This is a genomic window from Streptomyces sp. NPDC059454 (assembly GCF_042749965.1).
Taxonomy (GTDB): domain Bacteria; phylum Actinomycetota; class Actinomycetes; order Streptomycetales; family Streptomycetaceae; genus Streptomyces.
Window position 1 is genome coordinate 54,477 of record NZ_JBHYVC010000005.1, and the last position, 56,751, is coordinate 111,227.

General features: G+C 72.7%; 47 protein-coding genes (1 of these 47 cut by a window edge). 16 read left to right on the forward strand and 31 right to left on the reverse strand.

All coding sequences use genetic code 11. The features are described 5' to 3' along the window. From ACFXAE_RS04965 to ACFXAE_RS04995, 7 genes are all read right to left on the reverse strand, one after another. Positions 1-3,829: the 5' portion of a glycoside hydrolase family 2 TIM barrel-domain containing protein gene (locus ACFXAE_RS04965; RefSeq protein ID WP_384708097.1), read on the reverse strand. 95 nt of this gene lie to the left of the window's left edge; the window shows 3,829 of its 3,924 coding nt (coding positions 1-3,829); it begins with the start codon at positions 3,827-3,829; its stop codon lies off the left edge, out of view. Positions 3,830-4,244: 415 nt separating this feature from the next. Then, positions 4,245-5,555 carry an RICIN domain-containing protein gene (locus tag ACFXAE_RS04970; protein WP_384708100.1) on the reverse strand — a complete coding sequence of 437 codons (1,311 nt, stop codon included), beginning with the start codon at positions 5,553-5,555 and terminating at the stop codon, positions 4,245-4,247. An 814-nt stretch (positions 5,556-6,369) separates the two neighbouring features. Next, positions 6,370-6,882 (reverse strand): O-acetyl-ADP-ribose deacetylase, encoded by a 513-nt coding sequence (locus tag ACFXAE_RS04975; protein ID WP_384708103.1) that lies wholly within the window; start codon positions 6,880-6,882, stop codon positions 6,370-6,372. Beyond that, entirely contained in the window at positions 6,879-8,288 is a 1,410-nt protein-coding gene (locus ACFXAE_RS04980; protein WP_384708106.1) for a phytoene desaturase family protein, read from the reverse strand. The genes ACFXAE_RS04975 and ACFXAE_RS04980 overlap by 4 nt, the downstream gene beginning before the upstream one ends. 102 nt (positions 8,289-8,390) lie before the next feature. Continuing rightward, a complete protein-coding gene (locus ACFXAE_RS04985; protein ID WP_384708109.1) occupies positions 8,391-9,236 on the reverse strand; it encodes an inositol monophosphatase family protein in 846 nt (281 codons plus the stop codon). Positions 9,237-9,336: 100 nt separating this feature from the next. Next, positions 9,337-11,166: a gamma-glutamyltransferase family protein gene (locus tag ACFXAE_RS04990; protein WP_384708112.1), complete on the reverse strand. Its 1,830-nt coding sequence runs from the start codon at positions 11,164-11,166 to the stop codon at positions 9,337-9,339. 273 nt (positions 11,167-11,439) lie between these two features. Further along, positions 11,440-12,258 (reverse strand): SDR family NAD(P)-dependent oxidoreductase, encoded by an 819-nt coding sequence (locus tag ACFXAE_RS04995; RefSeq protein ID WP_384708115.1) that lies wholly within the window; start codon positions 12,256-12,258, stop codon positions 11,440-11,442. A gap of 119 nt (positions 12,259-12,377) precedes the next feature. On the opposite strand from ACFXAE_RS04995, the gene ACFXAE_RS05000 reads away from it, so the two are divergent. After that, complete coding sequence (locus ACFXAE_RS05000) at positions 12,378-12,977, forward strand: TetR/AcrR family transcriptional regulator (protein WP_384708117.1); 600 nt, start codon at positions 12,378-12,380, stop codon at positions 12,975-12,977. A 188-nt stretch (positions 12,978-13,165) separates the two neighbouring features. Here ACFXAE_RS05000 and ACFXAE_RS05005 read toward each other — a convergent pair whose 3' ends face one another. From ACFXAE_RS05005 to ACFXAE_RS05060, 12 genes are all read right to left on the reverse strand, one after another. Next, positions 13,166-14,470 carry an MFS transporter gene (locus ACFXAE_RS05005; protein ID WP_384708120.1) on the reverse strand — a complete coding sequence of 435 codons (1,305 nt, stop codon included), beginning with the start codon at positions 14,468-14,470 and terminating at the stop codon, positions 13,166-13,168. A gap of 3 nt (positions 14,471-14,473) precedes the next feature. Continuing rightward, on the reverse strand, positions 14,474-15,328 hold the full coding sequence (locus ACFXAE_RS05010) for an ABC transporter ATP-binding protein (protein ID WP_384708123.1): 855 nt from the start codon (positions 15,326-15,328) through the stop codon (positions 14,474-14,476). Further along, positions 15,325-16,377: a FecCD family ABC transporter permease gene (locus ACFXAE_RS05015; protein WP_384708126.1), complete on the reverse strand. Its 1,053-nt coding sequence runs from the start codon at positions 16,375-16,377 to the stop codon at positions 15,325-15,327. The genes ACFXAE_RS05010 and ACFXAE_RS05015 overlap by 4 nt, the downstream gene beginning before the upstream one ends. Next, positions 16,374-17,417 (reverse strand): FecCD family ABC transporter permease, encoded by a 1,044-nt coding sequence (locus ACFXAE_RS05020; protein ID WP_384708129.1) that lies wholly within the window; start codon positions 17,415-17,417, stop codon positions 16,374-16,376. Before ACFXAE_RS05020 ends, ACFXAE_RS05015 begins: the two co-directional genes overlap by 4 nt. Further along, positions 17,414-18,466, reverse strand: a complete 1,053-nt coding sequence (locus ACFXAE_RS05025) for an iron-siderophore ABC transporter substrate-binding protein (protein ID WP_384708132.1) — start codon at positions 18,464-18,466, stop codon at positions 17,414-17,416. The genes ACFXAE_RS05020 and ACFXAE_RS05025 overlap by 4 nt, the downstream gene beginning before the upstream one ends. A 210-nt stretch (positions 18,467-18,676) precedes the next feature. Next, entirely contained in the window at positions 18,677-19,447 is a 771-nt protein-coding gene (locus tag ACFXAE_RS05030; protein WP_384708135.1) for an AraC family transcriptional regulator, read from the reverse strand. A 41-nt stretch (positions 19,448-19,488) separates the two neighbouring features. Next, the gene (locus tag ACFXAE_RS05035) at positions 19,489-20,163 is read right to left on the reverse strand and encodes an N-acetylmannosamine-6-phosphate 2-epimerase (RefSeq protein ID WP_384708138.1); all 675 of its coding nucleotides are present in this window, start codon (positions 20,161-20,163) and stop codon (positions 19,489-19,491) included. Then, the gene (locus tag ACFXAE_RS05040; protein WP_384708141.1) at positions 20,160-21,116 is read right to left on the reverse strand and encodes an ROK family protein; all 957 of its coding nucleotides are present in this window, start codon (positions 21,114-21,116) and stop codon (positions 20,160-20,162) included. Before ACFXAE_RS05040 ends, ACFXAE_RS05035 begins: the two co-directional genes overlap by 4 nt. Beyond that, positions 21,113-22,072, reverse strand: coding sequence for a dihydrodipicolinate synthase family protein (locus ACFXAE_RS05045; protein ID WP_384708144.1), 960 nt, complete (start codon positions 22,070-22,072; stop codon positions 21,113-21,115). The genes ACFXAE_RS05040 and ACFXAE_RS05045 overlap by 4 nt, the downstream gene beginning before the upstream one ends. 85 nt (positions 22,073-22,157) lie before the next feature. Next, on the reverse strand, positions 22,158-23,672 hold the full coding sequence (locus ACFXAE_RS05050; protein ID WP_384708147.1) for an exo-alpha-sialidase: 1,515 nt from the start codon (positions 23,670-23,672) through the stop codon (positions 22,158-22,160). A gap of 25 nt (positions 23,673-23,697) precedes the next feature. Next, positions 23,698-24,717 (reverse strand): acetylxylan esterase, encoded by a 1,020-nt coding sequence (locus tag ACFXAE_RS05055; protein WP_384708150.1) that lies wholly within the window; start codon positions 24,715-24,717, stop codon positions 23,698-23,700. Positions 24,718-24,936: 219 nt separating this feature from the next. Beyond that, complete coding sequence (locus ACFXAE_RS05060) at positions 24,937-25,689, reverse strand: FadR/GntR family transcriptional regulator (protein WP_384708153.1); 753 nt, start codon at positions 25,687-25,689, stop codon at positions 24,937-24,939. A 203-nt stretch (positions 25,690-25,892) separates the two neighbouring features. Here ACFXAE_RS05060 and ACFXAE_RS05065 point away from each other — a divergent pair, with 203 nt between their 5' ends. From ACFXAE_RS05065 to ACFXAE_RS05095, 7 genes are all read left to right on the forward strand, one after another. After that, complete coding sequence (locus ACFXAE_RS05065) at positions 25,893-27,446, forward strand: ABC transporter substrate-binding protein (RefSeq protein WP_384708491.1); 1,554 nt, start codon at positions 25,893-25,895, stop codon at positions 27,444-27,446. Positions 27,447-27,527: 81 nt separating this feature from the next. After that, the gene (locus ACFXAE_RS05070) at positions 27,528-28,478 is read left to right on the forward strand and encodes an ABC transporter permease (RefSeq protein ID WP_384708156.1); all 951 of its coding nucleotides are present in this window, start codon (positions 27,528-27,530) and stop codon (positions 28,476-28,478) included. After that, positions 28,478-30,454 (forward strand): dipeptide/oligopeptide/nickel ABC transporter permease/ATP-binding protein, encoded by a 1,977-nt coding sequence (locus ACFXAE_RS05075; protein WP_384708159.1) that lies wholly within the window; start codon positions 28,478-28,480, stop codon positions 30,452-30,454. The genes ACFXAE_RS05070 and ACFXAE_RS05075 overlap by 1 nt, the downstream gene beginning before the upstream one ends. 20 nt (positions 30,455-30,474) lie before the next feature. Beyond that, complete coding sequence (locus ACFXAE_RS05080) at positions 30,475-31,545, forward strand: oligopeptide/dipeptide ABC transporter ATP-binding protein (RefSeq protein WP_384708494.1); 1,071 nt, start codon at positions 30,475-30,477, stop codon at positions 31,543-31,545. 64 nt (positions 31,546-31,609) lie between these two features. Beyond that, complete coding sequence (locus ACFXAE_RS05085) at positions 31,610-31,816, forward strand: hypothetical protein (RefSeq protein WP_384708162.1); 207 nt, start codon at positions 31,610-31,612, stop codon at positions 31,814-31,816. Positions 31,817-32,036: 220 nt separating this feature from the next. Beyond that, positions 32,037-32,702, forward strand: a complete 666-nt coding sequence (locus tag ACFXAE_RS05090) for a hypothetical protein (RefSeq protein WP_384708165.1) — start codon at positions 32,037-32,039, stop codon at positions 32,700-32,702. Between the two features lie 346 nt (positions 32,703-33,048). Then, positions 33,049-33,918: a CAP domain-containing protein gene (locus ACFXAE_RS05095; RefSeq protein WP_384708168.1), complete on the forward strand. Its 870-nt coding sequence runs from the start codon at positions 33,049-33,051 to the stop codon at positions 33,916-33,918. A 45-nt stretch (positions 33,919-33,963) separates the two neighbouring features. On the opposite strand, the gene ACFXAE_RS05100 is transcribed toward ACFXAE_RS05095, so the two are convergent. From ACFXAE_RS05100 to ACFXAE_RS05125, 6 genes are all read right to left on the reverse strand, one after another. Further along, positions 33,964-34,965 carry a TIGR03842 family LLM class F420-dependent oxidoreductase gene (locus ACFXAE_RS05100; protein WP_384708171.1) on the reverse strand — a complete coding sequence of 334 codons (1,002 nt, stop codon included), beginning with the start codon at positions 34,963-34,965 and terminating at the stop codon, positions 33,964-33,966. 11 nt (positions 34,966-34,976) lie between these two features. Then, the gene (gene hydA / locus ACFXAE_RS05105) at positions 34,977-36,380 is read right to left on the reverse strand and encodes a dihydropyrimidinase (RefSeq protein WP_384708174.1); all 1,404 of its coding nucleotides are present in this window, start codon (positions 36,378-36,380) and stop codon (positions 34,977-34,979) included. 44 nt (positions 36,381-36,424) lie between these two features. Further along, positions 36,425-37,711: an aspartate aminotransferase family protein gene (locus ACFXAE_RS05110; RefSeq protein WP_384708177.1), complete on the reverse strand. Its 1,287-nt coding sequence runs from the start codon at positions 37,709-37,711 to the stop codon at positions 36,425-36,427. Further along, positions 37,708-38,550, reverse strand: coding sequence for a nitrilase-related carbon-nitrogen hydrolase (locus ACFXAE_RS05115; protein ID WP_384708180.1), 843 nt, complete (start codon positions 38,548-38,550; stop codon positions 37,708-37,710). The genes ACFXAE_RS05110 and ACFXAE_RS05115 overlap by 4 nt, the downstream gene beginning before the upstream one ends. Before the next feature lie 169 nt (positions 38,551-38,719). Continuing rightward, the gene (locus tag ACFXAE_RS05120; protein WP_384708183.1) at positions 38,720-40,312 is read right to left on the reverse strand and encodes a hypothetical protein; all 1,593 of its coding nucleotides are present in this window, start codon (positions 40,310-40,312) and stop codon (positions 38,720-38,722) included. Positions 40,313-40,401: 89 nt separating this feature from the next. Continuing rightward, complete coding sequence (locus ACFXAE_RS05125) at positions 40,402-40,671, reverse strand: helix-turn-helix domain-containing protein (RefSeq protein WP_384708186.1); 270 nt, start codon at positions 40,669-40,671, stop codon at positions 40,402-40,404. A 33-nt stretch (positions 40,672-40,704) separates the two neighbouring features. Here ACFXAE_RS05125 and map point away from each other — a divergent pair, with 33 nt between their 5' ends. The 7 genes from map to ACFXAE_RS05160 all read left to right on the forward strand — a co-directional run bounded on the left by map (position 40,705) and on the right by ACFXAE_RS05160 (position 49,236). Next, positions 40,705-41,481, forward strand: coding sequence for a type I methionyl aminopeptidase (gene map, locus ACFXAE_RS05130; RefSeq protein ID WP_384708189.1), 777 nt, complete (start codon positions 40,705-40,707; stop codon positions 41,479-41,481). Between the two features lie 394 nt (positions 41,482-41,875). Then, a complete protein-coding gene (locus tag ACFXAE_RS05135; protein ID WP_384708192.1) occupies positions 41,876-41,986 on the forward strand; it encodes a keywimysin-related RiPP in 111 nt (36 codons plus the stop codon). 25 nt (positions 41,987-42,011) lie between these two features. Beyond that, positions 42,012-43,862, forward strand: a complete 1,851-nt coding sequence (locus tag ACFXAE_RS05140) for a lasso peptide isopeptide bond-forming cyclase (protein WP_384708195.1) — start codon at positions 42,012-42,014, stop codon at positions 43,860-43,862. A 46-nt stretch (positions 43,863-43,908) separates the two neighbouring features. Further along, a complete protein-coding gene (locus ACFXAE_RS05145; protein ID WP_384708198.1) occupies positions 43,909-44,163 on the forward strand; it encodes a lasso peptide biosynthesis PqqD family chaperone in 255 nt (84 codons plus the stop codon). Beyond that, positions 44,160-44,597, forward strand: a complete 438-nt coding sequence (locus ACFXAE_RS05150) for a lasso peptide biosynthesis B2 protein (RefSeq protein ID WP_384708202.1) — start codon at positions 44,160-44,162, stop codon at positions 44,595-44,597. Before ACFXAE_RS05145 ends, ACFXAE_RS05150 begins: the two co-directional genes overlap by 4 nt. Further along, positions 44,594-46,609: an ABC transporter transmembrane domain-containing protein gene (locus tag ACFXAE_RS05155; protein WP_384708204.1), complete on the forward strand. Its 2,016-nt coding sequence runs from the start codon at positions 44,594-44,596 to the stop codon at positions 46,607-46,609. The genes ACFXAE_RS05150 and ACFXAE_RS05155 overlap by 4 nt, the downstream gene beginning before the upstream one ends. A gap of 98 nt (positions 46,610-46,707) precedes the next feature. Beyond that, positions 46,708-49,236: an ATP-dependent Clp protease ATP-binding subunit gene (locus ACFXAE_RS05160; RefSeq protein WP_384708497.1), complete on the forward strand. Its 2,529-nt coding sequence runs from the start codon at positions 46,708-46,710 to the stop codon at positions 49,234-49,236. A 22-nt stretch (positions 49,237-49,258) separates the two neighbouring features. Here ACFXAE_RS05160 and ggt read toward each other — a convergent pair whose 3' ends face one another. Beyond that, positions 49,259-51,067: a gamma-glutamyltransferase gene (gene ggt / locus ACFXAE_RS05165; RefSeq protein ID WP_384708207.1), complete on the reverse strand. Its 1,809-nt coding sequence runs from the start codon at positions 51,065-51,067 to the stop codon at positions 49,259-49,261. 150 nt (positions 51,068-51,217) lie between these two features. Here ggt and ACFXAE_RS05170 point away from each other — a divergent pair, with 150 nt between their 5' ends. Beyond that, positions 51,218-51,973 (forward strand): hypothetical protein, encoded by a 756-nt coding sequence (locus ACFXAE_RS05170; protein WP_384708210.1) that lies wholly within the window; start codon positions 51,218-51,220, stop codon positions 51,971-51,973. Positions 51,974-52,245: 272 nt separating this feature from the next. On the opposite strand, the gene ACFXAE_RS05175 is transcribed toward ACFXAE_RS05170, so the two are convergent. From ACFXAE_RS05175 to pcaC, 5 genes are all read right to left on the reverse strand, one after another. Continuing rightward, positions 52,246-52,989 carry an amino acid ABC transporter ATP-binding protein gene (locus ACFXAE_RS05175; RefSeq protein ID WP_384708213.1) on the reverse strand — a complete coding sequence of 248 codons (744 nt, stop codon included), beginning with the start codon at positions 52,987-52,989 and terminating at the stop codon, positions 52,246-52,248. A 135-nt stretch (positions 52,990-53,124) separates the two neighbouring features. Next, on the reverse strand, positions 53,125-53,532 hold the full coding sequence (locus tag ACFXAE_RS05180) for a DUF6278 family protein (protein WP_384708216.1): 408 nt from the start codon (positions 53,530-53,532) through the stop codon (positions 53,125-53,127). Between the two features lie 72 nt (positions 53,533-53,604). Next, the gene (locus ACFXAE_RS05185) at positions 53,605-54,384 is read right to left on the reverse strand and encodes an exodeoxyribonuclease III (RefSeq protein WP_384708220.1); all 780 of its coding nucleotides are present in this window, start codon (positions 54,382-54,384) and stop codon (positions 53,605-53,607) included. Positions 54,385-54,436: 52 nt separating this feature from the next. Further along, positions 54,437-55,072: an MBL fold metallo-hydrolase gene (locus tag ACFXAE_RS05190; protein WP_384708223.1), complete on the reverse strand. Its 636-nt coding sequence runs from the start codon at positions 55,070-55,072 to the stop codon at positions 54,437-54,439. A gap of 53 nt (positions 55,073-55,125) precedes the next feature. After that, positions 55,126-56,424 carry a 4-carboxymuconolactone decarboxylase gene (gene pcaC / locus ACFXAE_RS05195; RefSeq protein WP_384708226.1) on the reverse strand — a complete coding sequence of 433 codons (1,299 nt, stop codon included), beginning with the start codon at positions 56,422-56,424 and terminating at the stop codon, positions 55,126-55,128. Positions 56,425-56,751 lie beyond the last annotated feature (327 nt).

Consider the following 56,751-nt stretch of genomic DNA (forward strand, 5'->3'; position numbering starts at 1 on the left):
CGAAGAGCTTGAACTCGTCGTGGGTGTGCGCGCCCCAGCTGTTGTCGCCGCCGACGCCCGTCTGCCGGTGGTTGACCCGCAGGACGACCGCGTCCCGCGGGGTCAGCTGGTAGTCGTGCCGGACGCCGGCCGACAGGTCCTCCGGGGTGAAGTGCGAGGCGTTGATCTCCAGGAGGGGTTCGCCCGACACCAGCAGGCCACGCCCGCCGCCGTCGGTCAGGGCGGCCCAGCGGACGTCGGTCTTGTTGCCGTTCTCCTGCGGGCGGATGTAGGGGGTCCACTGGCCGGCCACGGTCGAGGTGTAACGACCCACGTCGGTGCCGGTGTTGCGGTCCCAGTGGTTCTCCTCGGGGCCGCGGCCGTAGTAGTGCAGGCGGTCCAGGCGGCGCGGCAGGAACAGCAGCGTGCCGACCTCCGGGATGTACGGCAGGTTCGCGGCGCCCGGGTGGAGGGTGTTGTCGACCCTGATCTCGCCGTTGCCGAAGACGGTGTACGTGGTGGAGTACGCGGATTCCACCGTGGTGGGCAGCGTGCCGCTGACCTTGATCTCGACGGCCCGGTCGCCGAACGCCCGCACGGTGACGTCCGTGACCTTCCGCCGGGCGCCGGCGTCGCGCCAGGTCTGGTTGCGGGTGTGGTGGCCGTTGCCCTTGTCGTTGTCGGTGGGCGCCCGCCAGAAGTTGGGCACAGGACCGGAGGTGATCAGGCGGGTGCCCTTCGCCTCGTAGGAGGTGATGGTGCCGCTGCTCTTGCCGACGGTGACCGAGAAGTCCCCGCCGGTGATCCGGATGTCCTTCTCCCGCTCCTCGTGGCGCAGGGCCGGAACGCGCGACAGCGGTACGGGGGTCACGGCCGGGCTTCCCGCGTCGAGCGGGAGCTGCTGCCGGGCCACCTCGAAGCCTGCCCCGGCCCACTTCGTGGACTCCCTGGTGGTGAAGGAGAGCTGGAGAAAGTACTCCGTACCCGGGTCCGGGTCCTTCGGCAGGCGCAGGGGCAGGGTGATGTCCTTCCCGGACAGCGGCGCCACGTCCAGCTGGTCCCGGCTCAGCCGTCCCCGCCGTACGACCTCGCCGTCGGCGACGAGTTCCCAACGGCCTTCGAACTCACGGAGGTCGGTGAACAGGTACTCGTTGGTGAGGGTGACGGCACCGGGGTCGCCGTCGTCGGAGCTGCGGGCGGCGTCGACCGCCTGGTGGACGCGTTTGATCTCGGCGGCCTTGCCGGTGTGACCGCGGTCGGCGGTGACGATGCCGTCCGCGACGAACGCGCCGTCGTTGGGGTTGTCGCCCCAGTCGCCGCCGTAGGCGAGGAACGTCCTGTCCCTGGGCCGCTTCTCGTCGGCCCCGACGGTGGCGGCGTCGAACCAGAACCGCACACCGTCGTCACCGGGTCCCCGGTCGTGCGAGGCCAGTTCCACGGCGGTGAGGGCGCGCGCGTAGACGCGGGCGCGGCGGATGGTGCCGCTGAACTCCCGGGTCTGGCTGTCGGCGTCGGAGGCGAGGGCGAGCGGCGCGGTGTTGCTGCCGGGGCGCCGGGTGGTGGTCCGGGTGCCCTTCACCGCGCCGTCGACGTACAGGGTCAGCGTGCCGGCGTCCGCGTCGAAGACGCCCGCGATGTGGTGTTCGCGGCCGGTCCAGTCGTCCGGCAGCGTCCAGCTCGCGGTGATCCACTGACCGCCGCCGTGGATGAAGAACTCCAGGGTGTCATCGGTCTGCTTGAGCGCGTACTGGGTGTCGCCCTTGGCGAGGATGGGCTGGTGGTAGCCCGTGTACCGCGGAGTGATCCACGCCTCCAGGGTCAGTGAACCCGTGAGGTCGAGGCTGTCGTCGCGTTCGAAGACCGTGATGCCGGACAGGCCCTCGTCGCGGTCCAGGCCCCCGCGGGTGGCGAGGATCTCGCCGCGCAGTCCGGCCGGCCCGGACTCGGTGAGCAGGGTGCGGGCCGGGACGGGCGTGTAGAGGGACTGGTCGGCGAAGTCCCAGATCCAGCCGCCCTGGAGGACGTCGTGGCGGCGGACGACGTCCCAGTACTTCTTGAAGTTGCCGTTGGAGTTCCCCATCGCGTGGGAGTACTCGATCATGACGTACGGCCGGGTGTCGGCGGTGTCCTCCGCCCGCTGTTCGACGCGCGACGGGCTCTCGTACATCTCCGAGCGGATGTCGCTGATCCCCGGCCGGTCGTCGCCCTCGTACTGGATGACGCGGGTGGGGTCGTAGGAGCGGATCCAGTCGTGCATGGCGGTGAAGGTGCTGCCGCCGCCCGCCTCGTTGCCGAGCGACCAGATGACCACCGAGGGGTGGTTCTTGTCGCGGTGGACCATGTTCTGTGCGCGGGCGACACAGGCCGCCGTCCACTCCGGGTGGTCCCCCGGGTACTCGGAACGGATGCCGTGGGTCTCGAGGTTGGTCTCGTCGACGAGGTAGAGGCCGTACTCGTCGGCGAGTTCGTACCACAGCGGGTTGTTGGGGTAGTGCGAGGTGCGGACGGAGTTCATGTTCATCCGCTTGATGAGCGTGATGTCCTCGACGAGGTCCTCGCGAGTGAGGGCGGTGCCGCGGGAGGGGTGCATCTCGTGGCGGTTGGTGCCACGGAAGGAGACGGGCTTTCCGTTGATCCGCATCAGCCCGTCCCTGATGGCGAACTCGCGGAAGCCGACGCGGTGGGACAGGGTCTCGACCACCTCGCCGGCCGGGTCGCGGAGTCTGAGGACGGCCGTGTAGAGGTCGGGGCGCTCGGCGGACCACAGCCGGGGTTCCGGTACGGCCTTCGAGGCCCGTACGGTGACGTCCTCGCCGGCGCCGGCCGTGCCGAGGTCGGCGGTCTGTTCGAGCGGACGGGACCAGACGGCGTGACCGCGGGCGTCGTACAGCTGGGTCTCGACGGTGTACCGGCCGGTCTCGCCGCCGCCGTACGCCCGCACGCTCGCGGTGACCGCCAGCTCGGCCGCCGTGTACGTGTCGTTCAGCGGGGTGTCCAGTTTGAAGTCGCGCAGGTGCACGGCCGGGGTGGAGTACAGGTACACCGAGCGGAAGATGCCGCTCAGCCGGATCATGTCCTGGTCCTCCAGCCAGTCGCCGTCGGCGTAGCGGTACACCTCCACGGCGATCTGGTTGGTGCCGGGCCCGAGGTGGTCGGTGATGTCGTACTCGGAGGGCGTGTAGGAGTCCTCGTCGTAGCCGGCCAGTTCGCCGTTGATCCACACGTAGTGGGCGGACTTGACGCCCTCGAAGTGGAGGAAGGTGCGGCGGCCCGTCCAGGCGCGCGGGACGGTGAAGGTGCGCCGGTACTGGCCGACCGGGTGGTAGCGGGTCGGGGCGGCGGGCGGCTGCGGGTCCTCGCCGCGGCCGTTGGGGCCCCAGTACGGGTAGGTGATGTTCAGGTAGATCGGGAAGTCGTGGCCGTGCAGTTGCCACACGGACGGGACCGGGATGGTGTCCCAGTCGCCGTCGTCGGTGTCGGTGCGGTGGAAGTCGGCGTCCCGGTCCTCGGGGCGGTCGGCGTAGGCGAACTTCCAGGTGCCGTCGAGACTGAGCCGGTAGGGCGAGCGGGTGCGGTCGGCGGCGAGGGCCTGGCGCACGTCCGCGTACGGCATGAGCGTGGTGTGCGGCGGCTGGGTGCCGAGCCGGAAGACGCCGAAGTCGTTCCACTCAGGGGGCGCGTCGGCCGCCGCCCGCCGGCCGGCCGCGTGCGCCGCGACGGGCGACGCGGACAGGGCGAGGGCGCCGAGCACGGCGGCGCCGGACTCCAGGAGCCGGCGGCGGCTGACGACCGGCGGTCCGGAGCGGGGGGACGGGGCGGCGGGAGAGGTGTGCGGGTGCGGGTGCGGCATGACCGTGGCCTTCCTCGGTACGACAGAGCACTGCACGGACTGAGGGCACGTCGGACTCCCCCTCGACGCGCCGCCGGACGGGGGACGTTACGGCAGAGGGCATCGCGACTGATGGTGACGGAGCAACTACCGAGCCAGCCACACCCTAGAACCCGAACACAACCGAAGCAATGATCCCGTCGGGATCTGTGCGGTCCTGGTGGTTCGGCGGGTCGCGTCGCCCCCGGCCCCTCCGTGGCCACCGCGTGGGCCCGGTGTCGGCCATCGTCGCTCCCGACAGCTCGACCGTCCGGCACGGAAGGTCACGCTCGGAGGACAGACCCCGGGCGCTCGCGCTGCGCGGGTCTCCCGGGGCCTGTTCACACCGATGGTCCGGCAGGCTGTCGATGGCAGCCTGCCGGACCCGGGGCACGGGTCAGCCGCGCCGCCAGGTCTGGTTGGCGGTGCCGGTGCAGGGCCACAGCTTGACCGGTGTGCCGTTGGCCTCCTTGCCCCACCACACGTCGGCGCACTTGTCGCCGGCCTTGAGCGACACCAGGTCCTCGGTAGCGTTGATCTTGAACTTCTGTCCGGCCGACCCGTCGCACCGCTGCAGCCGGATCGCCGTGTCCTTCTCCACCGACCCGCCGTCCAGCCCCATGCACAGGTCCTCGCCGATGCGCAGGGTGCGGTCGGTGTCGTGGAAAGCCCAGATCTGGGCGCCCTCCGAGGCTCCGCAGGGCTGGATGACCAGTTCCGCCCCGACTCCCCGGGAACTCGCGGTGAGGCACTTGCCGGTGTCGGCGCTGACGATCCGGGCGGAGGCGACGGTGACCGGCCTGTCCGCCTTGCTCTCGGTGCGCCGGGCCGGCTCCTTCGCCGTGCCCTCCTCCTTCTGCCGCGAGGCGGCCTGCGGGCTCGCGCCGACGGCGGAATCGGAGCCGGAGCCGTCCGGGGACGCCTTGCCGTCGTCCTTCACCTCCTCCGTCCCGCCTTTCGTCTTCTTCCCGCCCTTCTCGTCGTCGCCTCCCCCGTCCTTCGACGAGTCCGCCGTGGCGTCGCCCTTCGGGGGCTCCGCGGCATAGACGCCCGGCGGCGGCTGCGCCTCCTGGTCGTCGAGCAGCGCCCGGGAGTCGGCAGCCGCGGTGGCGTGGTCCCCGGGCCGATCGTCCCGGCCGTCGCCGACCATGATCAGCAGCGGTACGGCGAGCAGGATCGCCCCGGCGATCCCGGCGGCGGCCAGCATGGGGGCCTTCGGCCTCCCCGGCGCACCGTCGCCGTCTCCGTCACCGCTCTCCCTCCCGACCCCACCGGACCGGCGAGCGCCGTCGAGTGCGACAGCCAGTCCGGACAGGGGGACCGCGGTGCCGCCCGGTGCCGCGGTGCGGGCCGGCGTGGCGGCGCCCGCCGCCGCCTCCGGGCGTTCCCCGCGGTCCGTGCCCGGTTTTGCGGCTCCTTCCCGTGCCTCCGGCTCGTTCGAGGCCGTCCCGGCCTCGGCCTCGGTAGCGGCATCGGCGGTCGAGAGGGCTTCCGTCTCGCCCCGGCCGGTCTCCCCCGCCCTTGTGATGTCTTCGGCGGTGGCGGCGGCGGTGGCGGCCGTGCCACGACGCGGGGCAGGCCGCAGCACGGCCTCCCCCGCGTCGTCGCCCATCGAGGACAGCACCACCGCGCGGCGAACCGGTGGATCTCCGTCGGTGCCGTCCGGGCGGGCGGACTCGCCGCCGTCTGACCTGTTCTGGCGTGACATCGCTCGTTCTCCTTCAGGCTTACGGTTGTCTGCCGCATGACGGACGCGCCATCGCGGTGCCCAGCGGCCGGGGCACGGTGCCGGGTCCGGAACACCACCGGGCGTGGACGGCTGCCACGCGAAGAGCGTTCCGCCGGTGGCGACGAGCACGGCGCCGTCCAAGGCGGTCACCTCCGGCTCCCCGCCATCGCGATCCGCCCGGTCAGACGGGGCCGGTCCGTTCGCTCGCGCCCGGCCTCGGAGAACACCGGCCGCACCCGGTGCGTGGCCGTGTCCTTCCCGCCGGCCGGGGCCCCGTCTCCGCCCCCGCCGAAGCGTCACCTGTCGTCCGGTGGGGTGCCGGGCGCCAGGACGCGGACGCGCGGAGGGCGGAAAGTCCGGAAGGTACGGCTCCGGACGCAGGGGAATCGGCCGGCCCCGCGCCGTCCCCCGTCCTCGCGGGACACCACACCAGGCACGGAGCGCCGCCCCCTCACGTCCACGAGGGCGGAATCGGATCGGTTCACGGCCACGGCGGCACTGTAGCGGGGGCGGATGACCGGCTGGACGTACGAGATGTCACCCCACCGACCCCCGCGCGTGCCCTCCTGGTCACCTTTCCTCCGTCCGCGGCGCGCTGCCGGCCCGGGCGGTCGTCGCCGCGGCCGGGCCGAGGTCCGGGTCGGCGGGGAGCGTCACCGGCAGGGGTGCGGGCAACCGCCGGACGTCGCCGGTGTCGTAGCCGGGGTGGCGGTGGTCTCGGCGTACGTCAGGCGGTACTTCGGACCCTGCCGTCGGCGGTGCTCGACCGGCTGCGCGGCTCCCGCGGTCTCCGTCAGCCGAGCCGCCGGGCGAACGCCTCGTAGGCCCGGTCGTCGAAGAGGACGAACCTCACCTCTTCGACGGCGGTCGGCGTGTCCCGCACCGTCTCCACCGCGATGCGGGCCGCGTCGTCCATCGGCCACCGGTAGACGCCGGTGGAGATCGCCGGGAACGCGACCTTCCGGGCGCCCAGTTCATCGGCCACACGGAGCGATTCCCGGTAGCAGGAGGCGAGCGGTGCGGGGTCGCTGCCCGGACCCTGGTGCACCGGGCCGACGGTGTGGATCACCCAGCGGGCGTCCAGGCGACCCGCGGTGGTGGCGACCGCCTGGCCCGTCGGCAGGCCCCTGCCGTAGTGGGCGGCGCGCAGGGCGCGGCATTCCGCGAGGATCTCCGGGCCGCCCCGGCGGTGGATCGCGCCGTCCACGCCTCCCCCGCCGAGCAGCGAGGAGTTGGCCGCGTTGACGATCGCGTCGGCGCTCTGGCGGGTGATGTCCCCTTGGACGAGGGTGATGGTGGTGGTCATGTCTGCCGCAGCCTCCGCCAGACGGCCTTCGCCGCGTTGTGGCCCGACATGCCGTGCACACCCGGGCCGGGCGGGGTGGCCGAGGAGCAGATGAAGACGGCGGGGTGCGGGGTCGCGTACGGGAACAGGGACAGTTTGGGGCGCAGCAGCAACTGGAGGCCGGAGACCGCGCCGGTGGCGATGTCGCCGCCGACGTAGTTGGCGTTGCGGGCGGCGAGTTCGGGCGGTCCCGCGGTGGCGCGCGCCAGGACGCGGTCGCGGAAGCCGGGGGCGTAGCGCTCCAGTTGGCGTTCGATGGCGTCGGTGAGGTCGCCGGTCCAGCCGTTCGGCACATGGCCGTACGCCCAGAAGACGTGCTTGCCTGCCGGAGCGCGGGTGGGGTCGGCGACGCCGGGCTGCACGGTGATGAGGAAGGGCGCGTCGGGGGCCCGGCCCTCCCGGGAGGCGGCGCGCAGGGCGGCGGCGATCTCGTCGCTGTCCGCGCCGATCTGCACGGTGCCGGCGGTGCGGGCCTGGGGCGCGGTCCACGGCACGGGGCCGTCCAGGGCGTAGTCGATCTTGAAGACGCCGGGGCCGTAGCGGTAGTTCGCGTAGTGGTCACCGAAGCCGGCGATGCGGGCCAGCGCGGTGGGCGAGGTGTCGAAGACGTACGCCCGGGCGGGCGGCAGGTCGTCGAGGCGCTTGACCTCGTAGTCGGTGTGGACGCTGCCGCCGAGGTCCTCGAGGTACGCGGCGAGGGCGTCGGAGACGGCCTGGGAGCCGCCGCGGGCGACGGGCCAGCCGCGGGCGTGCGCGGCGAGGGCGAAGACCAGGCCTATGGCACCGGTGGCGAAGCCGCCGAGCGGTGCCATGACGTGGGCGACGAGCCCCGCGAACAGAGTTCTGGCCTTCTCGTCGCGGAAGCGGCGCATGAGCCAGGTCGACGGGGGCAGGCCGACCAGGCCGAAGCGGGCGAGGGTGACCGGGTCGCGGGGCAGCGCGGTCAGCGGCAGCGACATGAAGTCGCGGGCCAGGGTGTCCCACTTGGGCAGGAAGGGCTCGACGAGGCGGCGGTACGCGCCGGCGTCGCGCGGTCCGAAGGAAGCGGCCGTCTCCCCGACCGACCGGGACAGCACGGCCGCCGTGCCGTCCGGGAAGGGGTGCGCCATGGGGAGTTTCGGGTGCAGCCACTCCAGTCCGTAGCGCTCCAGCGGCAGGGCGCGGAACGCGGGTGAGTTGATGGCGAGGGGATGGGCGGCGGAGCACGGGTCGTGGCGGAAGCCGGGCAGGGTGAGTTCCTCGGTGCGGGCGCCGCCGCCGACGGTGTCCTTCGCCTCGAACAGGGCCACCGAGAAGCCGCGCCGGGCCAGCTCCACGGCAGCGGTCAGTCCGTTCGGCCCCGCACCCACCACGACCGCATCGAGCATCGACGGCACCTTCGGACTCCTTCGTCAGCCGACGGCCACTGGGGGATCAGGATATGCCGGGCCGCCGGCGTTCTCCCGGGGCCTCCGGAGAGGGATGCGGCGTCAGACTCCGTCCGCCAGCAGTTCCACCACCCGGCGGGCCGTGGCCTCGTCGCGGGCCGCGGTGAAGGGCAGGTTGTTGCCGCCCCTGATGCTGAAGGGCCCGCCCGCGCGGGTCAGGTGGGTGCCGCCCGCCTCCTCCACGAGGAGCAGACCGGCCGCGTGGTCCCATGCGACCTCCCAGGAGAAGGCGACCGCGTCGGATTCACCGCGGGCGATGGCCAGGTATTCCAGTCCGGCCGAGCCGCAGGCGCGGGGGGCCACGCCGTCCGTCCACAGGCCGAGCAGGGCGCGCTTCTGCTCGTCCGTGGTGTAGTCCGGGTGGGAGGTGGCCACGCGGAGGTCGCGGCCGGGTTCCGGGGAGCCCGCGCGCAGCCGCTCGCCGTCGAGGTGGGCGCCCTGCCCCCGTACGGCCGTGGCGAACTGGTCGCGGGCGGGGGCGTAGGTCCAGGAGGCGTACACCACGCCGCCCCGCGCGAGGGCGACCAGGGTGCAGAAGCCGGTGTCACCGTGCACGAACTGGCGGGTGCCGTCGACGGGGTCGACGATCCACACCGGCGCCTCGGCCTGTATCGCCTCGTACGACGCCGGGTCGGCGTGCACCGCCTCCTCGCCGACCACGACCGAGCCGGGCAGCAGGGCGGCGAGGGCGTCCGTGAGATACAGCTCGGCGTTGCGGTCGGCGTCCGTCACCAGGTCGTGCGGGCCGGACTTGAGGTCCACCTCGTGGTCGGCGAGCCGCCGCCAGCGCGGCACGATCTCCTGCGCCGCGGCCTTGCGGACCAGTTCCTCCACGTCGATGGTGCGGCGGGCGAGAAACTCGTCGATGGTTTCGTTGGTCTCGGTCATGCCCCCATGAGAGCACGCGCCACTGACAATCCCCGCCCCTCCGGTGCACTCCAGGTGGAATCGGGATGAAAACGGGGTGCCGGCCCGCGGCGTCGTGGGCTCAGCGGCCCACCGCGTAACCCTGCTGGCCGCGCGGATTGGCCGCCGCCGAGAGGACGCCGGTGGCCGGGTCCCGGGCGACCGCGCAGAGCCGGCCCTCCGACCAGGCGTCGCCGACCGTCACCTCGTGGCCTCGGCGGCGCAGCGCCTCCACCACCGCAGGGTCCGTGCGGGACTCGACGGTGACGCTGCCGGGGCGCATGCCGCGCGGGTGGAAGGAGCCGGGGAAGCTGTCGTTGTGCCAGTTGGGGGCGTCGATGGCGCCCTGGAGGTCGAGTCCGCCGCGCACCCGCTCGCGCAGGGCGACCGCGAGGAAGAAGTGCAGCTGCCACTGGTCCTGCTGGTCCCCGCCGGGCGTGCCGAACGCCATGACGGGCACCCCGTCGCGCAGGGCCATGGACGGGGTGAGGGTGGTGCGGGGGCGGCGGCCGGGGGTGAGGGTGTTCGGCAGGCCCTCCTCCAGCCAGGTCATCTGCAGCCGGGTACCGAGCGGGAACCCGAGTTCGGGTACGACGGGGTTGGACTGGAGCCAGCCGCCGCTGGGGGTGGCCGCGATCATGTTGCCCCAGCGGTCGACGACGTCCAGGTGGCAGGTGTCGCCGCGGGTGCCGCCGTCGGCGGAGACGTCGGGTTCGCCGGGCACGGGGGACGTCGGGCTCTTGGCGACGGTGGGCTCGCCGGCGCCCATCGAGGTGGAGCCCGGCTCCTCGGTGGCCACCACGCGCGCGCGGGCGCTCAGCCGGGGGGTGCGCCCGCCCGGGCTGCCGGGCCGCAGGTCGTGGGAGGCGCGGGGGCCGACCCTGGTCCGCCGTTCGGTGTTGTACTCGGCCGACAGCAGGTCGTCGAGCGGTACCTCGGCCGCGTCCCCGTACCAGGCCTCGCGGTCGGCCATGGCGAGCTTGCAGCCCTCGATCAGCAGGTGCACGTACTCGGCGGAGCCGTAGCGGGGCAGTTCCGGCGGGAGCAGGGCGAGTTGCTGGAGCAGGACCGGGCCCTGGCTCCAGGGGCCGGCCTTGCACACGGTCCAGCCGTTCCAGTCGTACGTCACCGGGGTCTCGTAGGTGGCGGACCAGCCGGCGAGGTCGGCGGCGGTCAGGGTGCCGGTGTGGCGCTCGCCGCTGGTGTCCATGGTGGGGCGTCCGGCCTGCCGGACCAGTGCCTCGGCGATGAATCCGGTCCGCCACACCTCCCGCGCGGCGTCGATCTGCGCCTCCCGGTCCCCGGCCCCGGCGACCTCGGACAGCAGCCGCTTCCAGGTGGCGGCGAGGGCGGGGTTACGGAACAGCTCACCGGCGCGCGGGGACCGGCCGCCGGGCAGGTACACCTCGGCCGAGGAGGTCCACTCCGTCTCGAACAGTTCGCGCACGGTCTCGACGGTCTCGCCGACGCGCTCCACGGGCGCGTGCCCGTCCTCGGCGTACCCGACGGCGTACTTCAGGACGTCGGCGAGGGTCTTGGTGCCGTGGTCGCGCAGCAGGAGCATCCAGGCGTCGAAGGCGCCGGGCACGGCCGCGGCGAGCGGGCCGGTGCCGGGGACGAGGTCCAGGCCGAGTCCCTTGTAGTGGGCGACGGTCGCCCCGGCCGGGGCGACGCCCTGCCCGCACAGCACCCGCACCTCGCCGCCGGCCGGCGCGAGGAGCATCGGCACCTCGCCGGCCGGACCGTTGAGGTGCGGCTCGACGACGTGCAGGACGAAGGCTCCGGCCACGGCGGCGTCGTAGGCGTTGCCACCGTCCTCCAGCACGGCCATCGCCGACTGCGAGGCCAGCCAGTGGGTGGAGGACACCATGCCGAAAGTGCCCTGGAGTGTGGGTCGAGTCGTGAACTGCATCTCTCACCTCGGTGTCTGCGTGCGTCGGTCGGCCCATCCAACATCAAACGCCCCGTGGGGGGATTCCGGGGAGAGAAAGGCACAAGGCCTCTTGAAGTCACGGCTCGGCGCTGGATGGATCATTGCGGGGGCATGCCCCCGCCGCAGCGGCCACAGCCACCGTTCTCACCCTGTTCGGCCTGTCGCCGGCCCTCGCGCTCCAGGGCGCGAAAGCCGCCTCGGCCGCCCCCGTGACCGCGCAGCGGGGCCGGGGATGCCATGCCGCGGTCCCGGTCAGCCGGGAGCGATGCGGCTGAGGTGCTCCCACGACCGGTACAGATCCGCTTGGGCCCGGCCCATCTCCATGACGTGGTCGAAGGACTGGCTGCCGACGATCAGCCGTCGGGGCGGGTCCGGCAGTGCGGCCAGTTCCATGATGACCGGGACGGCGGTTTCCGGCTCCGGGCCGACGGCGTCGCCCCACATCGCCTCCATCTCGGTGCGCAGGGACCGGTACTGCGCCAGGGGTTCGGTCGTTGTGGTGCCGGCGGTGAACAGGCCGGTGTTGTAGCCGCCCATCTGCACGATGGTGACCTTGACGCCGAACCCTTCGACCTCCATCGCCAGTGCCTCGCTGACCGAGTCCAGCGCGGCCTTGCCCGCGCCGTAGAAGCCGACGGTGGCCATGCCGCCGCCGCTGCCCATCGAGGTGACCTGGAGGAGCCGTCCCCCGCCTTGGGCGCGCAGGTGGGGAAGGACGGCCTGAACCACCCACACAGCACCGAAGAAGTTCACATCCATGTGCGCCCGGATCTGCTCCTCCGTGGCTTCCTCCACCATGCCGTAGAGCATGGCGCCGGCGTTGTTGACGATGACGTCCAGCCTGCCGAACGCCGCCGCCGCCCGCTGCACCCCGTCGAACACGCCCTGACGGTCGGCGACGTCCAGCGAAAGCGGGACCAGGTGACCGGGGTATTCCTCGGCCAGTTCCCCCAGGGGCCCGACGTCGCGGGCGACAGCCACCACTCGCCCGCCGCCCGCCAGGACGGCCTCGGTGAAAGCCCTGCCCAGGCCGCGGGACGCACCAGTGATGAGCCAGACTCTCGTATCCACCACAACGCCTCACTCTCAGTAAAGAAAACGGTCCGTCTCGGTTCCCTTCGAGCCTAGGGCATCATTCCGAATTCATCAATACGGACCGTCTCGTTTCATTCCAGGAGTAGGCTGGACGCATGTCCAACGAGAAGGGGCCGGACCACTCCCGGCGCAAGGAACGGTCCCGGCAGGCGATCCTCGCGGCCACCCGCGCCCTGGTCGCGGAGGAGGCGTACGAGAAGGTCACGGTCGAAGCCATCGCCGCCCGTGCCGGTGTCGGCAAGCAGACGATCTATCGGCGGTGGCCGTCGAAAAGCGCAGTCGTCTTCGCCGCCCTACTGGCTCTGAGTGAGAACGCGGACGGGCAGTCGGTCACGCTGCCGGACACGGGAGACCTCGAGGCGGACCTCAAGCTCGTCATGCGTGCCACGGCGGAGGAGTTCGCCGACCCGTCCTTCGACCGGCTGATCCGGGCCCTCAACACCGAGATCGCCCACGACGCCGCGCTGGCGGCCGAGTACCGCGAGAAGCTGGCCCAGCCGCTGGACGAGGCGAAGAAGGCACGCTTGCGCAGCGCCCAGGAAGTGGGCCAGCTCGACGCCGACGCCGACCTCGACCTGGTCCTCGAAGTGCTCTACGCCCCTCTCTTCCAGCGGTGGCTGCACCGCAGCGGTCCGCTGACCGCCACGTACGCCGACTCACTCGTCGACGTGGCCCTCAGAGCTTTCGGCCCCTGAACCCGGCGTCGTCCGTCTCCTCGTCCGCGTACGGGTCGCGCGGTCGCCGCAGGCCCGCCAGGGTCCTGCGGTCGCCGTGCGTCCCTCTGTGAGACCTCTTCTCCGCACTCCGGCGACGGCGGGCGGCCGGCACTCCGCCGGGCCCTCCCCCGGGCCGGCACCGTTGCCCACCTGATCGGGCGAGCGGGCTACCGGTCGGCGCCGACGTCCTCACGGCCCGGAGCGGGGCCGGTGCCCTCGGCGGCGCGGCGGCGGGCGTCCTCGTCGGTGCGGGCGTCGTAGCTGATGAGCTTCGGCAGCGCGGCGGCGAGCAGGCCCACCGCCGCGACGCACGCGAGTCCGCCCGTCCAGATCGCGGGGCGGACGCCGGTCCAGCCGGCCATCGCCCCGGCACGGACCTGGCCGAGCTGCGGGCCGACGCTGTAGGAGAGGACCTCGATGCCGGCGAGCCGGCCGCGCAGCCGGTCGGGGATGGTCTGGTTCCAGATGGTCGAGCGGCCCAGCCCGCTCAGCATGTCCCCCGCTCCCGCCAGGCCGAGGAACACCAGCACCAGCCAGACGTTCGACGTCCAGCCGGCCGCCGCCATGGCCAGGCCCCAGCCCGCGGCGCCGAACACCACCAGCAGGCCGTGCCGTCGCGTCCGGGAGACCCAGCCGCTGGTCAGGCTCAGCAACAGCGACCCGACGGCGCCCGCCGAGTACATCAGGCCCAGCGACCAGTCGGCGTCGAGCTCGTCGGCGAGGAAGGGGAAGACGGTGTTGGGGAAGGCGAAGAACATCGCCGCCAGGTCCACCGCGTACGTGCCGAGGAGCACCGGCCGCGACCAGGCGTACCTGGCCCCTTCGGCGATGCCGCGCAACGACGGCTTGGCGGCGTGCTCGGCGGGTGGCACGGGTGAGAGCCGGCGGCACATCAGGACCGACGCGAAGAAGCAGACCACGGTGGTGGCGTACGCGGGGACGTTGCCCGCGTACGCCACCACGAGACCGGCCAGCGCGGGTCCGCCGATCGCGCCCGCCTGCCAGCGCAGGGCGTTCAGCGCGGCCGCCGCGGCGAGCTGGTCGTGCGGGACGATCCGGGCCAGCAGCGAGTCCAGGGCGGGGCGTTGGAGTCCCGCGAGGGCCGCCACTCCGGCCGCGACCACGTACAGCGGCCACAGCATGGGGTGCGGCAGCAGCGCGTTCAGCAGCAGGACGGCGGCCAGCAGTCCCAGCCCCGCCTCGGTCAGCACGATGACCTTGCGCCGGTCCACGGCGTCGGCGAGTGCCCCGCCGTACAGGCCGAAGACCACCAGCGGCACCAGTTCGACGGCGCCCATCGCGCCCACCGCGAGGGGTGAGCCGGTCAGTTCCTTGATCTGCAGCGGCAGCGCGATCAGCGCCATCACGCTGCCGAGGTAGGTGACCAGGCCCTGCACCCACAGGAGGCGGAAGTCCCGGGAGGAGCGCCAGGGCGTCAGGTCGGGCAGCACTGCGGCGAGCTTCGTGAGCATGGTTCAGCGGCTCCCGGCCGCGTGCTGCGGCGAGACGGCCGCGGTTTCGGTGTCCGCGGTCGTCGAGTGGTGGCGTCCGATCGGCAGGACGAGGGGCTTGCCCGAGACCGGGTCCTCGATGACGCGGCTGTCCATGCCGTACACGGCCCGGACCGTGTCCTCGGTCATCACCTCCTCGGGTGTTCCTGCGGCGTGCAGCCGTCCGGCGGCCAGGGCGACGAGCCGGTCGGCGTAGCGGGCGGCCAGGTTGAGGTCGTGCAGGACCATGACGATCGTGGTGCCGCGGGTCCGGTTCAGGTCGGTCAGCAGGTCGAGGACCTCGATCTGGTGGCTGATGTCGAGGAAGGTGGTGGGTTCGTCGAGCAGCAGCAGGTCGGTCTGCTGGGCCAGCGCCATCGCGATCCACACGCGCTGGCGCTGGCCGCCGGAGAGTTCGTCGACGGACCGCTCCACCAGTTCCGTCGTCCGGGTGGCCTCCAGGGCGGCGGCGACCGCGGCGTCGTCCTTCGCCGTCCAGCGGGAGAAGGCCCGCTGGTGGGGGTGGCGGCCCCGGCCGACCAGGTCGAGGACGGTGATGCCCTCGGGGGTGACCGGTGACTGCGGCAGCAGGCCGAGGGTGCGGGCGAGTTCCTTGGCGGGGGTGCGGTGGACCTCCTTGCCGTCCAGGACGACGCGGCCGGTGCGCGGGACGAGCAGCCGGGACATCGAGCGCAGCAGCGTCGACTTGCCGCAGGCGTTGGCGCCGACGATCACCGTGATGCGCCCGGCCGCGAGGGTCAGGTCCAGGCCCTCGATGACGGCGCGGTCGCCGTAGCCGAGCGTGAGGTCCTCGGTGGCGAGGGTGTGGGACGCGGTCACAGTGAGCCTCCGGCCCGGTTGGTGCGGACGATCAGGTAGACGAGGTAGGGGGCGCCGAGGACGCCGGTCACGACGCCCACGGGGTAGCGGGTGTCGAGGGCGTACTGGCCGGTGAAGTCGGCGACCAGGACGAGCAGGGAGCCGACCAGGCCGGCGGGGACCAGCAGCGAGCCGCCGGTTCCGGTGAGCCGGGCGGCGATCGGGCCGGAGAGGAACGCGACGAAGGCGATCGGTCCGGCCGCCGCCGTGGCGAACGCGATCAGTCCGACGGCGGCGACGATCACCGTGACGCGGGTGCGTTCGACACGGACGCCGAGCGCGGAGGCCGTGTCGTCGCCCAGGCTCAGCGCGCTCAGGTTGCGGCCCTGGGACAGCAGCACCGGGCCGAGCGCCAGCACGGCCAGGACGGTGGGCACGGTCTCCGTCCAGGTGGTGCCGTTGAGGCTGCCGGTGAGCCAGCGCATCGCCGCCTGGAGGTCCCACTCGCCGGCCCGCGACAGGACGTAGGAGGTGACGCTGTCGAGGAGGGCGGCGATGCCGATGCCGATCAGGATGAGCCGGGTGCCGGCGACCCCGTCGCGGAACGCGAGGGTGTACACCAGCAGCGCCACCCCGAGCGCGGCGGCGATGGCCAGCACGGACACCTGGGTCTCGCTCAACGAGAAGGTGACGATGGCGATGGCCGCCGCCGTGCTCGCCCCCGCGCTGATGCCGATGAGGTCGGGGCTGGCGAGCGGGTTGCGGAGCATCGTCTGGAAGGTGACGCCGGCCATGCCGAAGCTGAACCCGGCGGTCAGGGCGAGCACCGCGCGCGGCAGCCGCAGCGTGCCGACGGTGAAGGACGCGCCCGGCACCTGCTCGCCCATGACGACGCGCAGCACGTCGGAGGCCGGGTAGAAGGTGTGCCCGGCCATGAGCGTGGTGACGAAGGCGGCGACGACGAGGACCAGCAGGGCGCAGACGATCAGCCGTCGCCGGTACGCGCTGCGGACCCGCGTGCGGGTGACCGTGCGCAGTGTGGGCGGGGCGGTGACGACGGGGGCGCTCACAGGGATCTGACCTTCTGCCGGCGGACGATGTGGATGAAGAAGGGGGCGCCGACGAACGCGGTCACGATGCCCACCTCGATCTCGGACGGCCGGGCCACGACCCGTCCCACCACGTCGGCGACGGTCAGCAGGACGGCGCCGCCGAGCGCGGAGAACGGCAGCAGCCAGCGGTGGTCCACGCCCACCAGCAGCCGGCAGGCGTGCGGTACGACGAGTCCGACGAAGGCGATCGGACCGGCGACGGCGGTGGAAGCGCCGCACAGCACGACCGCGCCGAGCGCGGCGCCCGCCCGCACGAGGGCCACCCGCTCGCCGAGTCCGGCGGCCAGCTCGTCGCCCAGGGCGAGGGAGTTGAGGGCGCGGGCGGAGGCGAGGCAGATGACGAAGCCGGCGGCGAGGAACGGCAGGACGCTGCCGAGCTGCGCGTAGGTGGCGCCGCCGACGCCGCCGATCTGCCACAGCCGGAAGGTGTCGGAGATGTCGTTGCGCGGCAGGACGACGGCGCTGACCAGGGAGGCGAGCGCGGCCGCGATGGCGGCGCCGGCGAGGGCCAGCTTCAGCGGGGTGGCGCCGCCCCGGCCCAGTGAGCCGACGGCGTACACGAACCCCGCGGTCACGGCCGCTCCGGTCATCGCCGCCCAGATGTACCCGGACACCGACGCGAGGCCGAAGTAGGCGATGCCGGTGACGACGGCGAGCGAGGCGCCCATGTTGACGCCGAGGATGCCGGGGTCGGCCAGCGGGTTGCGGGTGACGCCCTGCATGACCGCGCCGGAGAGGCCGAGGGCGGCGCCGACGGTGACGGCGAGGAGGGTGCGCGGTACGCGGTTGGCGACCGCCGCCTCCTCCAGGGTGCCCTCCGCTCCGCCGAGCGCCGCCCAGACGTCGGCCCAGGCGACGTCGCGGGAGCCGAGGGCGAGGGAGGCCGTCATGGCGGCGAGCAGGACCGCGGCGACGACGAGGAGCCAGGTGGCGCGCACGCGCGCCGGACGCCGCAGCGGGGCGGTGTCCGGCGCGGGTGGGGTCTCGGTGACGGTCACGCTGCCTTGTCCGCGGCCTCGGCGAGCGCCTTCACGTAGTCCTCGAGGACGTACGGGATGGACAACGGGGTCGGGTTGGCGGCGGTGGCCAGCGGGGTGCTGCCGGGCAGCAGGTAGAGGGAGTCCCGCTCGACGGCGGCCAGCTTGGAGGTGAGCGGGTCCTTCTTGAGGGCCTTCAGCAGTTCGCCCTTGTCGTCGCCGTAGCCGGTGATGATGTCGACGTCGTTGAAGTCGTCGATGTGCTCGGCGCTCTTGGTGAGGACGAACTTCTTCGTCGACCCGGACGGTCCCGAGACGCTGGCGGGGATCTTCATGCCGAGGTCGGTGAAGAACTGCGTGCGGGTGTCGTGGGTGGTGTAGAAGCCGACCTGGCTGACGTTCTTGGACGACACGTGCGTCATGAACATCGCCGTCTTCCCCTTCAGCTGGGGGTACTTCGCGGCGGTCTTCTCGATCTGCCCCTCGAGGTCGGCGATCAGGTCGTCGCCCTCGTCGGCCAGTCCGATGGCCTTGCTGTTGAAGCGGATGATGTCGCGCCACGGGGTCGCCCAGGCGGCCTCGGGGTAGGCCACGACGGGGGCGATCCGGCTGAGGGTCTCGTAGTCCTGCTCCGTCAGTCCGGAGTACGAGGCGAGGATGACGTCCGGCCTGGTGTCGGCGACGGCCTCGAAGTCGATGCCGTCGGTCTCGTCGAACAGGACGGGCGTCTTGGCGTCGAGTTCCTTCAGCCGCTCCTCGACCCAGGGCAGCACGCCGTCGCCGTCGTCGTCGCCGAAGTTGGCCTTGGCCATGCCGACGGGGACGACACCGAGGGCGAGCGGGACCTCGTCGTTGGCCCAGTTCACGGTGGCGACGCGCTTCGGCTTGTCCGGGATGACGGTCGTGCCGAGGGCGTGCTTGATCGTCACCGGGAACTGACCGGAGCCCTTGGTGTCGGCACCGGCGGCGCCGCTGTCGTCGTTGGTGTCGTCGGACCCGCCGCCGCAGGCGGTGAGTCCGAGCACGAGGGCCGCCGCGAGGGCGAGCGCGCGAAGGCGTGTGGTTCTCATCGACCGTGTTCCACTTTCGGTCCGGGGTGCCGGGGCTCACACGTCCGGACCGTGGATCGTGGAGCAGGGCACCAGACTCGCTTGAGCAAGTTAGGTAAGGCTTGCCTGAACAGCGTATGGAGTGGGGGCGCGCCGATCAATCAAGCCTTTTCGACAGCCCTTGTAGCGATCGGGACGTGGAACAGTGCGGGCTCCCGGCGCGACGGGCCTTCAGCGCGCCCGGAACCTGCCGGGAGTCATGCCGGTCGTCCGCCGGAAGGCCGCCCCGAAGGCGCTCGCCGAGCGGTAGCCGACCGCGTCGGCCACCACGTCGACCTCGAAGCCGAGGGACAGCAGCTGTACGGCGTGCTGGGCCCGCACCGAGGCGACCCAGCGGGCGAAGCTCGTGCCCGTCTCGCTCTGGAAGGCCCGGGTGATCGTGCGGACGCTGCATCCGAGGGCGGCGGCCCAGCCGGTCAGGGTGCGCTGGTCGGAGGGATCGGCCCGGACGACGTCCACGATCGGCCGCAGCAACGCGGAGGTGGGCAGCTGCACCAGCAGCGCCCGGGGCGACGGGCGCAGCACGTCGAGCACCATCGCCTCGGCCACGGCCCGGGAGCGCGGAGGCAGGTCGGGCTCTTCGAGCCGCTCCAGGAGCAGCCGGAGCAGCGGGGTGATCTCCACGGCCACCGGCACGTCGGGCAGCGCCGACCGTGTGCCGTGCCGGAAGAAGTGGGCGCGGTAGGAGGTCCCGGCGACCGCGGAGGCGGAGTGCAGCTGTCCCGCCGGCATCCACAGCCCCAGTGTCGGCGTGATGCACCACACCTGGGACCCGACCACGGCGGTGGACGTGCCGTACTCGTTCCAGAGGAGTTCGTGCCAGGGGTGCGAGTGTTCGTTCCACGTCGTGTCGGCGGCGACGACCTCCTCGTACCCCTTGATCACGAAGGGCACGTCCCCCTCGCCCGCGGCGAGTGCCGGCAGGTCCCTGATGACACGCATGCGCTCAGGCTAACCGGCACCCGTCCCGCGCCGGCCGCCGGTCAGGACATGAGGCCCGCCGCGAAGGCCCTGGTCAGCGCGGTCGGTGCGGTGATGGCGGTGCCCACGACGACGCTCAGCGCGCCTGCCGCAAGCGCCTGGGCGGCCTGCTCCGGGGTCGCGATACGGCCCTCGGCGATCACCGGGACGGGGACCGCGGCGGCGAGGTCGGCGACGAGGGCGAGGTCGGGGGCGGTCTGGTGGGGGGAGCCCGGCACGTATCCGGAGAGGGTGGTGCCCACGAAGTCGGCGCCCTGCGCGGCGGCTTCGCGGCCCTCGTCGAAGGCCGAGACGTCGGCCATGACCAGGGCGCCCGCCGCATGGACCGCCCCGACGAGGTCGGCGAAGGTGCTGCCGTCGGGACGCGGGCGGGCGGTGGCGTCGGCCGCGACGACCGCGGCCCCGGCGTCCACGAGGGCGAGCGCGTGGCGCACCGTCGGGGTGATGAAGACGCCGCTGTCGCCGTCCTTCCACAGGCCGATCACCGGCAGGTCGACGGCCGCGACGGTGGCCGCGACGACCTCCGGGTCGTTGACGCGGACGGCCGCCGCGCCGCCCGCCCGCGCCGCGAGGGCCATGCGGACCAGAGTGTCGGTGTGCCGCATCGGGTCGCCGGGCGGGGCCTGGCAGGACACGATCAGTCGGCCCTTCAGGGCATCGGCCAGGGGCAGGGTCATCGCAGGGCTCCGGTGGTGGTGCGGGGGTGGTGCAGGGGCAGGGTGCGGGGCAGAGCGGCCGCGCCGAGGACCGCGGCGTCGGGTCCGCCGCGTGGCGGTACGGGGCGGAGCCGGCGCAGGGGGGCCATGAGTTCGGCGGTGAACGCCGCGTTCAGGGCGTCCAGGTACCGGGCGCCGATGCGGGGCACGCCGCCGCCGACGACCACGCGGTCGGCCCCCAGCGTGTTGGCGAGGCCGCCCAGGGCCCGCCCGACGGCCCGTGCGCCGAGCACGATGGCCGCGGTGGCGTGCGGCTCGCCCTCGACCGCGCGGGCGGCCACCCTCTCCAGGCGGTCGGCCGGGAGTCCGCTCATCCGGGTGTAGTGGGCGGTGATGCCGGGGCCCGCGGCGATCGCCTCGAGATGCCCGGTGGCACCGCAGGTGCAGGGCAGTCCTTCGGCCTCGGGGCTCGGCAGGTGCCCGAGGTGCCCGGCGATCCCGGCCGCCCCGTGCAGCATGCGCCCGTCCACGGCGACGGCGCCGCCCACACCGGTGCCGACGGCGGCGTAGACCATCGTGGCCCCTTGCCCATGAGGGTCGGACAGTTCCGTCGCCGCCGCCGCGCGTACGTCGTTGTCGCAGGCGACCGGGAGGCCGGTGCGGGCGGCGAGGCCGGCGGCCAGGGCCGTGCCGGCCCAGCCGCGAATCGTGTCGGTCGCGCTGGTGACGGTTCCGGTGACGGGGTCGATGACTCCCGCGGCGGCGACGCCGATCGCCGTGACTCCCGGTGCCCACACCGCGCGGGCCTCCCTGGCCAGCGCGTCGAGCACCGCCTCCGCCCCTGCCGTCGCCGGGGTGGGCAGGGAGTGCCGGGCCAGGACGGTGCCGTCGCCCGCGACGAGAGCGGCGGCGATCTTCGTGCCGCCCAGGTCGAGGCCGATCACCGGTGCGCCGCCGAAATCGCGTGCCGTCATCGGACCGGGAGCAGGCCGGCGCCGCGCAGCCGCTCCTCGACGAGGGCGACCGAGACGTCGCCCAGCTGGATCTGCGGGGCGGCCGTGGTGCCCTCGGCGAACACACCGAGCAGACGCAGGGCGTGCTTGAACGCGCCCATCGCGGAGGAGTTGCGGCCCATCTCGCTCTCCGGTCCGGCGTCGACCATGCCGAACAGCTCGACGAGCCGTTCCTGTTCCTTGACGGCGCCGTCGAAGTCGCCGCCGCGCACGGCCTCGTAGAGGCGTACGTAACCGGCCGGGTCCACGTTGCCGAGGCCGGGCACGACGCCGTCGGCGCCGGCCAGCAGGGCGGCGTCCACGGTGAGTTCGGAGCCGGTGAGGATGCTGAAGGCGGGGGCCGGGCCGTCGGCGCGGCCGTGGCGGCCGCCGAGCTGGACGATGAGCCTGCGCAGCGAGCCCTCGTCGCCGCTGCTGTCCTTGAGGCCGGCCAGCGTGCCGTCCTCGGCGAGTTCGCGCAGCATGGCGACGGAGAGCTTGCTGTGCACGCAGACCGGGAGGTCGTAGGCGTACAGCGGCAGGTCGACGCGGGCGCGCAGGGTGCGGAAGTGGCGGGCGATCTCGACGGGGTGGGTCCGGGCGTAGAAGGGCGCGGTCGCGACCAGCGCGTCGGCGCCGGCCTCGCGGGCGGCCTCCGCGTGGACGAGCACGCGGGGCGTGGTCATGTCGATGACGCCGGCGAGCACGGGGACGCGGTCGGCGACGGCCTCGACGACGGTCCGCAGTGCCACCTCCCGCTGCCGGTCGGTGAGGAAGGCGACCTCGCTGCTGGAGCCCAGGGCGAACAGCCCGTGCACTCCCCCGCTCACGAGGTGCTCCACGTGCCGGGTGAGCGAGACGGTGTCGACTTCGCCCGACACATCCAGGGGGGTGCAGACGGGCGGCACGACGCCGCGGAGGGGCTGGGACGAGGACATGGTGCCTCCTGGGCTGTGCGGATGGTGGTACGGGAGGACGGGCCGTCCGGCGTCGGGGTGCCGGCGCCGGACGGCCCGTGGCCGCCTACGGCGCGGTGACGGTGAACGTCGTGTCGCCGTAGGAGCGCTGCCGGCCGCGGACTTCGTATTCCGCGGTGGCCTTCACGCTGCCCGCGGTGGCGTTCGCGGGGACGGTGACGGGGATCTTCATGTTGGCGCCCTGGCCGGGGTTGAGGGCGGGCACGGCCACCTCAGGGGCACTCCAGCCGGCCGGCAGGGCGAGGGAGACCGTTCCGCCGGGGAGGGTGACGTCGTTCTGGCTGACGACGCGGACGGTGACGTCGGTGGTCTTCCCGGCGGGCAGGGAGGCGGGCGGGGTGACGGTGACGGGCGCGCAGACTCCGCCGAGCCACTGCAGGTCGAAGGAGGAGTAGGTGATGTGCTGGTAGTTGGCGCGCTCCCACAGCATGCCCACCCGGTCGTTGCCCATGGTGCCGTCGCCGAGCGGGGTGAGCGTGGAGTAGGCGGCCGAGCCGGCCTCGGCGGTCTTGCGGATCGGCCAGTTCTGTCCGTTGTCGCACGAGAGCCGGACGGTGAGGTTGCTGCGGCCGCTGGTGGTCGCCGTGTTGCTGAACATCAGCCACTTCGCCCGCGGGTGCGTGGCGGGCACGTCCGGCGCGAAGCGCATGACGGAGCCGTTGTTGGCGGGGTCGGGCAGTTCCTTGTCCTGCTGGAACGGCGTGTAGGTGACGCCGCCGTCGGTGGAGTGGGCGACCGTGCGGTACGGGGCGGAGCGGTTGTTGAGCATGACGCGGCCGTCGGACAGTTCGACGGTCTTGTTCTCGTCGCCGCCGGGGCCGACCGGGGTGCCCGTCTTCCAGGTGACGCCGTGGTCGTCGCTGTAGGCGCTGACCGCGTAGTTGGCGCCGTTGTCGCGGATGGCGTACTGCTGGATCAGGCGGCCCTTGTAGGTGCCGTGGCGCAGCTGGATGCCCTCGCCGGAGGCGGCGAACATACCGGCCCAGGCCGGGTTCTTGATCTCGGCGGTGATCCGCTCGTGCTTCCAGGTCAGGCCGTCGTCGTCGGAGTAGCTGTAGTCGGCCTGGAGGACGTTCGGGTCGCTCTCGTCGTTGCCGGTGGCGGATCCGAAGAAGCCCTGGTTCACGGAGGCCGCGTAGAAGACGAAGACGCGGCCGGTCTCCCGGTCGACGAGGAGGCTGGGGTCGCCGAAGCCCTTGGGGGCGGCTTCCTTGCGGACCACCTGCTGGGCCTGCCAGGTGGCACCGCCGTCGGTGCTGCGGCGCAGCACCACACCGAGGTTGCCGGGCAGGTCACCGAGGGTGGGACGGGCATCGTACGCGGCGAGCAGGGTGCCCTTGGTGGTGCGGGTCAGGGCGGGGATGCGGTAGTACGGGGAGCCGGTGCCGGCGGTGGCGATGTTCTGCGAGGTGAGGGTGCCGGGGGTGACGGCGGCGGCCTGCCGGCCGGGGGTGACGGCGGCGGCCTGCCGGCCGGCGGTGTGCGCGGCGGGCGTGCCGGCGGCCAGGAGGGCCAGGGTGGCGCCCGCGGTGACGGTGGCCAGGGTGACTCTGCGCTGCATGAACGGGCCTCTTCTCGGTGAGGGGTCAGGCGAGCTGGGGATCGTGCAGGGTGGAGATACCGGGGTCTTCGAGTCGGGGTGCGGCGAACAGCTCCCGCACCCAGGCGAGTTGCTCGCGCCGGTGGTGGGCGGCGCCGCCCTCGTGGCCGTTGAACTCGTAGACCCGCAGGTCCTTGGCACCGCCGTAGAGGTGGTAGGCGGCGAAGCAGGTGGAGGGCGGGCAGACGGCGTCCATCATGGCGATGGAGAAGAGCGTCGGGGCCGTGGCGCGGGCGGCCAGCAGGGCCGCGTCGACATAGGAGAGGGTGGTGAAGACGGTCTCGACGCGGTCGCGGTACAGGCTCAGGTACTCCGCGATCTCGGTGTACGGGGGCGCGCCGGCGATCAGGGCACCGCGGCGGATGTCGCACAGGAACGGGGTGTCGGGCATGACGCCCGCCAGGCCCGGGACGAGTCCGGCGACCGCGAGGGAGATGCCGCCGCCCTGGCTGTGTCCGGTGACGACGACCCGGTCCGGGTCGACCGCGGGATGGGCGCGGGCGGCCTCGACGAAGCGTACGGCGTCGGTGTAGACGCGCCGGTAGTAGTGGTTGTCCGGACTGTCCACGCCCCGGGTCAGGAAGCCGGGGACGTCGCCGTTCAGGGAGGCCGTGTCGGGGGTGTCGCCCCCGGCGGTGGACCAGCCCTGGCCGCGGGTGTCCATGATGAAGTGCGCGTGGCCGGCGTTCGCCCAGAGCACCTGCTCGTGCGGCAGGCCGCGGCCGCGGCCGTAGCCGAGGAACTCCACGACGCAGCCGAGCGGACCGTCCGCCCCGGCGGGCAGGTGCAGCCAGCCACGGACGGTCTCGCCCGCGAAGCCGGGCACGGTCACGTCGTAGGTCATGACCTGGGTGAGCCCCGTGTCCACGGGCGTGAAGCGGGGAGCCGCGCCGGCCGCTCGGGCCGTCCGCAGGGTCCGGTCCCAGAACGCGTCGAGGTCGGCGGGTTCGTCGAGGTCGGGCCGGAGTGCCAGGCACTCGGCGAGGGTGAGGTCCGTCAGTGGCATGGAGAGGGCCCCGATGGGTGAGGCGTGCGCGCAGCGCAACGAATCGAGTTGACAGCAGACGTCTGATGTCTGCTGTCCTGGGACCCTAGAGACGCGGAAGACGGCCGTCAAGTGCCCCGCCCCTTCGGCCGGCCGGAGCATCGCCGGCGGCCGGAGGTCCCGTACGACATGGCGGAGGCAGCCCCGGTGCGGGGCTGCCTCCGCCCTGGAAGGACCAGGTCAGCGCCGGGCCCGGGCCTCCGTGATCCGCTTCCGCACGGGCGCGTAGTGCTCGGTGAGGGCCGCCGCGAACTCCGCGGGGTCGCGGTGCCGCACGGCGTCCACGATGCGCTGGTGACTGGCGATGGTGGCGGCCTCGTGTTCGTGGGTGAAGACGTCGAGGTGCGGCGCGACGATGACGTAGACATCCCAGAACGCCGCGGAGAGCTGCCCGATGAGGTCGTTGCCGAGCGGGGCCACGAGCAGGGTGTGGAAGGCGCGGTCGACCTCGACGAAGCCGTGCCCCTCCCCGGCTCCGGCCTTGCGCATCTCGTCCACGAGCGCCGCCAGCCGATCGATCTGCTCGTCACTGAGGGCACGCACCAGCCGCTCCGCCATGCCGCGCTCGAACAGCTCGCGCACCTCGACGAGGTCGTTCATCACCTGGAAGTCGTCGTCGGGGCTGAGCAGGCCCCGGAAGGCCAGGCTCTCCACCAGGGCGGACAGGCTCAGCCGGCCGACATAGGTGCCGTGACCGTGCCGCACCTCGACGATGTCGAGCGCGGTGAGGATCCGGATGGCCTCCCGCACGCTGGAGCGGCTGGCGCCGAGCGCCTCGCACAGGGCGGGCTCGGTCGGCAGCGGGTCCCCAGGACGCAGCTGGTTGTGCAGAATGTACGACTTGATACCGTCCACGACCTCCTGCCGCAACGGCTGCCGTGTCGCCTTGGGCTCCGGTACCGCACCCCGGATCGCCCTTTGTCCCACCGCCACCTCTTGACCCCTCTCCCTCGTCCGACTACGTTCCCACGCTATCAAGCATCAGACATCAGACGTCTGATGCATCCTCGACGGGATACGTTCACGCCAGCCCGTCGTACAGAATCAGCCATTCCGCTTCCTCGCCCGCCTTGACTCCCCGCCAGGAGGATTCCTTGTCCCCGCGCAGTGCAGCCGGCGTCGACCGCCGCACCTTCATGAGATACACCGGCGCCATCGGTGTGGCGACCGCGATCACCGCGGGCCTGTCCGCCTGCGGTGGTCCGGGCAGCACCGGTGACGACTCCGGCGGTTCCGGCGGCAGCACCGACACCATCGAAGCCGGGCTCTCCTACCCGCTCTCCACGGGCTTCGATCCCATGATCACCTCCGGCGCCACCCCGTACGCCGCCAACATGCACATCTTCGAGGGCCTGGTGGACCTCGACCCGGCCACCCTGGTCGCCCGCCCGGCGCTGGCCACCGGGATGCCGAAGAAGATCAACGCGACCACCTACCGGGCCACCCTGCGCAAGGGTGCCACCTTCCACGACGGTTCGGCGGTCACCGCGGACGACGTGGTGTTCAGCTTCGAGCGGGTCCTCGACCCGAAGAACGCCTCGCTGATGGCGCAGTTCGTGCCCTTCATCGACCAGGTGAAGGCGGTCGACGCCTCGACGGTCGAGTTCAAGCTGAAGCACGCCTTCGCGCTCTTCCCGTCGCGCATATCCGTGGTGCGGATCGTGCCGAAGAAGATCGCCGGCGCCGACGCCAAGGCCTTCGACGCCAAGCCGGTCGGCTCGGGCCCGTACCGCTTCGTGTCGGCGACCCGCGAGGACAAGATCGTCATGGAGGCCTACGACAAGTACAACGGCCCCCACCCGGCCAAGGCCAAGAAGATGGTCTGGCACCTGATGTCCGACCCGTCGGCCCGGGTCAGCGCGCTCAAGTCCGGCCGGGTGCAGGCCATCGAGGACGTGCCCTACATCGACGTCAAGGGCTTCACGGGCAAGGACAAGGTGGAGTCCGTCCAGTCCTTCGGCCTGCTCTTCCTGATGTTCAACACCGCCGACAAGCGCTTCGCGGACAAGCGGGTGCGCCAGGCGCTGCACTACGCGCTCGACACCGAGAAGCTCATCTCCACGGCCCTGCTGGGCAACGCCGAGCCGGCCACCGGATACGTGCCGGCCACGCACCCCGACCACCACAGGGCCGCCACGGTCTACGGCCACGACCCGGCCAAGGCCGAGAAGCTGCTCGAGGAAGCGGGCGTGGGCAAGCTCTCCTTCACGCTGCTGCTCACGGACACCGGCTGGGTCAAGGACATCGCGCCGCTGATCAAGGAGAGCTGGGCGGCGGTCGGCATCGACGCCAAGCTGGACATCGCCCAGTCCCCCGCCCAGTACGCCAAGATCGACAAGGGTGACTTCGAGGCGCTGGCCGCGCCGGGCGACCCGTCGGTCTTCGGCAACGACGCCGACCTGCTGCTGCGCTGGTTCTACTACGGCTTCTGGCCGGAGAAGCGCTACGGCTGGACGGGCAGCTCCGCCTACAAGCAGGTCAAGTCGCTGCTGGACGAGGCCGCTTCCGAGGCCGACGCGGAGAAGCGCAAGCAGCTGTGGGCGCAGGTCACCGATCTGGTCGCCGAGGAGGCGGCCCTGTACCCGGTGCTGCACCGCAAGCTGCCCACCGCCTGGAGGGACGGAGCGCTGCCGGGTTTCAGGCCGCTTCCCACGACCGGTCTGTCCTTCGTCGACGTCGGCCGCGCCTGAGCCCCGTCCGCACAGGCCGTCGGGCCGCCGCCACACCACGGGGGCGGCGGCGGCCCGGCCCCAACCCCTAGGAACCTCACGATGGTTGCATTCCTCCGGCTCGCGCTGCGCCGCGTCGCGATGATGCCGGTGATGGTGCTCGGCATCGCGCTGCTGGTCTTCGTGGTGCTGCAGTTCTCACCGGCCGACCCCGCGTACAACGCGCTCGGGGACAGCGCGAGCCCCGAGGCACGTGCCGCGTTCGCCGAGGCGCACGGTCTCGACGACCCGCTGCCGGTGCGCTACTTCGCCTTCCTGGCCGATCTGGTGCAGGGCGACCTCGGTGTCACCGTGCCGCCCAGCCAGCCCGTCGCCGACCGGATCGCCACCGCGTTCCCGCTCACCCTGCAACTGACGCTGCTCGGCCTCTCGCTGGCCGTCCTGCTGGCCCTGGTCTTCGGCGTCACCAGCGCCATGTACCGGGACCGCTGGCCCGACCAGGTGTTCCGGGTGCTGTCGATGGCCGGCATCGCGCTGCCCTCGTTCTGGCTCGGGGTGCTGCTCATCCAGCAGTTCGCGCTGAACATGCCGGTCTTCCCGACGGGCGGCTACGTCAATCCCGCCGACTCCCCCGGCGGCTGGCTGCAGAGCATGACCCTGCCCGCGGTCGCCCTCGCCCTGCCGGTCGCCTCCTCGCTGGCCCGGCTGATCCGCACCGCGATGGTCGCCGAACTCGACCGCGACTACGTGCGCACCGCCCGGGGCAGCGGTCTGCCGCCGTTCCTGATCGTCCGGTCGGTGCTGCGCAACGCCCTGGTCACCCCGCTGACCGTGCTCGGCGTCAAGGTCGGCTACATGCTCAGCGGCGCCGTCGTCATCGAGGCGATCTTCGACCTGCCCGGCATGGGCAAGCTCATCCTCGAAGGCGTCAACGGAGGCGACGTCGGACTGGTCCAGGGCACGGTGCTCACCATCGCCATCGCCTTCCTCGTGGTCAACGTCGTCGTCGACCTGCTCTACCTGCTCGTCAACCCGCGCATCAGGACGGTGTGATGTTCGCCCCACGCTCCCTCGCCGAGCGGCTCAAGCCCGGCACCCGCCCGCGCCGCCTGCCCGTGCCCTCCCGGATCGCCCTCGGGATCCTCCTCGTCGTCGTGCTGGGCGCGGTCTTCGCGCCGCTGCTCACCCAGGACCCGCTCACCACCGGCACGCCCGCCCTGCCGCCGAGCTCCGAGCACTGGTTCGGCACCGACCGGGCCGGCCGTGACGTGTTCGCGCGGGTCGTGCACGGTGCGCGCTACTCCCTCGTCATCGGCCTCGGCGCGACACTGCTCGCCCTGGTCATCGGCTCGGTGCTGGGCGCCCTGGCGGCCACCTCCCGCAAGCTCGCCGACGAGTCGGTGATGCGCACGCTCGACGTCGTCATGTCGTTCCCGCCGATCGCGCTGGCCGCCGTGCTGGTCGCGGTGTTCGGCCCCAGCGTCCCGGTCATCATCTTCACCATCGCCTTCGTCTACTCGCCCTCGCTCGCCCGCGTCGTACGGGCCAACGTGCTGGAGCAGTACGGCGAGGACTACGTCGCCGCCGAACAGGTCATCGGCGCCCGCCGCCACTACATCGTGACCCGGCACGTCGCCCTCAACTGCGCGGCGCCGGTCCTGGTGTTCGCGACCGTCATGGTGGCCGACTCGATCATCTTCGAGGCGAGCCTGTCCTTCATCGGCGCCGGTGTGCAGGACCCCGACCCCAGCTGGGGCAGCGTGCTGGCCTACGGCCGGCAGATCCTGCTCTCGGGCGGCTGGTGGGCGACCCTCTTCCCCGGTCTGTGCCTGCTGATCACGGTACTGGCGCTGAACGTCCTGTCCGAGGGCATGACGGACGCCGCCGCATCCCCGGACAAGGCCCGCGCCGACGGCGACGACACCGCCGAGAAGGCCACCACCGAGGCCGTGCCCGCCGTCGACCGGGCCGAGGTGGACGCCGCGCTCGCCCGTCTCGCCACGCGCCTGGAGGCCATGGAGCCCGCGGTTCCGCCACTGGCCGAGGACGCCCCCGACCTGCTCGTCGTACGCGATCTGACGATCCGTTTCCCCGACCGCTACGGCGACACCCGCGTCGTCGACGGCATCTCCTTCACCGTCCGCGAGGGTGAGACCCTCGGCCTGGTCGGCGAGTCGGGCTGCGGAAAGTCGATCACCAGCCTCGCCGTCATGGGCCTGCTGGCCCGCAACGCCGAGGCCGAGGGTGAGATCCTCTACCGGGGCCGCGACCTGCTGAAGCTGTCGCCGAAGGAGCGCCGGGCGCTCATGGGCCCGGAGATCGCGATGGTCTACCAGGACGCCATGTCGTCGCTGAACCCGTCGGTGCTGGTCGGCACCCAGCTCAAGCGGCTCACCTCGCGCGGCGGCACCCGCACCCCCGCCGAACTGCTGGAACTGGTCGGCCTCTCCCCCGAGCGCACCCTGCGCAGCTACCCGCACGAGCTCTCCGGGGGCCAGCGCCAGCGCGTGCTCATCGCCATGGCGCTCTCCCGCAGTCCGCGGCTGCTGATCGCCGACGAGCCGACGACCGCGCTCGACGTGACCGTGCAGGCCCAGGTCGTCGAACTCCTCGTCAAGCTGCGCGACGAGCTCGGCTTCGCCATGGTCCTGGTCTCGCACGACCTGGCCCTGGTCGGCGACCTCGCCCACCGGGTCGCCGTGATGTACGCCGGTCAGGTCGCCGAGGCCGGCGACACCCGCTCCCTGCTGACGGACCCGGCGCACCACTACAGCCGGGGGCTGCTCGGCTCCGTCGTCTCGCTGGAGGCGGGCGCGGAGCGGCTGCACCAGATCCGCGGCGTGGTGCCCGCGCCGAAGGCGTTCGGTCCCGGCTGCCGGTTCGTCTCCCGCTGCGCCGCCGCCACCGAGCTGTGCGCCACCACCCCACCGCCCGCCGCCGACCGCGACGGTGCGCGGGACCACCTGTTCGCCTGCCACCACCCGGCACCCGTGCGCCCGTCGGCCAAGTCGCTGGAGGGTGCCCGATGACCGCCCCGGAGGACACCACGATGGACCCGCTGGACACCACGACGGACCCGCCGGCCACCACGACGGACCCGCTCGTCCGGCTCGACCGCGTCCACGTCCGGCACAAGGCGCGCAGCGGCGGCATCCTGCGCCGGGACGCCGTGCACGCCCTGACCGACGCCTCCCTGGAGGTCCGGCGCGGCGAGATCCTCGGCCTGGTCGGCGAGTCGGGCTGCGGCAAGTCCACCCTGGCCCGAGTGGTCACCGGGCTCCAGCGTCCGACCGAGGGCCGGGTGTACTTCAAGGGCCGGGACCTGTGGCGGATGCCGGGCGCGGAACGCCGTACCCGCTTCGGGGCCAGTGTCGGCGTGGTCTTCCAGGACCCGTCCACCGCGCTGAACCCCCGGCTGCCCGTACACCGCATCCTGCGCGACCCGCTGGACGTGCACGGTCGCGGCACCCGGGCCGAGCGCGAGTCGCGCGTCGAGGAACTCCTGGACCTGGTCGGCCTGCCCGGACACACCCTGGAAGCACTGCCCGGCCAGCTCTCCGGCGGCCAGCGCCAGCGGGTGGCGATCGCCCGCGCGCTGGCGCTGGAGCCGGAGCTGATCGTCGCCGACGAGCCCACCAGCGCCCTGGACGTGTCGGTGCGCGCCCAGATCCTCAACCTCCTGGTGGACCTGCGCTCCCGGCTCGGTCTGGCGATGGTCTTCATCTCCCACGACGTGCAGACCGTGCGCTATCTGGCCGACCGCATCGCGGTGCTGTATCTCGGCCGCGTGGTGGAGGAGGGCCGGGCCGCCCAGGTCTCGGGCGACTCCCGCCACCCGTACACCGAGGCACTGCTGTCGGCCACGCCCAGCCTGTTGGAGCGTCCCGAGCGGATCGTGCTGCACGGCCCGGTGCCCTCGGCGACCAACCCGCCCTCCGGCTGTCCGTTCCGCACCCGCTGCTGGAAGGCGGACGACGCGTGCGCCACCGTGTTCCCGGCCGCCTCCGACGGCGCCGACGGACACCGCTGGCACTGTGTGCACCCGCAGCCGGGAGACGGGGCCGCCGCGGTGTCCACCGCCGCCGGGGCCGTCCGGCCTGAACCGTTCCGGGTTCGGTAGGGACTCCGGAGCGTCCTGAGAGGCGGCCCTGGCCCAGTGCCGGAAGCACGGCGGCCGCGCGTTCATGACCGATCAGGGCGAGATCCTGCCCGACGACCCCAAGGACCCGATGCGCACCGCCATGCGCCAGATGATGGGGGTGTTCGCCCAGCTGGACCGAGGCATGACCGCGGCCAAGCTCCGCAGCGGCCGCCACATCAAGGGGGTAGAAGGGCCAGTGCGCCGTACGGCACCCCGCCGTACGGCCGGCAGGCCCACAAGAAGGAGCTGACCGAGGAGGAGATGGAGCAGGCCGCCCGCGCGCCCTGGGGCACGCAAATCGCCTGCCGGAGGGGGGAATTGAGGCAATTCACCACCTCCGACGGTACGCGCCTGTCACCGCCCCCCTACGGAGCGAGTTCGCCCTTCCCGCACCACAGGAAGACGTGTGACACTGGCGTCCCGTCCGCTGTGCGGACCCCCTCCGCACCGTCCCCCACGAAGAGTGCGCCGTGCGTTCCTTTCCTCTGCCGGTCGCCCTGACCGCGCGCCTGTCCCCGGTCATCGTCCTCGCCGCGGCCGGCTGGGCGCTGTCCTCCGGCCCGACGGACGCGCCACAGGAAGCCGCGGACGAGCCGACCGGGAAGACGACGACCCAGTCCTCCTCCGCCCCTTCACGGACGCAGGTCGCGAAGACGTACGCCGCCGCGCCGGCGCCGTGCGACAGCGTTGTCGAGAAGACCGTCAAGTCCCTTGTGCCGGGAGCCAAGACGGCCGGCAAGGAGATACCGTCCACGGACTCGGATCTGCGCCGCACCTGTTCCTGGAACGCGCTCAAGGGCTACGAGTACCGCTGGCTCGACGTCTCCTTCGAGGTGCTGGAGTCGGACGAGGCGGCGGAACGGTCGTACCAGGGGCGGGTGGAGGACAGGAGCGGCGGGGGCGCGGTGTCCGGGCTCGGGGACGCGGCGTACTCCGTCGTGAACCTCACCACCGAGGACAAGCAGCAGACGCGCGAGGGCGCGGTGGTCGCCCGCGCCTCCAACGCGCTGGTGATCGTGACGTACAACGGCAGCGACTTCGAGTCGAAGAAGGCGCCGAGCACGGACGAGATCAACAAGGGCGCCATCAAGGCCGCGAAAGAGGCGGTGGCGGCGCTGGAGAAGAACCGGAATTGACGGTTCCGTGACATCTGTCACAGCTGTCGGCGATCTGCGCGGGTCACTTAGTAGAAACCGCCCCGACGACATGGGGGACTTGTCCGTCTTGCCGTGAATGCGGAAGGGGTCGGGGCGGGGGGTGCCGGGGTGGGAAGCCGACGGCCGCCGTCCCTTCACCGCATGAGGCTTTCTGACGGAACGGCAGGTGTCCCGGAGGGTCCGCGGCGGGCAGGTCGGCACGCTCTCCCGCCCGCCGCAAGCCCCCTGCGGACCTACGAAGCCCGGTAGTACGAGGACCCTTTGCGTCCGGTACCGGGGCGTCCCAAGAATGACCAGCCTCCGGACAGCAGGGGTGAGGTCACGCATGGGAAAGCATCGTCATCAGAAGCAGTACCGGCGTACGGTCGTCGCGGCGGTCGCCATGGGGGTCATAGGCATACCCTCGGTCGCCATGGCCTGTACGGACTGGTCCGGCGACGGACAGCGGCAGAGCCGGAACACGGCGGCCGGGGCCGAGGACAGGTGGGACGGCCCCGACTGGTACAGCCGGTGGAGCAGCCAGCAGCACGGTGGGCCCACGGCCCTGCCGTCGGACACGCCGACCGCCACCGCGAGCGCCTCGAAGCCCGGCACGCCGGAGCACAGCAGCGCGAAGCCCTCGCGCACGCCGAAGGCCAAGGCTCCCGGGGCAACCGCTCCCGAGCCCACGACCGCGGCCCCGAAGCCCACCACGGCCGCTCCCAAGCCCACCACTGCGGCTCCCAAGCCCACGACCGCGGCTCCCAAGCCCACCACTGCGGCTCCGCGGCCCACCGCCACCGCACCGAGCCCGGACGCGACGGGCGGCGCCAGCGCCTCCGGACCCGTCGCCGAGGTCGTGGAACTCGTCAACGCCGAGCGCGCCGAGGCCGGTTGCTCCCCGGTGAAGGTGAACACCACCCTGACCAGGGCCGCGCAGGACCACAGCGAGGACATGGCGGCGAGCGGCACCATGTCGCACACCGGGTCGGACGGCTCCTCCCCCGGCGACCGCATCACCCGCGCCGGCTACAGCTGGAGCACCTACGGCGAGAACGTCGCCTACGGCTACTCCACCCCCGAGCAGGTGATGACCGGCTGGATGAACAGTCCCGGCCACAAGGAGAACATTCTGAACTGCGCGTTCAAGGAGATCGGTGTCGGTCTCGCGCAGCCCGGCTCCTACTGGACCCAGGACTTCGGCACGGCCCGGTAGACGGCCCACCGCTCACCCGGGCGCGCTCTCCGGCAGGAGGACCGGTCAGCGGCCGAGTGCCGGGATGACCTCCGCGCCGTACGCGTCGATCGTCGTCTCCTGCGCGTCGTGCATGGCGTACACCGCGAACTGGTCCACGCCCAGCTCGCGCAGCGCCCGCAGCTTCTCGATGTGCGCCTCGGGCGGGCCGAGCAGGCAGAACCGGTCGACGATCTCGTCGGGGACGAAGTCCGTGGACGGGTTGCCGGCCCGCCCGTGGTGGCTGTAGTCGTAGCCGCGCCGTTCCTTGATGTACGACGTCAGCGCCTCGGGGACCAGACCGGAGTGCTCGCCGTAGCGGGCGACCAGGTCGGCGACGTGGTTGCCGACCATGCCGCCGAACCAGCGGCACTGCTCGCGGGCGTGCGCCAGGTCGGCGCCGACGTACGCCGGGGCGGCGACGCAGACGGTGACGGACGCGGGGTCGCGTCCCGCCTCCACGGCGGCGGCGCGCACGGCCTTCACCATCCACTCGGTGAGGTACGGGTCGGCGAGCTGGAGGATGAAGCCGTCGGCCTTCCGCCCGGCGAGGGCGAGCGCCTTGGGCCCGTACGCGGCCATCCAGACGGGCAGCTTCCCGTCCCGCACCCACGGGATCCGCAGCGGCTGCCCGTCGACCTCGGCCTCGCGTCCCTCCGCGAGGTCGCGGATCGCGCCGATCGCCTCGCCCAGGCGGGCCAGCGTGTTGGGTCTGCGTCCGGCGACGCGCATCGCGGAGTCGCCGCGGCCGATGCCGCAGACGGTGCGGTTGCCGAACATGTCGTTGAGGGTGGCGAAGGTGGAGGCGGTGACCTCCCAGGTGCGGGTGCCCGGGTTGGTGACCATCGGGCCGACCTTCAGTTCCGTGGTGTTGGCCAGGATCTGGCTGTAGATCACGAAGGGTTCCTGCCACAGCACGGCGGAGTCGAAGGTCCAGCCGTGGGTGAAGCCGCTGCGCTCGGCGCGCTTCATCAGGCCGACGACCCGTGAGGCCGGCGGGTCGGTCTGCAGGACGAGTCCGAAGTCCATGCGCGGCTCTCCTAGGTGAGGTACTGACAGGTGGACCGCGGGGTGTAGGCGCCGTGTCCGGCGCGCCCGGTGTACTCCCGGTCGGTGATGACGGGCACGCCGCGCGAGAGGACGGTCTCGACGCGGCCGGTGACCCGCTTGCCCTCGTAGGCCGAGTAGTCGACGTTCATGTGGTGGGTACCGGCGGACAGGACCTGCTCGGCGTGCGGGTCGTAGACGACGACGTCGGCGTCGGCGCCGGGCGCGATGGTGCCCTTCTTCGGGTACAGGCCGAACATCCGGGCCGGGGTGGCGCAGGCGATCTCGATCCAGCGGCGGCGGGAGAAGTGTCCGTCGAGGACGGCCTGGTGGAGCAGGTCCATACGGTTCTCCACGCCCGGGAGACCGTTGGGGATCCTGGAGAAGTCGCCGCGGCCGAGTTCCTTCTGGCCGGTGAAGCAGAACGGGCAGTGGTCGGTGGAGACCACCTGGAGGTCGTTGGTGCGCAGGCCCCGCCAGAGGGCCGCCTGGTGCTCCTTCGGCCTGAGCGGGGTGCTGCACACGTACTTGGCGCCCCCGAAGCCGGGCTCGGCGAGGTTGTCGGTGGAGAGGAACAGGTACTGCGGGCAGGTCTCGCCGAAGACGTTCAGACCCTCGTCGCGGGCCCGCGCCAGCTCGGCGACCGCCTCCGTCGCGGAGACGTGCACGACGTACAGCGGAGCCCCGGCGACCTGGGCGAGGCGGATGGCGCGGTGGGTGGCCTCGGCCTCGAGGAGGGCCTTGCGGACCTCGCCGTGGAAGCGGGGATCGGTCTCGCCGCGGGCCAGGGCCTGTTCGACGAGCACGTCGATGGCGATGCCGTTCTCGGCGTGCATCATGATCAGCCCGCCGTTCTCGGCGGAGCGCTGCATGGCGCGCAGGATCTGGCCGTCGTCGGAGTAGAAGACCCCGGGATACGCCATGAATTGCTTGAAGGAGGTGACCCCCTCTTCCACCAGGAGGTCCATTTCCTTCAGCGTCCCGGCGTTGACGTCCGAGACGATCATGTGGAAGCCGTAGTCGATGGCGCAGGTGCCCTCCGCCTTGGCGTGCCAGGCGTCCAGGCCCTGGCGCAGGGACCGGCCGACGCTCTGCACGGCGAAGTCGACGATGGTGGTCGTCCCGCCCCAGGCGGCGGCCCGGGTGCCGGTCTCGAAGGTGTCGGAGGCGGAGGTGCCGCCGAACGGCAGCTCCATGTGGGTGTGGGCGTCGACCCCGCCCGGAATGACGTACTTCCCGGTGGCGTCGACGGTGCGGTCGGCGGTGAAGGCGTCGGCGGCCGGGGTGCCGGAGGCGGCGAGGGCGGCGATGCGGCCGTCCTCGATCAGGACGTCGGCGTGGATCTCGTCGGACGCGGTGATGACGAGGCCACTGCGGATGACGGTACGGCTGCTCATGGTGCTCCCTCTCTACGAGCTTCTGCGAGCTCTACGAGCCGGTGCTACGACATGCTCCTCAGGGCGCGCTCGAGGATCGCGGCGCCTTCCTCGGCCTCCGCGACGTTGAGGGACATCGGCGGGGCGACGCGCAGGGCGCTGGTGTCGTGGCCGCCGCCCTTGCCGATGAGCAGACCGCCCGCGCGGGCCGCCTCCAGGACGGCGGACGCGGCTGCCGGGTCGGCCTCGTCGGTGCCGGGCTTCGTCAGCTCGATGCCGATCATCAGCCCGCGTCCGCGCACCTCGCGTACGGCGGGAACCTGGGCGGCGGCGGCTCGCAGCCGCTCGATGAGCAGGCCGCCGACCCGGCGGGCGTTGCCCTGGAGGTCGTGCTCCAGCAGGTAGGTGAGGTTGGCGAGGCCCGCCGCCATGGTGATCTGGGTGCCGCCGAACGTCGAAATGCTGTTGGCGTCCAGGCAGTTCATGATCTCGGCGCGGGCGACGACCCCGCCGATGGACATGCCGTTGCCGATGCCCTTGGCGAAGGTCAGCATGTCCGGGGGCCCGCTGCGGCCGTGCGCCTGCCAGCCCCAGAAGTGTTCGCCGGTGCGGCCCCAGCCGGTCTGCACCTCGTCGGCGATCCACAGGACGCCCCGCTCGTGCAGCACCTCGCGGAAGGCCGCGTACAGGCCGTCGGGCGGCGAGGTGAAGCCGCCGACGCCCTGGATCGGTTCGGCGATCAGCGCGGCGGGCGGGCGGGTGTGGCCGAGGACGTCCTTGAGGTCGTCGACGCAGGCCGCGACGAAGTCGTAGTCGTCGAGCGCGGCGAACGGGCCCCGGGTGCGCACCCCGCCGTGGACGTACAGCGTCTGGAGCGGGGAGAGCGAGGTCGGGGACCAGCTCCGGTTGCCGGTGATGCCGACCGAGCTGAAGGAGCGGCCGTGGTAGCTGTTGCGCATCGCCAGGATCGTGTTGCTGCCGCGGTAGGCGGTGGCGAGCAGCAGGGCGGTGTCGTTGGCCTCGGTGCCGGAGGTGGTGAAGAACACCCGGGCGTCCGGGATGCCACTCAACTGGGCGATGCGCTCGGCGAGTTCCACCATCTGCCGGTTGAGGTAGAGGGTGGAGGAGTGGACGATCCGCCCGGCCTGCTCGCTCACCGCCTTGGTGACCTCGGGCAGGGCGTGGGCGGTCATGGTGGTGAGGATGCCGCCGAAGAAGTCCAGGTAGCGGTTCCCCTCGGAGTCCCAGACGTGGCGTCCCTCGCCGTGGGTGATCTCGAGGGGCTCCTCGTAGTAGAGGGTGAGCCAGTCGGGCAGCACGGACCGGTGGCGGCCCAGCAGGTCGTCGGTCACGGCCGCACCAGCCCCTCGTAGGCGTCGGGGCGGCGGTCGCGGTAGAAGGCCCACTGCTTCCGCACCTCCTCGACGAGACCGAAGTCCAGGTCGCGGACCACGAGTTCCTCCTTGCTGTCGCTGGCGACGTCACCGACGAACTGTCCGCGCGGGTCGACGAAGTACGAGGTGCCGTAGAAGTCGTTGTCGCCGTACTCCTCCACGCCCACGCGGTTGATCGCGGCGACGAAGTACTCGTTCGCGACGGCCGCCGCCGGCTGCTCCAGCCGCCACAGGTGGGACGAGAGGCCGCGGTGCGTGGCGGACGGGTTGTAGACCAGCTGGGCGCCGTTCAGACCGAGTTGACGCCAGCCCTCGGGGAAGTGGCGGTCGTAGCAGATGTAGACACCGACCTTGCCCACGGCGGTGTCGAAGACGGGCCAGCCGAGGTTGCCGGGCCGGAAGTAGAACTTCTCCCAGAAGCCCTTCACCTGCGGGATGTGGTGCTTGCGGTACTTGCCGAGGACGGTGCCGTCGGCGTCGATCACGGCGGCGGTGTTGTAGTAGTGGCCCGACTGCTCGATCTCGAACACCGGCACGACGATCACCATGCCGGTCTCGCGGGCCAGTTCCCGCATCCGCCGGGTGGTCGGGCCGTCGGGCACGGGTTCGGCCCAGCGGTAGTGCTCGGGGTCCTGGACCTGGCAGAAGTAGGGGGCGTTGAACACCTCCTGGAACCCGATGACCTTCGCGCCCCGCCGGGCCGCCTCGCGGGCGTGCTCCTCGTGTTTCACCAGCATGGACTCGGTGTCCCCGGTCCAGGTGGCCTGGACCAGAGCGGCACGTACGACGTTGGTCATGAGCTGCTCCTTCGACACGACGTCAGAGCCTCTACGCCCGTAGAAAGGGGCCGTAGAGGGACGAACCTAAGCCTCTCGGGCAGCCTTGCCAAGACCATCGTCGTGAACCCGCTGAGTCGATCGTGTTTCGCACTCCTGTGGGTGAGCCGGCCGTGCCCGCCGGGGCCGGTCAGGCGGCGAATCCGGCGACACGGAGGGCGCGCAGCAGATCCCGGTGCCGCTCGTCCGAGACGCCCCGGGCGGCTGCGAGGAGCAGGGGGACGAGCCGTCGCGGGTCCGGGGCGGCCGTGCGGGCCGCGTCCTCGGGGGTGCGCATCCGGAGGCAGGCGTCGAGGAGCGCCCGCAGCTCGCGGTGCCGTGCCTCCGTGTCCAGGGCGAGCACGGCCCGCCCGATCTCGTCGGCCGGCCGTACGACGCCCTGCCGCAGGATCCGCTCCCCGTCGTCCGCGCGGCCCGCCGCGGTGAGCGCGTCGGCGGTGGTGACCAGCCGTTCGGCGGGCAGCGAGGCGGCGGCCTCCCAGAGCAGGGTCGCCCAGTCGGCCTCCAGCCCGGCCCGCCGCATCTCGTCCGCGAGCAGCGGGAAGCGTGCGGCCGGGCCGTACGCGGTCTCGATCAGCAGCGCGTGCGCCTCCCCGCCGCGTCCTTCGCGCCGCAGCCGCGCGAGTACCGCCACGACCCGGCCGGCCTCACGCCGGTCCACGGGGCCGAGGGGCCGCCCGGTGCGGGGCCCCTCCTCCTCGGGCACCCCCGCGTCGGCGGCCCCGGCGAACCTCGCTCCGCGCGGGGTACGGCCAGGAGCGGATCCGGGTGCGGGCGGACCCGGCGCGGCCACCGGGGGCACGACGACGGGGCCGCTCTCCTCGTCCACCGCCGCCCCGGCGAACCGGGCACCGCCCCGTCGGCGCCCGCGCGCCCCGGGGACGGGGGCGGGCTCCCTCTCCGTGCGGTCGGGTGCGGCATCCCCGGCACCGTCCCCGGCGCCGTCCCCGTCACCGCCGAAGCGGCCGGCCGGAGTCCGCCCGGCCCCGGGAACCGACATTCCTCCGGTCCCGGGAACCGACATCCCTCCGGCCCCGGGAACCGACACCCCTCCGGTCAGCGCACCGTCCCCGGGGCCGGGCACGGCAGCGGTGGAGCCGGCCTCCGCGTGGTCCGCCGCTCCCGCGGCGAACCCACCGGCTCCGGGGCGGGCCCACGGCACCTGGGACCCGGTGTCGTCGCGCCGCGCCGGCCGCCCCCCGCCCGGCCGACGGGACCGGCGGTCGAGGGTGGTCATGCGTGCGGTGATCTCCGCGCACCGGGCCGTGGCGCGTTCGTGGTCGTCCTGGACCCAGGCGAGGTCGACGCGGAGGGCGTCGGCCTGCTCGCGGGTGGTGGCGGAGGCGAGCCGGCGGGCCAGGTCCGCGCGGCGCTCCACCGCGTATCTCTGCTCGCGCAGCATGACGTCGAGCCGGTCGCTCAGCGCCTCCCGGGCCCCGGGCCGGGCGTCGTACGCGGCCAGCGCGGCCGTGTGCAGGGAGCGGGCGTACGGGGTCTCGACGCCGGCGGCCCCGGCACCGTGTGCGGCGGCGAGGTCCTGGAGCAGGGCCTCCACCGCGTCCCAGGGCGGCGGTTCACGCCCGTCGAGGCAGGCCCGCATCCCGTCGGGGTCCCGCTGCCAGAACACCGCGCACCAGCCGCCGGACGAATCCAGCCGCGCCAGCAGACCTCGCAGGTATTCGGTGAACTCCCGTATGCCGTCCGGAAGTTGCTCCGCCGCCATAGCCAACTCCCGCCCGGTCCGGAGTACTCAGCCCCGTAGGTAACACCCATCGTGTTACAGCGGCGCTACGGAGAGTTTTCCGGCAGGGCTCAGGCGGCGACCGACGGGGTGGGCGCGGCCGGCGCGCAGCGCCCCGCCACTTCGTCCATCGACAGACCGAGCGTGCCGGCCAGCGCGGCCACCGTGAAGAACGCGGGGGTCGGGGCCCTCCCGGTCTCGATCTTGCGGAGGGTCTCCGCCGAGATGCCGGCGCTCGCCGCGACCTCGGCCATGCTGCGGCCGCCGCGCGCCTCGCGCAGCAGCCGGCCGAGCCGCTCGCCGCGTTCGCGCTCTTCCGGGGTCAAGGGGGTGCGTACCATGGCACCCATTCTAATACCGGTATAGTAATTGGCATGGTGGAGCTGAAGACCGACACATCGATCGATGCCATGTACGAGGCGGGCCAGGTCGTCGCGAGCGCGCTGACGGCCGCACGAAAGGCCGCCGACGTGGGCGTTTCCCTGCTGGAGCTGGACGAGGTGGCGCGGGACGTGCTGCGTGCGGCGGGTGCGACCTCGCCCTTCCTGGGCTACCGGCCCTCCTTCGCGCCGACCCCGTTCCCCGCGGTGATCTGCGCCTCTGTGAACGACGCGATCGTGCACGGCATCCCGGACGGCTACCGGCTGCGCGACGGGGACCTCGTCTCCCTCGACTGCGGTGCCCAGCTGGACGGCTGGGCCGGGGACTCGGCGATCAGCTTCACCGTGGGCACCCCGCGTCCGGCCGACGTGACACTGATCGAGACCGCCGAGCGGGCGCTCGCGGCGGGCATCGGGGCGGCCGTCGTCGGCAACCGCATCGGCGACATCGCGCACGCGATCGGCACGGTGTGCCGCGGCGCGGGGTACGGCATCATGGAGGACTTCGGCGGCCACGGCATCGGCCGCCGCATGCACGAGGACCCGGGCGTGCCGAACGAGGGCCGGCCGGGCCGGGGCATGCCCCTGCGGCACGGCATGGCCCTGGCGATCGAGCCCATGCTCATCGGCGGCGGCACCGACTCCTACCACGTGGCCCCGGACGGCTGGACCCTCCGCACGAACGACGGCTCCCGCGCGGCCCACACGGAACACACGGTGGCGATCACCGAGGCCGGACCGCGTGTCCTGACGGCCCGCCAGGCCGCGTGAGAACGCCCGCCGCCCTTCCACCCCCATGAAACGGAAGGGCGTGGTGCGCGCCGGAGAGCCGTGAACGCGCCCCGGCGGCTCCCCACCACCCCCGCATCAGGACCGGTGCACCGGGCGGGCGATCCGGCACCGAAGACCAGGTAGGAACGTTTCTTCGCGCGGACGCCCGAACAAATCACCCCTGCGCGCCCCGCCCGACCGGACGAAACCGGGTCGGCCGACGAGCGATATCACCGGGTATTTGCACATGGTCATACTTTTCCGGACCTTCTTGCCCTGCCCGGCAGTTCTGCCGCTAGCTGGGTGCCGTACCGCTCCTCGCCCTGGGCTCCCGATGAGCCACGGGCACGTCGACGAGGGGAGTGGGCCGAGCAATCAGCACGCGAGGAGAGTCATGAAGAAGGCATACGAAGCCCCGACGCTCGTCCGTCTCGGTACGTTCCGCAAGGAGACCGGGCTCCTGCAGAAGAACGGCCGCGACCGGCTGATCCTGAGCAAGAACTGACGGACGACGGTACCGACCCGACGTCATGACACCACTGCACACACGTGCGGGGACGGGCCCCGGCGACGCGCACTTCGCGGTCTTCACCGACCGCGAGGACGCGGCCGCCGTGGCCCGCTCCTTCGCCCGCCCCGGCTGCCGGATCGTGAACCATCCATCGGGCCGGCCCTGGCTGGTCGGCCACTGGCACGACGACGAGGCCGTCACCGTGCGCGCCGGTGGCACCGCCCTGTCCGTCATCGGCTGCTGCCCCGTGGAGGCGGACGAACTGCGGTGCCGGGCGGCCCGGTTGCGCGACCTGGGCGAGGTCGACGCGCTGGCCCGGTCCCTTCCGGGCAGCTTCCACCTGGTGGCCGCCCTCGACGGGAGGATCCGGGTCCAGGGCACGGCCTCCGGCCTCCGGCTGGTCTTCCACACGGAGATCGCCGGCACACGGGTCGTCGCCACCCGGGCCGACGTGCTCGCCGACGCCCTCGGCCTCGACCCCGATCCCGCGGAACTGGCCGTCCGGCTGCTCTGGCCCGCCCCCTACCCGCTGTACGAGACGTCCCTGTGGCCGGCGGTCACCGCCGTCCCCCCGCCGGAGGCCGTGGTCGTCGCCGCGGACGGGCGCGCCGCCCGGCACACCCGCTGGTGGACGCCGCCGGAGCCGGTGGTGCCGCTGGCCGAGGCGGTCGACCCGGTCCGCGCGGCGCTCCAGGAGGCCGTCGACGCACGGACCCGGCAGGGCGGCACGGTCAGCTGCGACCTGTCCGGCGGGCTGGACTCCACCTCCGTCTGCTTCCTCGCCGACCGCTCCCCCGCCCGCGTGGTGGCCTCCACCTGGCCGGGACGCGATCCGGCGGACACCGACCTGTACTGGGCCGAGCAGGCGGCCCGGTACCTCCCGGACGTCGAGCACGTCGTCTGGGACGCCGACGCCTCGCCGCTGGTCTACGACGACCTGCTCGGCATCGACAACGTCCTGGACGAACCCACCATCGGCGTCATGGACCGCTCCCGGGCCCTGCACCACCTGCCGGAACTCGCCGCGCGCGGCAGCCGCGTGCACCTCACCGGCATCGGCGGCGACCACGTGGCCTGGTGCGCCGAGTCCTACTACCACCGGCTGCTGCGCACCAGTCCGCTGCACGCGCTGCGGCAGCTGCGCGGGTTCCGGGCCCTGTGGCGGTGGCCGCTCGGCGGCACCGTCCGCGCCCTGGCCGACACACGGCCCTACGGCAAGTGGCTCGCCGACGCCGCCGGCCGGCTGCGCGCCCCGTCCCCGTCCTCCGTCGCCACCGGGCTCGGCTGGAGCATGGCCCCCCGCCTGTTCGGCTGGGTGACCGCGGACGCCGAACGGCTGGCCCGGCGGGCACTCCTCGACGCCGCCGCGACGGCCACGCCCCTGCACCCCGACCGCGGCCTGCACGCGGACCTGGAGCAGATCCGCGTGACCACCCGCGTCATCCGCCAGTGGGACCACATGGCGGCCCGCACCGGCCTGCCGATGGCCTCCCCCTTCCTCGACGACCGCGTCATCGAGGCGTTCCTCGCCGTGCGCCCGGCCGAGCGCGTCACCCCCTTCCGGTACAAGCCCGTGCTGACCGCCGCGATGAGCGGGGTGGTTCCCGAGCCGTGCCTGCGCAGGACGAACAAGGCCACGGGGTCCATGGACGACACCAACGGACTGCGCGACAACCGTGCCGACCTGCTGGCGCTGTGGGAGGACTCCCACCTGGAGCGGCTCGGTCTGGTGGACGGCGCCGAGCTGCGCCGTCTCGCCCGGCGGCCGGCCTCCCCCGGGCTGTCCGACGCCATCCTCTACTCGACGATCGCCGCCGAGGTGTGGCTGCGCGGGCGCTCCCGCAGCCGCAGCAGTACCCGTATCCCGTAGCCCTCCATGGCCGCGAGGCCCCCTCGCGGTCCAGAAAGGCGATGCCATGCCCCTGCGTTTCGACACGCACGTCTCCACGGCCGAGACCGACTACGGCACCGTGCTCCTGGACGGACGGGCCGGAAATTACTGGGAGCTGAATCCCACCGCCACGCTGGTGGTGCGGACGCTGCTGGACGGCGGCGAGGTCGCCGACGCGGCCGCCGTGCTGGTCCGCGAGTTCGACATCGAGCGGGCGCAGGCCTTGCGGGACGTCGAGGCACTCGTCGGTGACCTGCGCGAGGCGGGACTGGCCTCATGACCACGCCCAGCGCGCTGGAACGCCCCACCGGGGTGCCGCTCGGGCTGCGCCTGGCCGCCCGGCTGGTCCTGCTGCCCGCCCTCGTGCTCACCCTGCTGCCGCCCCGCCGCATCCGTGCCGTGCTGTGTGTCCTGCGGCGCGGCGCGGCACCCGCCACGGCCGCCCAGGCCCAAAACGCACGGGACGCCCTGTGCGCGGTCAGCCTGCGCTGCACCGGTCCGAAGGGCTGCCTGCCCCGTTCCCTGGGCGCGGCCCTGCTGTGCCGACTGCGGGGAACGTGGCCGACCTGGTGCGCCGGGGTCCGGGTCGTGCCGCCCTTCACCGCGCACGCCTGGATCGAGGCCGAGGGGCACCCGGTCGGCGAAGGCACGCCCGACGGCTACTTCGCCCGGCTGGTCTCCGTGGAGCCGGCCTCCCGCCCACCGGCCCGATGACCGACCGCCCCACCCCCGACGACCCGACCCCCGACGGACCGACACCGGACGACCCGACCCCCGGCAGACCGACACCGGACGACCCGACGCGCCCCGCCCCGGCGCACCCCGGCCGGCCCACCGGCAGCCCCACGCGTGCCGGGGCGCCGGCCGGGGGCCCGGACCGGGCCCCCGGGCAGCGGAACGGGCTCACCGACCCGCCGGCGCCGCCGGGCGAGGACCGGTCCACCCGGGCGGCGCTCGGTACGCTCTACCGCCTCACCGCCGGGCACCGGCGGGCCGTCGCCGTGGCCGCCGTGCTGACCCTCGCGGGTTCCGCCCTCGGGCTGGCCCAGCCGCTCGTGGCCCGGCACGCCGTGGACGCGAGCGGCCGCGGGCAGGTCGTCTGGCCGCTGCTGGCCCTGCTCGGCGCGCTGTTCGCCGCCGAGGCCGCGACCGGCTCGGTGGGACGCTTCCTTCTGGAGCGCATGGGCGAGGGCGTCGTACGGCAGCTCCGGTTCGGTCTGGTGGACCGGCTGCTCCGGCTGGAGATGCGGGAGTACGACCGCCACCGCTGCGGCGACCTCGTCTCCCGGGTCACCGCCGACACCACCCTGCTGCGCGAGGTCGTCTCGCAGGCCCTGGTCGACCTGGTGACCGGAAGCATCGTCGCCGTCGGGGCCGTCGTCCTGATGGCGTGGCTCGACCCGCTGCTGCTGCTCCTGGTCGCGCTCACCGTGGCCGCCGCGGCCGGTGTCGTCACCTCCCTGCTCAAGGGGATCCGGTGCGCCTCCGAACGCATGCAGCACGCGGTCGGCGCCATCGCCGCCGACCTGGAACGGGCCCTCGGCGCCCTGCCCATGGTCCGGGTGCACCGCGCCGAGGAGCGCGAGACGGCCCGGGTGGGAGCGCGCGTGCAGGAGGCCCACGACGCGGGAGTGCGCACCGCGAAGCTCGCGTCCGTCATGAGCCCCGCCGTCGAACTCGCCGTCCAGGGCTCCTTCCTCGTGGTCCTCGTCGTCGGCGGCCTGCGCGTGGGCGGCCGGGCCGGCTCCCTCGGCGACCTGGTCGCCTTCCTGCTGTACGCCTCCTACCTCGTGCTGCCGCTGTCCTCCGTCTTCCAGGCGGTGGGCCTCATCCAGCGCGGCATGGGTGCCCACCGACGCGTCGAGGAGGTGCTGCGCCTTCCCGTCGAGCACACCGGGCCTGCCGTCACGCGGGTCCACGCCCGGCCCCGCCCCGGGGCGCCGGACGCCGGCGAGCGGCCCGCGCTCGCCCTGGACGACGTCCGCTTCGGCTACGAACCGCACCGGCCGGTGCTGCGCGGCGTGTCCTTCGCCGTCGCCCCGCACCGCCAGGTCGCCCTGGTGGGCCCCTCGGGTGCCGGGAAGAGCACGGTCTTCGCGCTGGTCGCGGGCTTCTACGAGCCGGACGCGGGCACCGTGCTCTTCGACGGCCGGCCGGCCGTCGAACTCGGCCGCGACGCCTGCCGGCGCCGTATCGCCGTCGTGGACCAGAACACCCACGTCATGCACGGCACCCTGCGGGAGAACATCGCCTACGCCGTGCCCGACGCCCCGGAGACGGAGCTCAGGCGGGTGGTGGGGCTGGCCCGGCTCGAGGAGGTCGTCGACCGGCTGCCCGGCGGCCTGGACGCCGTGGTCGGCGAGCGCGGGGGCACCCTCTCGGGCGGCGAACGCCAGCGCGTGGCGCTGGCCCGGGCCCTGCTCGCCCGCCCCTCGCTGCTGCTGCTCGACGAGCCGACCTCCCACCTGGACGCGATCAACGAAGCGGCGCTGACCACGGTGATGAAGGACGTGGCCCGGGAGTGCGCCCTGCTGATCGTCGCCCACCGCCTGTCCACCGTGCGGCACGCCGATCACATCGTCGTCCTGGACCGGGGCCGCACGGTCGGCCAGGGGCGGCACGAGGAACTGCTGGCCGTCAGCCCCCTCTACCGTGAGCTGGCCGCGAGCCAGATGCTGCGGCCGGGCGACCGCCGGTCCGCGGGCCGTGCTCCGTCGCCCTCCTGACATGCCCGCGGATACGGATCGTGTCATCGTGGGCATGAGCGAGCCCCGGCCGGGTTACCCGGCCCCGGCACGTCGACCCAGCGAAGGAACGGATGACGATGACGAGTGGTTTCGTCGGCCCGGAGGGCGACCCCTTCGCAGAATTCCTCGCCCGCTTCTTCGGCGGACAACGCCCCCGCCAGATCGACATCGGCCGGCTCCTCAGCCAGCCCGCCCGGGAACTGGTGCGCGGCGCCGCCCAGTACGCCGCCGAGCACGGCAGCCGTGACCTGGACACCCAGCATCTCCTGCGCGCCGCCCTCTCCGCCGAGCCGACCCGGAGCCTGCTCAGCCGGGCCGGCGCGGACCCCGACTCCCTGGCGTCCCAGATCGACGACCGGTCAGGACCCGTCCAGCACAGCCCGGGCGAGGCCCCGCCGCCGACCTCGCTGTCCCTCACCCCCGCCGTCAAACGGGCCCTGCTGGACGCCCACGAGATGGCCCGGACGAGCGGCGCCGGCTACATCGGCCCCGAGCACGTGCTCAGCGCCCTCGCCGCCAACCCCGACTCGGCCGCAGGGCACATCCTCAACGCGGCCCGGTACGCCCCCTCCGGTCCCCCGGAGGCGCCGGAGGCCCCGCAGGTCCGCCCCGAACGGCCCCGCCCCGCGACGGGCACGCCGACCCTCGACAAGTACGGCCGCGACCTCACCGCGCTGGCCCGCGAGGGCCGTGTCGACCCGGTGATCGGACGCGACGACGAGATCGAGCAGACCGTCGAGGTGCTCTCCCGGCGCGGCAAGAACAACCCGGTGCTGATCGGTGACGCGGGCGTCGGCAAGACCGCCGTCGTGGAGGGGCTGGCCCAGCGGATCACCGAGGGGGACGTGCCCGACGTCCTCCTCGGGCGGCGCGTGGTCGCCCTGGATCTGACGGGCGTGGTCGCCGGGACCCGCTACCGGGGCGACTTCGAGGAGCGGATGAACAACATCGTCGAGGAGATCCGGTCCCACTCCGACCGGCTGATCATCTTCATCGACGAGCTGCACACCGTCGTCGGCGCCGGGGGCGGAGGCGAGGGCGGCTCGATGGACGCCGGCAACATCCTCAAGCCGGCCCTCGCCCGCGGCGAACTGCACATCGTGGGCGCGACCACCCTGGAGGAGTACCGCCGGATCGAGAAGGACGCGGCGCTGGCCCGCCGCTTCCAGCCGATCATGGTGCCCGAGCCGACGCCCGCCGACGCGATCGAGATCCTGCGCGGTCTGCGGGACCGGTACGAGGCCCACCACCAGGTCCGCTACACCGACGAGGCGCTGCTGGCGGCCGTGGAGCTGTCCGACCGCTATCTGAGCGACCGCCGGCTTCCCGACAAGGCCATCGACCTCATCGACCAGGCCGGCGCACGGGTGCGGCTGCGGGCCCGGACCAAGGGCACCGACGTACGGGCCATGGAGCGCGAGGTCGAGCAGCTGACCTGCGACAAGGACCAGGCGGTCGCCGACGAGCAGTACGAGCGGGCCACGCAGTTGCGGGACCGCATCGTGGAGCTGAAGCAGCGGATCGCGGAGACCGGCGGCGACGACGAGGTCGACGAGGGCCAGAGCCTGTGGGTGGACGCCGAGGCGATCGCCGAGGTGGTGGCCCGCCAGACGGGCATCCCGGTCAGCCGCCTCACCGAGGAGGAGAAGGACCGGCTGCTGGGTCTGGAGCGGCATCTGCATCAGCGGGTCGTCGGCCAGGAGGAGGCGGTGCGCGTCGTCTCGGACGCGGTGCTGCGCTCCCGCGCGGGGCTCGCCAGCCCCGACCGGCCGATCGGCAGCTTCCTGTTCCTCGGCCCGACGGGCGTCGGCAAGACGGAACTGGCGCGGGCGCTCGCCGAGGCGCTGTTCGGCAGCGAGGACCGGATGGTGCGCCTCGACATGAGCGAGTACCAGGAGCGGCACACGGTCAGCCGGCTGGTGGGCGCCCCGCCCGGTTACGTGGGGCACGAGGAGGCCGGGCAGCTCACCGAGGTGGTGCGCCGGCACCCGTACTCGCTGCTGCTGCTCGACGAGGTGGAGAAGGCGCATCCGGACGTCTTCAACATCCTGCTCCAGGTCCTCGACGACGGCCGGCTGACCGACTCGCAGGGCCGGACGGTGGACTTCGCCAACACCGTGATCGTGATGACCAGCAACCTCGGTTCCGAGGCGATCACCCGGCGCGGCGCGACCCTCGGGTTCGCGTCCGGCGGCGCGGACGCGGACGAGGAGGCGCGGCGCGAGCAGATCCTGCGGCCGCTGCGGGAGCACTTCCGGCCCGAGTTCCTCAACCGGATCGACGAGATCGTCGTGTTCCGCCAGCTCACCGCCGAGGAGCTGCGGCGGATCACCGACCTGCTGCTGGAGGGCACCCGGCGCGGGCTGAAGGGGCAGGGCATCGCGGTCGACTTCACCGACGCGGCCGTGGACTGGCTGGCCGAACGCGGGTACCAGCCCGAGTACGGCGCCCGGCCGCTGCGCCGCACCATCCAGCGCGAGGTCGACAACCAGCTGTCCCGGCTGCTGCTGGACGGCCGGGTCCAGGAGGGCGGCCGGGTGACGGTGGACACGGAGGACGGGCGCCTGGCGTTCCGTACGCAGGAGACGCCGGCTCCCGAGCTGTGAGCGCGGCGTCTCCTGCGGGGAGCTAGCGCGTCGGACGGACGACCATCGCGGAGCCGCCGCCCCTGCGGACGGTCTCGGCCGCCGCGAGCCACCTGCCGTCCGGCAGCCGTTGGACGCCCGTGGTGGCGCCGATCTCCGGGTTCTCCCGGAAGGAGTGCCCGATGGCCTCCAGGCGCTGCCTGACCTCACTGTCGTACAGCCCGGGTTCGAGGTCCGTCTGTGCCGTGTTGCGCTGGCTGGCGCGCGGCGCGGCGATGGCGTCGACCAGGGGCAGTCCGCGGTCGAGGAAGCCGGTGAGGGTCCCCAGCACGGTGGTGATGATGGTGGAGCCGCCGGGTGAGCCGAGCGCCACCACCGGCCGGTCGTACCGGTCGAGCACGATCGTCGGCGAGATGGACGACCGGGGGCGCTTTCCGGGGCCGGGCAGGTTCGGGTCGTGGACGGCCGGGTTCGCCGGGGCGAAGGAGAAGTCGGTCAGCTCGTTGTTGAGCAGGAACCCGCGGCCGGGCACGGTGATGCCGCTGCCGCCGGTCTGCTCGATGGTGAGGGTGTAGGCGACGACGTTGCCCCACCGGTCGGCGGTGGTGAGGTGCGTGGTGTTCTCGCCCTCGTACGTCGTCGGGGCGGCCTCGCCGCCCGCCGCACAGGGCTCGGGGTCGCGGGGGTCGCCGGGGGCGAGAGGGCTGGTGAGGACGGCGTCGTCCTTGATCAGGCACTCGCGCGAGTCGGCGAACCGCTGGGAGAGCAGTTCCCTGGTCGGTACGTCCTCGAAGGCGGGGTCGCCGACCCAGCGCCCCCGGTCCGCGAACGCGATGCGGCTCGCCTCGATGAAGCGGTGCAGGTACCGGACGTCGCTCGCCTCGGAGAGGTCGGTGCGCTCCAGGATGTTCAGGGCCTCGCCGACCGTGGTCCCGCCGGAGGAGGAGGGCGCGATGGAGTAGACGTCCAGTCCGCGGTACGAGGTCCTGGTGGGCGCCTGGGACTTGGCGCGGTAGGCGGCGAGGTCACGTTCGGACAGCTCGCCGGGGCGGGCGTTCCAGCCGGAATCCGGGTCCACGGGCGGCTTGTTGACCGTGTCGACGATGTCCTGGCCGATGTCGCCCCGGTACAGGGCACCGACGCCCTCGCGACGCAACTCCCCGTATGTGCGGGCCAGGTCGGGGTTCTTGAAGGTGGAGCCGACGACCGGGAGTTCGCCGTCCGGGAGGAACAGCTCGGCCGTGTCGGGGAAGTGGCGGAAGCGGGTCTCGTTGGCGGCGGTCTGCGCGCGGAAGGTCTCGTCGACGGTGAAGCCGTCGCGGGCGAGGCGTTCGGCGGGTTTCAGGACCGTGCCCAGGCCACGCTCGCCCCATGTGTCGAGCGCCCGCTGCCAGGTGGCGGGCGTGCCGGGGGTGCCGACCCCGAGTCCGCTGCTGACCGCTTCGGCGAACGGGATCGGCTCGCCGTTCTCCAGGAACAGTCCGGAGTCGGCGGTGAGTGGGGCCGTCTCACGGCCGTCGAGGGTGTGCACGGTGCGGGAGCGGGCGTCGTAGTAGACGAAGTAGCCGCCTCCGCCGACGCCGGCCGAGTAGGGCTCGGTGACGCCGAGCGCGGCGGCCGTGGCGACGGCCGCGTCGACGGCGTTGCCGCCCTTCTTCAGGATCTCGATCCCGGCGGCGGAGGCGTCGGCGTCGACGCTGGAGACCGCGCCGCCGTGGCCGACGGCCACCGGGACCTTGGGTGTGTGCCGGGAGGGCGCCTCGTGCCGGGCGGTCGGCGGGGCCGCCCCCACCGACAGTACGGCGGCACCGACCGCCAGGACTGCGAGACTCCGTGCGACAGGACGACGCATCCGTACCTCCGGTAAACGGCTGTCCGCGCAGCCTAGTTCGTCATCGGGCTCCCGTCAGGAATGCCGAGGGGTGTGCCGTCCCGTCGTTCGGTGGCCTCTGTGGCCCGTGTCTCGAACACGGGTTTGCGTGGCCCGCTACCATGCGCGCCCATGACTGACGACGTGCGCAACATCGTTCTGGGCGTGGTGGCCGTCGGCCTCGGCGCCGCGCTGGGCTGGATCGCCCGTACCTATCTGTGGAGGCGGAAACTCCGGCGCAAGCAGGCGTTCTTCGGCCTGCCGGAGAACTCCGAGTCCCTGCTCGTCGTCAACCGCGATCCGGCGACGGCGGAACCGGCGGTGCACCGCTTCGACGTGTTCGCGCTGCTTGAGCTCTCCGCGCTGATCAAGGACTGCGGGGCGCACGTCCAGGTGGTCACCCAGGACGCGGCCCACCAGGGCTTCGGCGAACGGACCGAGTTCTGTGTGGGCGGGCCGGGGTCGAACCGGCGGATGGTGGCCCACATGGCGGCCATGCTGCCGGGGATACGGGTCAATGTCGATCCGGAGCCGGGCCCGGACCGGGGCGCCTTCCAGATCGGTTCCGAGCGCTACCGCATGGACCCGGGCGTCACCGAGTACGTGCTGCTGGCGCGGCTGACCGCCGGTGAACGGCGCGAGACGCGGCCGGTGTTCCTGTTCTGCGGTCAGCGCGCGATCACCAACCAGGCCGCGACCCGCTATCTCGCCCGCCACCACGAGCGGCTGGCCCGCAAGCACGGCTCGAACTCGTTCGTCCTGCTGCTGAAGGTGGTCAACTCACAGGCGTACGGCCCTGATGTGGTCGAACTGGTCGCGGACGTGTCCAGGGCCGCGCAGACCGCGCTGCCTGCTGCCGCGGCGCGGGGCAGTCACCGGGCGGACTGACCTCGTCCAGCACCACCCGTCCGGCGCGCAGCTGACCTTCTCCCCGCCGGCGGACGACCCGTCGTCGGGGTCGCGCCCGCCGCGCGAGCAGTGATCTCCGGCTGCCGCCGGACGGGACTGGCCGATGTTGCTCCGCCGCCCCGTGGACGTGGGGCGGTGGGCCCCTCCCGGTGACGGTGTCCCCGCTCCTGACACGAGGTCCCCTCCCCCACCGGGATGAAGGAACCATCGTAGTCGAGGTCCGGGCGGACGGGTCTACGGGCGTCACCCGGTCAGTGCTCGAGGATCTTGGAGAGGAAGTCCTTGGCGCGGTCGCTGCGCGGATCGCCGAAGAACTCGTCGGGCGTGCGGTCCTCCACGATCCGGCCGTCGGCCATGAAGACCACGCGGTGGGCGGCCGAGCGGGCGAAGCCCATCTCGTGCGTGACCACGATCATCGTCATGCCCTCGCCGGCCAGTTGCCGCATCACCTCCAGGACCTCGTTGATCATCTCCGGGTCCAGGGCGGAGGTGGGCTCGTCGAACAGCATCGCCTTGGGCTCCATGGCCAGCGCCCGCGCGATCGCCACCCGCTGCTGCTGGCCGCCCGAGAGCTGCGCCGGGTACTTGTCCGCCTGGTCGGCGACGCCGACCCGGTCGAGGAGGTCACGGGAGCGCCGGTCGGCGTCCTCCTTCTTGCGTCCGCGGACCTTCACCTGGCCCAGCGAGACGTTCTGCAGCGCGGTCTTGTGCGCGAAGAGGTTGAACGACTGGAAGACCATGCCGACATCGGCGCGCAGCCGCGCCAGTTCCTTGCCCTCGTGCGGGAGCGGCTGTCCGTCGAGCAGGATCGTGCCGGACCGGACGGTCTCCAGCCGGTTGATCGCCCGGCACAGCGTCGACTTCCCCGACCCCGACGGGCCGATGACGACGACCACCTCTCCCCTGCCCACGGTGAGCCCGATGTCCCGCAGGACATGGAGGTCCCCGAAGTACTTGTTGACGTCACGCAGTTCGATCAGCGGATCGACGGCCATACCCACCCCTACTCGTCTCAGCCGTGCGGTGGTCGCCGCAACGTATCCGGGCAAGATCACCGGGATGGCGCGACACGCGCTCTTCGGTCATTAGCCGTATTTACACTGATTTACGCCGGGCCGCGGGCCGGAGACTCACGCCTCCGCGACCTCCGCGTACAGCTGGGACAGCTCGGGCACGCCGTTGGCCGCCCACTCCTGTCCGGCGTCCACGACGTCGAACTCCCGGCCGGAGGTGAGCCGTACGACCGGCTGGCCGTCGGCGCGGATCTCCCAGCCGGCCCCCGGCACGGTGCGCACGATGACGGTGCCGAGATACAGTCCGGCGTCGTTGCCCAGCCAGGTCGAGCTCTCCTCGTCGTCGCGCCAGCGCGGCACCAGTTGGTCCAGCGCCTCCAACGAGGCCGGGGAGTCGTCGAGCCGGACCCCCGCCCGGTCGGCCTGGGAGCGCAAGAGTTCGCATTCGGCGAGGAGTTCCGCGATGCCCTCGGGATCGGGAACCACTGTCTTCTGGCGCCGGTTGCCCAGGAAAGGGATGTTCATACCTCCAGCCTGTCATTCGTACCGCGTCGTGCACCACAGGCGCGCGGGGTCGGACAACGGCCGGCGGCGGGCCTACACGTCGAGGTCCACCACGACCGGTGCGTGGTCCGAGGCGCCCTTGCCCTTGCGCTCCTCACGGTCGACGTAGGAGTCCGTGACCGCCTTCGCGAAGGGCTCGTTGCCGTACACCAGGTCGATGCGCATGCCGCGGTTCTTGGGGAAGGCGAGCTGGCGGTAGTCCCAGTACGTGAAGGGGTGTTCGTACTTGAGGGGGCGCGGGACGACGTCGGAGAGGCCGGCCTCGCGCAGGGAGGCGAGGGCGGCGCGCTCGGCGGGGGTGACGTGGGTGGAGCCCTCGAAGTCGGCCCGGTCGTAGACGTCCTCGTCGGTCGGTGCCACGTTGTAGTCGCCCATGACGGCGAACGGGCGGCTACCCGCCGCGTCGCCGGCCACGGCGGCCTTGAGCGCCTCGAACCACTGGAGCTTGTACGCGTAGTGGGGGTGGTCCACCTCGCGGCCGTTGGGCACGTACACCGACCAGACGCGGACCGGGCCGCAGGTCGCGGAGACGGCGCGGGGTTCGACGGCCCCGTCGTAGCCGGGATCGCCCGGCAGGCCCTTGGCGACGTCCTCGAGGCCGACGCGGGAGAGCACCGCCACGCCGTTCCACCGTCCGGTGGCGTTCACCGCCGACTCGTAGCCCAGTTCGCGCAGTTCCTCCACCGGGAACTTCTTCTCGGCGACCTTGGCCTCCTGGAGGCACAGCACGTCCGTGCCGCTGCTTTCCAGCCAGGCCAGGAGCCTCGGCAGGCGAGCGGTGATCGAGTTCACGTTCCAGGTCGCGATGCGCATGTTCCCCAACCTACCCGGCACCTGTGACAACGCGCGCCGACCGCCGGCCGCCTCACAGCTCGACGGAACCTCCCGGCGCCAGCCGCAGGTGTTCCGCGCCGCCGAGGCCGCCGATCTGGCGGTCGTAGATCGGCCGGGCGAGGTCGGTGAGGAGGGCGTCGTGGATGTCGTAGGCGCGCCTCGGCTTCACCTCGCGGACGTAGTCGATGACCTCGGAGATCTTGTTCCAGGGCGCCATGACCGGCAGCATCAGCGTCTCGACCGGCCGGTCGGGGACGGTGAGCGCGTCGCCCGGGTGGAAGAGCTTCCCGCCGTCGACGAGGTAGCCGACGTTGGTGACGCGCGGGATGTCCGGGTGGATCACCGCGTGGAGTTCGCCGTGGACCTGGACGTCGAAGCCGGCGGCGGTGAAGGTGTCGCCGTGGCCGACGGTGTGCACGCGGCCCGGGAAGGCCGCCGAGAGCTGTTCCGCGACCGACTTCAGGGTCCAGATCCCGGCGGCCGGGTTCGCCTCCAGGGCGGCCCGCAGCCGACTCTCGTCGAAGTGGTCGGGGTGCTCGTGCGTGACCAGGACGGCGTCCGCGCCGAGGGCGGCGTCCTCCTCGCTGAACGCTCCGGGGTCGAGGACGAGGACGCGTCCGTCCTTCTCCAGGCGGACGCAGGAGTGCGACTTCTTCGTGAGCTTCATGGTCCCATCCTGCCCCCGTGCCGCTCAGGGCCGCGCGGAGCACCCCTGAGGGCTCACTCCTGGGGCGTGGTCTCCTCGCGGACCACCTGCTGGGCCACCCGGAAGGCGCTGTTCGCCGCCGGGATGCCGCAGTAGACGGCCGCCTGGAGCAGCACCTCCTTGATCTCGTCCGGGGTGAGCCCGTTGCGCAGGGCGGCCCGGATGTGGAACGCGAGCTCTTCCAGGTGGCCGCCGGCGACGAGGGCGGTGAGGGTGACGCAGCTGCGGGTGCGCCGGTCGAGTCCGGGCCGGTTCCAGACCTCGCCCCAGGCGTAGCGGGTGACGAGCTCCTGGAAGTCGCCCGAGAAGTCGTCGGTCCCGGCCAGCACCCCGTCGACGTGCGCGTCGCCCAGCACTTCCCGGCGGACCTTGAGCCCGGCGTCGTAGGCGTCCGGTCCGCCCTGTGGCCGCTGCGGGGCGACGGGCGGGGCGATCTCGGCGACGGGGACCTGCTGCGGCGCGGCGACGGCCGGCACCGGCTTCACCGCCGCCGCCGGCAGGGCGACGTGGCCGGTGGCGGTGTCGAAGCCGGGCTGCCAGGCGGTGGAGAAGTGCCGCACCAGCAGATCGGTGACGGCGGCCGGCTGCTCCACCGGCACCAGATGGGAGGCTCCGGGTACGACGGCGAGCCGGGCGTCCGGGATCCCGGCGACCAGCGTACGGGCCTCGGCGGGGCCGGTGACCTGGTCCTCGGAGCCGACCAGCACCAGGGTCGGCACGCCGACGCTGCCGAGTCCGGCCCGCACGTCGAACGAGGCGAGCGCCTCGCAGGCGGCGATGTAGCAGCCGGGGTCGGTGGTGCGCACCATCTGCACGGCCCACTCGGTGATCGCGGGCTGGGCGGCGGCGAAGCCGCCGGTGAACCAGCGCTCCGGCGCCGAGCGGGCGATGGGGTCGAGCCCGTTGGTCCGTACGATCACCCCGCGCCGGCGGAACTCGTCCGCCGTACCGAAGCGGGGCGAGGCGGCGATCAGCGCGAGGGACGCGAGGCGCTCGGGGTGGCGCAGGGCCAGCTCGATCCCCACGGCGCCGCCGAGCGCGCAGCCCGCGTAGCCGAAGCGCTGCACGCCGAGCCCTTCGAGGGTGGCGAGCAGCCGCGTGGTGAGATCGGCGACCGAGCCCGCGGGGTGGGCGGGGGCACCTCCGTGCCCCGGCAGATCGAACCGGAACACACGCCACTGCTTCGTCAGCTCGGGGACCTGCCGGTCCCACATGTGCCATGTGGTACCCAGTGAGGGACCCAAGATCAGGACGGGAGCCTCTTCTGGCCCGTCAAAGCGGTATTGCAGGGTGTTCGGTGGTGTCTCGCTCACCCGTCTGAGCCTCTCATCTGTCACGAGATGTCACATCGCCGGGGTGGACCTAGCGGGCCTTGCCCCGCTCCGGTCCTGCCAACGAGAACCCAGGTATACATTCTCCGGCATGTACTTGTGGCCGTGTCGGCAGTGGGCCCTCCGGGCGCGTGCCCTCCTTCAGGTCGCTACGAGCAACGCTTTCCTCTTTGATCACGGCCTCCAGGCGGTTCAGGAAGCAGCATCGAGTGTGGTGGCACGAACGAGGCTCGGCGCGATCCACCTGGAAACCTTCCGAAGCCCCGCCCAACAGCAACTTAGACGTCGTCTCATTTGGGTTCGTAATCT

What these genes read in the sequence shown, in the direction of transcription:
- ACFXAE_RS05190 (WP_384708223.1), bottom strand. Translation starts at nt 55,072, where the DNA reads ATGAAGCTCACGAAGAAGTCGCACTCCTGCGTCCGCCTGGAGAAGGAC.
- ACFXAE_RS05040 (WP_384708141.1), bottom strand. Translation starts at nt 21,116, where the DNA reads ATGACGGCACGCGATTTCGGCGGCGCACCGGTGATCGGCCTCGACCTG.
- ACFXAE_RS04970 (WP_384708100.1), bottom strand. Translation starts at nt 5,555, where the DNA reads ATGTCACGCCAGAACAGGTCAGACGGCGGCGAGTCCGCCCGCCCGGAC.
- ggt (WP_384708207.1), bottom strand. Translation starts at nt 51,067, where the DNA reads ATGCGTCGTCCTGTCGCACGGAGTCTCGCAGTCCTGGCGGTCGGTGCC.
- ACFXAE_RS05035 (WP_384708138.1), bottom strand. Translation starts at nt 20,163, where the DNA reads ATGACCCTGCCCCTGGCCGATGCCCTGAAGGGCCGACTGATCGTGTCC.
- ACFXAE_RS05160 (WP_384708497.1), top strand. Translation starts at nt 46,708, where the DNA reads ATGACGAGTGGTTTCGTCGGCCCGGAGGGCGACCCCTTCGCAGAATTC.
- ACFXAE_RS05025 (WP_384708132.1), bottom strand. Translation starts at nt 18,466, where the DNA reads ATGAGAACCACACGCCTTCGCGCGCTCGCCCTCGCGGCGGCCCTCGTG.
- ACFXAE_RS05125 (WP_384708186.1), bottom strand. Translation starts at nt 40,671, where the DNA reads ATGGTACGCACCCCCTTGACCCCGGAAGAGCGCGAACGCGGCGAGCGG.
- ACFXAE_RS05000 (WP_384708117.1), top strand. Translation starts at nt 12,378, where the DNA reads ATGTCCAACGAGAAGGGGCCGGACCACTCCCGGCGCAAGGAACGGTCC.
- ACFXAE_RS04985 (WP_384708109.1), bottom strand. Translation starts at nt 9,236, where the DNA reads ATGACCGAGACCAACGAAACCATCGACGAGTTTCTCGCCCGCCGCACC.
- ACFXAE_RS05135 (WP_384708192.1), top strand. Translation starts at nt 41,876, where the DNA reads ATGAAGAAGGCATACGAAGCCCCGACGCTCGTCCGTCTCGGTACGTTC.
- map (WP_384708189.1), top strand. Translation starts at nt 40,705, where the DNA reads ATGGTGGAGCTGAAGACCGACACATCGATCGATGCCATGTACGAGGCG.
- ACFXAE_RS05055 (WP_384708150.1), bottom strand. Translation starts at nt 24,717, where the DNA reads ATGCCACTGACGGACCTCACCCTCGCCGAGTGCCTGGCACTCCGGCCC.
- ACFXAE_RS05095 (WP_384708168.1), top strand. Translation starts at nt 33,049, where the DNA reads ATGGGAAAGCATCGTCATCAGAAGCAGTACCGGCGTACGGTCGTCGCG.
- ACFXAE_RS05100 (WP_384708171.1), bottom strand. Translation starts at nt 34,965, where the DNA reads ATGGACTTCGGACTCGTCCTGCAGACCGACCCGCCGGCCTCACGGGTC.
- ACFXAE_RS05170 (WP_384708210.1), top strand. Translation starts at nt 51,218, where the DNA reads ATGACTGACGACGTGCGCAACATCGTTCTGGGCGTGGTGGCCGTCGGC.
- ACFXAE_RS05045 (WP_384708144.1), bottom strand. Translation starts at nt 22,072, where the DNA reads ATGTCCTCGTCCCAGCCCCTCCGCGGCGTCGTGCCGCCCGTCTGCACC.
- ACFXAE_RS05150 (WP_384708202.1), top strand. Translation starts at nt 44,160, where the DNA reads ATGACCACGCCCAGCGCGCTGGAACGCCCCACCGGGGTGCCGCTCGGG.
- ACFXAE_RS05080 (WP_384708494.1), top strand. Translation starts at nt 30,475, where the DNA reads ATGGACCCGCTGGACACCACGACGGACCCGCCGGCCACCACGACGGAC.
- ACFXAE_RS04975 (WP_384708103.1), bottom strand. Translation starts at nt 6,882, where the DNA reads ATGACCACCACCATCACCCTCGTCCAAGGGGACATCACCCGCCAGAGC.
- ACFXAE_RS05070 (WP_384708156.1), top strand. Translation starts at nt 27,528, where the DNA reads ATGGTTGCATTCCTCCGGCTCGCGCTGCGCCGCGTCGCGATGATGCCG.
- ACFXAE_RS05075 (WP_384708159.1), top strand. Translation starts at nt 28,478, where the DNA reads ATGTTCGCCCCACGCTCCCTCGCCGAGCGGCTCAAGCCCGGCACCCGC.
- ACFXAE_RS05145 (WP_384708198.1), top strand. Translation starts at nt 43,909, where the DNA reads ATGCCCCTGCGTTTCGACACGCACGTCTCCACGGCCGAGACCGACTAC.
- ACFXAE_RS05085 (WP_384708162.1), top strand. Translation starts at nt 31,610, where the DNA reads ATGACCGATCAGGGCGAGATCCTGCCCGACGACCCCAAGGACCCGATG.
- ACFXAE_RS05185 (WP_384708220.1), bottom strand. Translation starts at nt 54,384, where the DNA reads ATGCGCATCGCGACCTGGAACGTGAACTCGATCACCGCTCGCCTGCCG.
- ACFXAE_RS04980 (WP_384708106.1), bottom strand. Translation starts at nt 8,288, where the DNA reads ATGCTCGATGCGGTCGTGGTGGGTGCGGGGCCGAACGGACTGACCGCT.
- ACFXAE_RS05155 (WP_384708204.1), top strand. Translation starts at nt 44,594, where the DNA reads ATGACCGACCGCCCCACCCCCGACGACCCGACCCCCGACGGACCGACA.
- ACFXAE_RS05180 (WP_384708216.1), bottom strand. Translation starts at nt 53,532, where the DNA reads ATGAACATCCCTTTCCTGGGCAACCGGCGCCAGAAGACAGTGGTTCCC.
- ACFXAE_RS05005 (WP_384708120.1), bottom strand. Translation starts at nt 14,470, where the DNA reads ATGCTCACGAAGCTCGCCGCAGTGCTGCCCGACCTGACGCCCTGGCGC.
- ACFXAE_RS05065 (WP_384708491.1), top strand. Translation starts at nt 25,893, where the DNA reads ATGAGATACACCGGCGCCATCGGTGTGGCGACCGCGATCACCGCGGGC.
- ACFXAE_RS05050 (WP_384708147.1), bottom strand. Translation starts at nt 23,672, where the DNA reads ATGCAGCGCAGAGTCACCCTGGCCACCGTCACCGCGGGCGCCACCCTG.
- ACFXAE_RS05140 (WP_384708195.1), top strand. Translation starts at nt 42,012, where the DNA reads ATGACACCACTGCACACACGTGCGGGGACGGGCCCCGGCGACGCGCAC.
- ACFXAE_RS05115 (WP_384708180.1), bottom strand. Translation starts at nt 38,550, where the DNA reads ATGACCAACGTCGTACGTGCCGCTCTGGTCCAGGCCACCTGGACCGGG.
- hydA (WP_384708174.1), bottom strand. Translation starts at nt 36,380, where the DNA reads ATGAGCAGCCGTACCGTCATCCGCAGTGGCCTCGTCATCACCGCGTCC.
- ACFXAE_RS05175 (WP_384708213.1), bottom strand. Translation starts at nt 52,989, where the DNA reads ATGGCCGTCGATCCGCTGATCGAACTGCGTGACGTCAACAAGTACTTC.
- ACFXAE_RS04990 (WP_384708112.1), bottom strand. Translation starts at nt 11,166, where the DNA reads ATGCAGTTCACGACTCGACCCACACTCCAGGGCACTTTCGGCATGGTG.
- ACFXAE_RS05120 (WP_384708183.1), bottom strand. Translation starts at nt 40,312, where the DNA reads ATGGCGGCGGAGCAACTTCCGGACGGCATACGGGAGTTCACCGAATAC.
- ACFXAE_RS05030 (WP_384708135.1), bottom strand. Translation starts at nt 19,447, where the DNA reads ATGCGTGTCATCAGGGACCTGCCGGCACTCGCCGCGGGCGAGGGGGAC.